At 71.0% G+C, this 57170-nt stretch carries 53 protein-coding genes and 1 riboswitch (1 of these 54 cut by a window edge); of the genes, 30 read left to right on the top strand and 23 right to left on the bottom strand.

The window, feature by feature from the left end; genetic code table 11:
• Positions 1-300: 300 nt before the first annotated feature.
• Complete coding sequence (locus tag BMY07_RS20345) at positions 301-1221, bottom strand: GNAT family N-acetyltransferase (protein ID WP_092780749.1); 921 nt, start codon at positions 1219-1221, stop codon at positions 301-303.
• Positions 1218-1988 carry a class I SAM-dependent methyltransferase gene (locus tag BMY07_RS20340; protein WP_092781167.1) on the bottom strand — a complete coding sequence of 257 codons (771 nt, stop codon included), beginning with the start codon at positions 1986-1988 and terminating at the stop codon, positions 1218-1220. The genes BMY07_RS20345 and BMY07_RS20340 overlap by 4 nt, the downstream gene beginning before the upstream one ends.
• Before the next feature lie 334 nt (positions 1989-2322).
• Between BMY07_RS20340 and rpsA the strand changes: the two genes are divergently transcribed.
• Both rpsA and BMY07_RS20330 read left to right on the top strand, forming a co-directional pair.
• Positions 2323-3831 carry a 30S ribosomal protein S1 gene (gene rpsA, locus BMY07_RS20335; RefSeq protein WP_092780747.1) on the top strand — a complete coding sequence of 503 codons (1509 nt, stop codon included), beginning with the start codon at positions 2323-2325 and terminating at the stop codon, positions 3829-3831.
• 118 nt (positions 3832-3949) lie between these two features.
• Positions 3950-4522 (top strand): hypothetical protein, encoded by a 573-nt coding sequence (locus tag BMY07_RS20330; protein ID WP_092780744.1) that lies wholly within the window; start codon positions 3950-3952, stop codon positions 4520-4522.
• Here BMY07_RS20330 and BMY07_RS20325 read toward each other — a convergent pair.
• On the bottom strand, positions 4519-4722 hold the full coding sequence (locus BMY07_RS20325; protein ID WP_092780741.1) for a hypothetical protein: 204 nt from the start codon (positions 4720-4722) through the stop codon (positions 4519-4521). The genes BMY07_RS20330 and BMY07_RS20325 overlap by 4 nt on opposite strands.
• Positions 4723-4863: 141 nt before the next feature.
• Between BMY07_RS20325 and coaE the strand changes: the two genes are divergently transcribed.
• Positions 4864-6036 (top strand): dephospho-CoA kinase, encoded by a 1173-nt coding sequence (gene coaE / locus BMY07_RS20320; RefSeq protein WP_092780738.1) that lies wholly within the window; start codon positions 4864-4866, stop codon positions 6034-6036.
• A gap of 6 nt (positions 6037-6042) precedes the next feature.
• Here the strand turns inward: coaE and BMY07_RS20315 are convergent, their stop codons facing one another.
• A complete protein-coding gene (locus tag BMY07_RS20315) occupies positions 6043-7158 on the bottom strand; it encodes a DUF5685 family protein (protein ID WP_177215663.1) in 1116 nt (371 codons plus the stop codon).
• 128 nt (positions 7159-7286) lie between these two features.
• On the opposite strand from BMY07_RS20315, the gene BMY07_RS20310 reads away from it, so the two are divergent.
• The 3 genes from BMY07_RS20310 (at position 7287) to uvrB (ending at position 10751) form a co-directional block, all read left to right on the top strand.
• A complete protein-coding gene (locus BMY07_RS20310) occupies positions 7287-7868 on the top strand; it encodes a ribonuclease FAU-1 family protein (RefSeq protein ID WP_092780732.1) in 582 nt (193 codons plus the stop codon).
• A 144-nt stretch (positions 7869-8012) separates the two neighbouring features.
• Positions 8013-8531: a ribonuclease FAU-1 family protein gene (locus BMY07_RS20305; RefSeq protein WP_092780729.1), complete on the top strand. Its 519-nt coding sequence runs from the start codon at positions 8013-8015 to the stop codon at positions 8529-8531.
• Between the two features lie 45 nt (positions 8532-8576).
• Positions 8577-10751, top strand: a complete 2175-nt coding sequence (gene uvrB / locus BMY07_RS20300; protein ID WP_092780726.1) for an excinuclease ABC subunit UvrB — start codon at positions 8577-8579, stop codon at positions 10749-10751.
• Between the two features lie 220 nt (positions 10752-10971).
• Here uvrB and BMY07_RS20295 read toward each other — a convergent pair whose 3' ends face one another.
• Complete coding sequence (locus BMY07_RS20295) at positions 10972-12105, bottom strand: type I restriction endonuclease (protein WP_092780723.1); 1134 nt, start codon at positions 12103-12105, stop codon at positions 10972-10974.
• A 224-nt stretch (positions 12106-12329) separates the two neighbouring features.
• The gene (locus tag BMY07_RS20290) at positions 12330-12974 is read right to left on the bottom strand and encodes an FMN-dependent NADH-azoreductase (RefSeq protein ID WP_092780720.1); all 645 of its coding nucleotides are present in this window, start codon (positions 12972-12974) and stop codon (positions 12330-12332) included.
• A gap of 91 nt (positions 12975-13065) precedes the next feature.
• Here BMY07_RS20290 and BMY07_RS20285 point away from each other — a divergent pair, with 91 nt between their 5' ends.
• A complete protein-coding gene (locus tag BMY07_RS20285; RefSeq protein ID WP_092780717.1) occupies positions 13066-13533 on the top strand; it encodes a MarR family winged helix-turn-helix transcriptional regulator in 468 nt (155 codons plus the stop codon).
• A gap of 770 nt (positions 13534-14303) precedes the next feature.
• Here BMY07_RS20285 and BMY07_RS20280 read toward each other — a convergent pair.
• The 3 genes from BMY07_RS20280 to BMY07_RS34425 form a co-directional block, all read right to left on the bottom strand.
• Positions 14304-15515, bottom strand: a complete 1212-nt coding sequence (locus BMY07_RS20280; protein WP_092781160.1) for an MFS transporter — start codon at positions 15513-15515, stop codon at positions 14304-14306.
• A 14-nt stretch (positions 15516-15529) separates the two neighbouring features.
• Positions 15530-16057 (bottom strand): ArsR/SmtB family transcription factor, encoded by a 528-nt coding sequence (locus BMY07_RS20275; protein WP_092781164.1) that lies wholly within the window; start codon positions 16055-16057, stop codon positions 15530-15532.
• Between the two features lie 95 nt (positions 16058-16152).
• On the bottom strand, positions 16153-16317 hold the full coding sequence (locus BMY07_RS34425) for a hypothetical protein (RefSeq protein WP_170224448.1): 165 nt from the start codon (positions 16315-16317) through the stop codon (positions 16153-16155).
• 127 nt (positions 16318-16444) lie between these two features.
• On the opposite strand from BMY07_RS34425, the gene BMY07_RS20270 reads away from it, so the two are divergent.
• Both BMY07_RS20270 and BMY07_RS20265 read left to right on the top strand, forming a co-directional pair.
• On the top strand, positions 16445-17269 hold the full coding sequence (locus BMY07_RS20270; protein WP_092780714.1) for a crotonase/enoyl-CoA hydratase family protein: 825 nt from the start codon (positions 16445-16447) through the stop codon (positions 17267-17269).
• Positions 17270-17333: 64 nt separating this feature from the next.
• Positions 17334-19031: an AMP-binding protein gene (locus BMY07_RS20265; protein WP_218150696.1), complete on the top strand. Its 1698-nt coding sequence runs from the start codon at positions 17334-17336 to the stop codon at positions 19029-19031.
• On the opposite strand, the gene BMY07_RS20260 is transcribed toward BMY07_RS20265, so the two are convergent.
• Both BMY07_RS20260 and BMY07_RS20255 read right to left on the bottom strand, forming a co-directional pair.
• Positions 19020-19697 carry an SAM-dependent methyltransferase gene (locus BMY07_RS20260; RefSeq protein ID WP_092780709.1) on the bottom strand — a complete coding sequence of 226 codons (678 nt, stop codon included), beginning with the start codon at positions 19695-19697 and terminating at the stop codon, positions 19020-19022. The two genes, BMY07_RS20265 and BMY07_RS20260, sit on opposite strands and share 12 nt — an antisense overlap.
• Positions 19698-19733: 36 nt before the next feature.
• Positions 19734-21110: an FAD-binding oxidoreductase gene (locus tag BMY07_RS20255; protein ID WP_092780706.1), complete on the bottom strand. Its 1377-nt coding sequence runs from the start codon at positions 21108-21110 to the stop codon at positions 19734-19736.
• Between the two features lie 480 nt (positions 21111-21590).
• Here BMY07_RS20255 and BMY07_RS20245 point away from each other — a divergent pair, with 480 nt between their 5' ends.
• The 7 genes from BMY07_RS20245 (at position 21591) to BMY07_RS20215 (ending at position 25745) form a co-directional block, all read left to right on the top strand.
• Complete coding sequence (locus BMY07_RS20245; protein ID WP_092780700.1) at positions 21591-21809, top strand: hypothetical protein; 219 nt, start codon at positions 21591-21593, stop codon at positions 21807-21809.
• Positions 21810-21884: 75 nt separating this feature from the next.
• Positions 21885-22541, top strand: coding sequence for a cardiolipin synthase ClsA (gene clsA / locus BMY07_RS20240; protein WP_092780697.1), 657 nt, complete (start codon positions 21885-21887; stop codon positions 22539-22541).
• A 42-nt stretch (positions 22542-22583) separates the two neighbouring features.
• A complete protein-coding gene (gcvH, locus tag BMY07_RS20235; protein WP_092780694.1) occupies positions 22584-22964 on the top strand; it encodes a glycine cleavage system protein GcvH in 381 nt (126 codons plus the stop codon).
• 144 nt (positions 22965-23108) lie between these two features.
• Positions 23109-23564 (top strand): glycogen accumulation regulator GarA, encoded by a 456-nt coding sequence (garA, locus tag BMY07_RS20230; protein WP_092780691.1) that lies wholly within the window; start codon positions 23109-23111, stop codon positions 23562-23564.
• 6 nt (positions 23565-23570) lie between these two features.
• Complete coding sequence (ftsR, locus tag BMY07_RS20225; protein WP_092780688.1) at positions 23571-24278, top strand: transcriptional regulator FtsR; 708 nt, start codon at positions 23571-23573, stop codon at positions 24276-24278.
• Positions 24279-24440: 162 nt separating this feature from the next.
• A complete protein-coding gene (locus BMY07_RS20220) occupies positions 24441-24914 on the top strand; it encodes a bifunctional nuclease family protein (RefSeq protein WP_054046144.1) in 474 nt (157 codons plus the stop codon).
• A 270-nt stretch (positions 24915-25184) separates the two neighbouring features.
• Positions 25185-25745 (top strand): MerR family transcriptional regulator, encoded by a 561-nt coding sequence (locus BMY07_RS20215; protein ID WP_092780686.1) that lies wholly within the window; start codon positions 25185-25187, stop codon positions 25743-25745.
• A 12-nt stretch (positions 25746-25757) separates the two neighbouring features.
• On the opposite strand, the gene BMY07_RS20210 is transcribed toward BMY07_RS20215, so the two are convergent.
• A complete protein-coding gene (locus BMY07_RS20210; RefSeq protein ID WP_218150695.1) occupies positions 25758-26537 on the bottom strand; it encodes a GNAT family N-acetyltransferase in 780 nt (259 codons plus the stop codon).
• A gap of 78 nt (positions 26538-26615) precedes the next feature.
• A riboswitch (glycine riboswitch) is annotated at positions 26616-26718 on the top strand.
• Positions 26719-26903: 185 nt separating this feature from the next.
• Here BMY07_RS20210 and gcvP point away from each other — a divergent pair.
• The 7 genes from gcvP (at position 26904) to BMY07_RS20175 (ending at position 35504) form a co-directional block, all read left to right on the top strand.
• Positions 26904-29777 carry an aminomethyl-transferring glycine dehydrogenase gene (gene gcvP / locus BMY07_RS20205; protein ID WP_092780681.1) on the top strand — a complete coding sequence of 958 codons (2874 nt, stop codon included), beginning with the start codon at positions 26904-26906 and terminating at the stop codon, positions 29775-29777.
• Positions 29778-29906: 129 nt separating this feature from the next.
• Positions 29907-30734 carry an aldo/keto reductase gene (locus tag BMY07_RS20200; RefSeq protein ID WP_092780678.1) on the top strand — a complete coding sequence of 276 codons (828 nt, stop codon included), beginning with the start codon at positions 29907-29909 and terminating at the stop codon, positions 30732-30734.
• A gap of 153 nt (positions 30735-30887) precedes the next feature.
• Positions 30888-32615: a vWA domain-containing protein gene (locus BMY07_RS20195; RefSeq protein WP_177215662.1), complete on the top strand. Its 1728-nt coding sequence runs from the start codon at positions 30888-30890 to the stop codon at positions 32613-32615.
• A gap of 53 nt (positions 32616-32668) precedes the next feature.
• Positions 32669-33184, top strand: coding sequence for a SecDF P1 head subdomain-containing protein (locus BMY07_RS20190; protein WP_092780672.1), 516 nt, complete (start codon positions 32669-32671; stop codon positions 33182-33184).
• The gene (rnhA, locus tag BMY07_RS20185) at positions 33181-33624 is read left to right on the top strand and encodes a ribonuclease HI (protein WP_092780669.1); all 444 of its coding nucleotides are present in this window, start codon (positions 33181-33183) and stop codon (positions 33622-33624) included. Before BMY07_RS20190 ends, rnhA begins: the two co-directional genes overlap by 4 nt.
• A gap of 13 nt (positions 33625-33637) precedes the next feature.
• Complete coding sequence (locus tag BMY07_RS20180) at positions 33638-34171, top strand: sugar O-acetyltransferase (RefSeq protein WP_092781153.1); 534 nt, start codon at positions 33638-33640, stop codon at positions 34169-34171.
• A gap of 580 nt (positions 34172-34751) precedes the next feature.
• A complete protein-coding gene (locus BMY07_RS20175) occupies positions 34752-35504 on the top strand; it encodes a transposase family protein (protein ID WP_177215661.1) in 753 nt (250 codons plus the stop codon).
• A 90-nt stretch (positions 35505-35594) separates the two neighbouring features.
• Here the strand turns inward: BMY07_RS20175 and BMY07_RS20170 are convergent, their stop codons facing one another.
• The 6 genes from BMY07_RS20170 to BMY07_RS20145 all read right to left on the bottom strand — a co-directional run bounded on the left by BMY07_RS20170 (position 35595) and on the right by BMY07_RS20145 (position 41461).
• Complete coding sequence (locus tag BMY07_RS20170; protein WP_092780662.1) at positions 35595-36500, bottom strand: 3-methyladenine DNA glycosylase; 906 nt, start codon at positions 36498-36500, stop codon at positions 35595-35597.
• Positions 36487-37536, bottom strand: coding sequence for a hemolysin family protein (locus BMY07_RS20165; protein ID WP_092780659.1), 1050 nt, complete (start codon positions 37534-37536; stop codon positions 36487-36489). Before BMY07_RS20165 ends, BMY07_RS20170 begins: the two co-directional genes overlap by 14 nt.
• The gene (locus BMY07_RS20160; RefSeq protein WP_092780656.1) at positions 37533-38855 is read right to left on the bottom strand and encodes a hemolysin family protein; all 1323 of its coding nucleotides are present in this window, start codon (positions 38853-38855) and stop codon (positions 37533-37535) included. Before BMY07_RS20160 ends, BMY07_RS20165 begins: the two co-directional genes overlap by 4 nt.
• 194 nt (positions 38856-39049) lie before the next feature.
• Positions 39050-39622, bottom strand: coding sequence for a TIGR03086 family metal-binding protein (locus BMY07_RS20155; RefSeq protein ID WP_092780654.1), 573 nt, complete (start codon positions 39620-39622; stop codon positions 39050-39052).
• A gap of 10 nt (positions 39623-39632) precedes the next feature.
• Positions 39633-40835 carry an MFS transporter gene (locus tag BMY07_RS20150; protein ID WP_092780652.1) on the bottom strand — a complete coding sequence of 401 codons (1203 nt, stop codon included), beginning with the start codon at positions 40833-40835 and terminating at the stop codon, positions 39633-39635.
• Between the two features lie 26 nt (positions 40836-40861).
• Positions 40862-41461: a TetR/AcrR family transcriptional regulator gene (locus BMY07_RS20145; protein ID WP_092780650.1), complete on the bottom strand. Its 600-nt coding sequence runs from the start codon at positions 41459-41461 to the stop codon at positions 40862-40864.
• A 175-nt stretch (positions 41462-41636) separates the two neighbouring features.
• Between BMY07_RS20145 and egtA the strand changes: the two genes are divergently transcribed.
• From egtA to egtD, 4 genes are read left to right on the top strand one after another with little or no spacing between them, the layout of a single operon-like run.
• Positions 41637-42911 (top strand): ergothioneine biosynthesis glutamate--cysteine ligase EgtA, encoded by a 1275-nt coding sequence (egtA, locus tag BMY07_RS20140; RefSeq protein WP_342741547.1) that lies wholly within the window; start codon positions 41637-41639, stop codon positions 42909-42911.
• Positions 42908-44263: an ergothioneine biosynthesis protein EgtB gene (egtB, locus tag BMY07_RS20135; RefSeq protein ID WP_177215660.1), complete on the top strand. Its 1356-nt coding sequence runs from the start codon at positions 42908-42910 to the stop codon at positions 44261-44263. Before egtA ends, egtB begins: the two co-directional genes overlap by 4 nt.
• A gap of 4 nt (positions 44264-44267) precedes the next feature.
• A complete protein-coding gene (gene egtC / locus BMY07_RS20130; protein WP_092780646.1) occupies positions 44268-45053 on the top strand; it encodes an ergothioneine biosynthesis protein EgtC in 786 nt (261 codons plus the stop codon).
• Positions 45034-46014 carry an L-histidine N(alpha)-methyltransferase gene (egtD, locus tag BMY07_RS20125; RefSeq protein ID WP_092780643.1) on the top strand — a complete coding sequence of 327 codons (981 nt, stop codon included), beginning with the start codon at positions 45034-45036 and terminating at the stop codon, positions 46012-46014. The genes egtC and egtD overlap by 20 nt, the downstream gene beginning before the upstream one ends.
• 1477 nt (positions 46015-47491) lie before the next feature.
• On the opposite strand, the gene BMY07_RS20120 is transcribed toward egtD, so the two are convergent.
• The 3 genes from BMY07_RS20120 to BMY07_RS20110 all read right to left on the bottom strand — a co-directional run bounded on the left by BMY07_RS20120 (position 47492) and on the right by BMY07_RS20110 (position 52506).
• The gene (locus BMY07_RS20120; protein ID WP_092780640.1) at positions 47492-50311 is read right to left on the bottom strand and encodes an aconitate hydratase; all 2820 of its coding nucleotides are present in this window, start codon (positions 50309-50311) and stop codon (positions 47492-47494) included.
• A gap of 243 nt (positions 50312-50554) precedes the next feature.
• Entirely contained in the window at positions 50555-52030 is a 1476-nt protein-coding gene (locus BMY07_RS20115; RefSeq protein ID WP_177215659.1) for a proline-rich domain-containing protein, read from the bottom strand.
• Positions 52027-52506, bottom strand: a complete 480-nt coding sequence (locus BMY07_RS20110) for a hypothetical protein (protein ID WP_092780637.1) — start codon at positions 52504-52506, stop codon at positions 52027-52029. Before BMY07_RS20110 ends, BMY07_RS20115 begins: the two co-directional genes overlap by 4 nt.
• Before the next feature lie 228 nt (positions 52507-52734).
• On the opposite strand from BMY07_RS20110, the gene BMY07_RS20105 reads away from it, so the two are divergent.
• On the top strand, positions 52735-54027 hold the full coding sequence (locus tag BMY07_RS20105; protein WP_425426331.1) for an NlpC/P60 family protein: 1293 nt from the start codon (positions 52735-52737) through the stop codon (positions 54025-54027).
• Between the two features lie 67 nt (positions 54028-54094).
• Here the strand turns inward: BMY07_RS20105 and BMY07_RS20100 are convergent, their stop codons facing one another.
• Positions 54095-54841 (bottom strand): class I SAM-dependent methyltransferase, encoded by a 747-nt coding sequence (locus BMY07_RS20100; protein ID WP_218150693.1) that lies wholly within the window; start codon positions 54839-54841, stop codon positions 54095-54097.
• A 111-nt stretch (positions 54842-54952) separates the two neighbouring features.
• On the opposite strand from BMY07_RS20100, the gene BMY07_RS20095 reads away from it, so the two are divergent.
• Positions 54953-55843 carry a MerR family transcriptional regulator gene (locus BMY07_RS20095; protein ID WP_092780634.1) on the top strand — a complete coding sequence of 297 codons (891 nt, stop codon included), beginning with the start codon at positions 54953-54955 and terminating at the stop codon, positions 55841-55843.
• A 518-nt stretch (positions 55844-56361) separates the two neighbouring features.
• Here the strand turns inward: BMY07_RS20095 and BMY07_RS34420 are convergent.
• The gene (locus BMY07_RS34420) at positions 56362-56538 is read right to left on the bottom strand and encodes a hypothetical protein (protein WP_177215658.1); all 177 of its coding nucleotides are present in this window, start codon (positions 56536-56538) and stop codon (positions 56362-56364) included.
• A 134-nt stretch (positions 56539-56672) separates the two neighbouring features.
• Between BMY07_RS34420 and BMY07_RS20085 the strand changes: the two genes are divergently transcribed.
• Positions 56673-57170: the 5' portion of a GrpB family protein gene (locus BMY07_RS20085; protein WP_092780628.1), read on the top strand. Its footprint extends 60 nt past the window's final position; the window shows 498 of its 558 coding nt (coding positions 1-498); the start codon lies at positions 56673-56675; its stop codon lies beyond the right edge, outside the window.

Here is a 57170-nt window from a genome sequence, read left to right as displayed (position 1 = left end):
CATGCTCCTGACCTGGGCTTTCTCGCCCCGACACCCCCAACTTTCACCCGTTCCAGCGACAAAAGTTATCCACATCTGGATCTTCGCGCCCCCGTTTCAAGATCCTCTGTCGGCGGCTACCGGTAGGCTGGGACCTGGGACGCCCCCCGGAGAGGGTGGGGGCTGGGGCCGGACTGGCGTGCGCGCGAAGCGGTTGCGGCGGGGCAAGAAGGCGCTATGGGGGCAAGAGCGCACGGTGAGGCAAGAAGGCGCGCCGGGGTAAGAGGCGTTGCTGGGTAGAGGGATTCCGCTTAGGGGGCGTTAGCGGATGGCGGTGGCGGGGCGGGTTTCCCAGACGGTCCAGAGGGGGCGGTAGTGCTGGCGGGACCAGAAGACTGGGGAGACTGGGTTCGGCGGGTTGTAGTAGAGGAACGAGCCGACGGTTCCGGGTCCTAGTAGCTCCGCGTGCGCGACGTCCATCAGGGCTCGGCCGACTCCGGTGCCTCTGGCGGTCGGCAGCACGGACAGGCAGTTCACGTACCCCCAGCGCCCGTGTCGCACCCGGGTTTCGGCCCAGGAGCCGCGTGCGGAATCCGTGTGCCAGCCCTCGACGTGGCCCACCGGGATTCCGTCGACCTCCGCTATCCACACCGGGTCGCCCTGGGCCAGGTGGCGGCGCAGGGTTTCCCGCTTGATGTTCGCCGCGCCCGCGCGCAGGACGGCGCCGCCCACCAGGGTCGAGTACTCGACCTCGGCCATCGCGGACGCCACCAGGGCGTCGAGGTCGCTGAGGACCGCGCGCCGGACCGTGGCGGACGAGGGGCCGCCGGACGGTGCCGGGCCGCCCGTGCGGACCGCCAGCACCGCGAGCGGGACGAAGCCGTGCGCCAGGAACGCCGCCGTCGCCGTGACGTCGCGGCTGGGCCAGGTCGACAGGCACGCCGAGTCGCGGCCGGGGGACAGGTTGGCCACGATCGACGGCCAGCGGCGCAGCAGCGCGTCCACCCCGGCGCCGCCGCTCGACCCCACCATCGGGTGCAGTTCCCACACCTTCGCCGCCGACCACAGCGTCTGCGGCGTGCCGGGGTCCAGCGTGGTCTTCGTGATCATCCCGGCCACCCGCTCGCCGTCGGGCAGCGCCGCCGTGATCAGGTCGCCAGGCGGCGGGGCCACGGCCGCGGGCAGCAGCGGGTCGAGGGCGGCGAACCGGGCGGACTGGGCCTTGAGCAGGGGAGCGGTCACCGGCGGCAGCGGAAGATCGCGGTCCCCGGGAACAGCTCACCGCGCAACGGGCTCCACTGCCCCCACTCCTGCGTGTGCCCCTCCGGCCACTCCGGCTCGACCAGGTCGAACAGCTCCAAGCCTGCCGCGTTCAAGGCCCGCACGTAGTCACCGAGCGTGCGGTGGTGCTCGACGTAGGTGGGCGTGCCCTCCTCGTCGACCTCTACATAAGGGGTGCGGTCGAAGTAAGAGCCCGTAACCCGCAGACCGTCCGGGCCTGGGTCGTCCGGGAAGATCCACCGCATCGGGTGAGTGACCGCGAACGTCCAGCTGCCGCCCGGCCGCAGGACCCGCGCCACCTCGGCGAACACCGCGCCGACGTCGGCGACGAACGGGACCGCGCCGAACGCCGAGCACGCCAGGTCGAACGACCCGGACGCGAACGGCAACCGCTCGGCGTTCGCCCGCACCAACGGCACCCGCGTCCCGGTCAGCGCGTTCGCCGCGGCCGCGTACCGCAGCATCCCGCTCGACAGGTCCAACGCCACCGCCCGCGCGCCCTGGTCCGCCAGCCACCGCGCGCACGGCGCCGACCCGCAGCCGACCTCCAGCACGTCCTTGCCCGCGACCGGCCCGAGCAACCCCACCTCGGCCTCGCGCAGCCGCTCCGGGCACCACATGAAATCGCTGACGCCCAGGAACTCGCCGTGCTCGCGGTGGTAGTCGTCGGCGTCGGCGTCCCACCAGGCGATGTTCGCCGCGACCGACTCGGCGGAGCCCACCGCCATCCGCGCCACACCGGTCGTCCCCAAGGCCTGCTCCGCGCTGGTCTCGCTCACCACCGGGTCATCCTGTCAGCCCGGACCCGGCAGGAACCGGCGGGAGGGTACCCCCGGGTTTGCCCGGCGATCGCGGGGCCGCGTAGGATACATCCGCGCGGTGGTAACGCGCTGCCCCGGGTTTTCCTACCGCTGGGAAGCCGTCGGCGGGATGTGGTCCGGGGTGGCGTTCGTTGGCGGTGTTGGTTCCTGTGGTCCGGGTGTCCGTCGGCGGCACGATGCCGCGGCGCGCCCCAAGAACTGAACCCAGCGACCCCCAATCCGTACCGGAGCCACCTACCTAATGTCCACCGACACCACCATTGTCCCGGCTGCGTCCACGCCGAAGCAGCAGGTCGCCATCAACGACATCGGGACGGAGGAGGAGTTCCTCGCCGCGATCGACGCGACGATCAAGTACTTCAACGACGGTGACATCGTTGAGGGCACGATCGTCAAGGTCGACCGGGACGAGGTCCTGCTCGACATCGGCTACAAGACCGAGGGTGTCATCCCCTCGCGCGAGCTGTCGATCAAGCACGATGTCGACCCCGCCGACGTGGTCAGCGTCGGTGACGAGGTCGAGGCCCTGGTTCTCCAGAAGGAGGACAAGGAGGGCCGCCTGATCCTGTCCAAGAAGCGCGCTCAGTACGAGCGGGCCTGGGGCACGATCGAGGCACTCAAGGAGTCGGACGAGCCGGTCAAGGGCACGGTCATCGAGGTCGTCAAGGGTGGTCTCATCCTGGACATCGGTCTGCGCGGCTTCCTCCCCGCGTCGCTGGTCGAGATGCGCCGCGTGCGCGACCTGCAGCCGTACGTGGGCCGCGAGCTCGAGGCGAAGATCATAGAGCTGGACAAGAACCGCAACAACGTGGTGCTGTCCCGCCGCGCGTGGCTGGAGCAGACCCAGTCCGAGGTCCGCAGCGAGTTCCTCAACCAGCTGCAGAAGGGCCAGGTCCGCAAGGGCGTCGTGTCCTCGATCGTCAACTTCGGTGCGTTCGTGGACCTCGGTGGCGTCGACGGCCTGGTGCACGTCTCGGAGCTGTCCTGGAAGCACATCGACCACCCCTCCGAGGTCGTCGAGGTCGGCCAGGAGGTCACCGTCGAGGTGCTCGACGTGGACATGGAGCGCGAGCGCGTGTCGCTCTCGCTCAAGGCCACGCAGGAAGACCCGTGGCGCCAGTTCGCCCGCACCCACGCGATCGGCCAGATCGTGCCGGGCAAGGTCACCAAGCTGGTTCCGTTCGGTGCGTTCGTCCGCGTCGACGAGGGCATCGAGGGCCTGGTCCACATCTCCGAGCTGGCCGAGCGCCACGTGGAGATCCCGGAGCAGGTCGTGCAGGTCGGCAACGACGTCATGGTCAAGGTCATCGACATCGACCTCGAGCGGCGCCGCATCTCGCTCTCGCTGAAGCAGGCGAACGAGGGCTTCACCACCGAGACCGAGTTCGACCCGACCCAGTACGGCATGGCTGCCGAGTACGACCCCGAGGGCAACTACATCTACCCCGAGGGCTTCGACCCGGACACCCAGGAGTGGCAGGAAGGCTTCGAGAAGCAGCGCGAGGAGTGGGAGCGCCAGTACGCCGACGCGCACGCCCGCTACGAGCAGCACATGAAGCAGATCGTCAAGGCAGCGGAGGCCGACGCGGCCGCCGAGGCCGAGGGCGTCATCGCCAGCGCGACCGGCGGCGGCGGGGAGCAGAACTACTCCTCCACCGGCGGCGGCGAGAAGCCCGCCCAGAGCGGCGGCACCCTCGCCAGCGACGAGCAGCTCGCGGCACTGCGCGAGAAGCTCTCCGGCGGCGTGTGAGCTAGCTGAACTCCCGAGGGCCCCGCACCTGCTCGTCAGGTGCGGGGCCCTCGGCTTTGCGGGCACAGGCCCCGAACGTGCTCTTTCGCCGGTGGGGATCGCGGTTTACCGTCTCCGGATGCGGATCCTGCTGGTGGCCCTGGTGATGGCGGTGGCCGCGGGCTGCACGTCGGCGCCGCCGCCCGCGGCCAAGGCGCCGGAGATCCCGCAGATCTCCACGAGCGCGGCCAAGCCGAGGGTCGAGCGGGTAGCGCTACCGGCGTCGTGCGGGCGGTTGCTGACTCGGCAGGATCTCGATGAGGTAGTGGACACCGTCATCACCGGGCGGACCGAGGTCGTGGTCGGGGTAGGGCTACCGAAGATCGGTCGGACCGGTCGGATTGACTGCTACTACGGCATCCCGCAGGACCAACCACCGGCAGCGGCGGTTCTTACCGTGGGCATGGCCGCTTACACCGATCAGACCTCAGCGCGGCAGCGGGTGCAGGAGACGGTCGACGCCGAGCGGGACAAGGGGATCGCGGCAGAGGAGATCAAGGTCGGTGCGGATACCGGGTTCTTGATCGAAGGTGACACAAGGACCGTCGTAGTCGCGCACGGCACGCTCACTGTGGCGGTCACCGTCGCGAAGACACTCGCCACGCCCGAACAGGTCGCGAAGTTGGCCGACCGGGCGCTCACCGAGCGTTAGGCGGTACGGACCTGCGGGGCCCACGCGCGTTCCACGGCGGCCGCGGCAGCGCGGCGGCGCAGACCGGCGAGGCTGTGCCTGGCGGGCATCAGGACCATCGACCACCACGTCCGGTGTGCGGGCACGGACAGGTACTCGGTGCAGTGCACCAGGCCCGGGGTGCCGAGCCGGTGCCGTCCCCGGCGCCTCGTGTCGCGCATTGGTTCCTCCGCTTGGGTGATGGCCCTGAGGGCACCGTAGCCGGCTGAAGTGGCAAAACGCCGACATCCGCGCGGCGTGTCCCGGGCCTGCTTGTCAACAGTTCACCCGCGAACCACTCGGTGGTGGAAGAATGCGGCCCCATGCTGCGAGTCGGCCTCACCGGCGGGATCGGGTCAGGGAAGTCCACAGTGGCGGCCGCGCTGGCCGAGCACGGGGCGGTCGTCGTGGACGCCGACCGGGTCGCCAGGGAGGTCGTCGAACCCGGCACCCGGGGGCTGGCCGCGATCGCCGCCGAGTTCGGGCCGGGCGTGCTCGTCGACGGCGCGCTCGACCGCCCCGCGCTGGCCGCGATCGTGTTCACCGACGACGCCGCGCGGCAGCGGCTGAACGCGATCGTGCACCCCCTCGTGCGCGAGCGCACCGCCGAGCTGGTGGCCGCCGCGCCGCCCGACTCGGTCGTCGTCCAGGACGTGCCGCTGCTGGTGGAGAACGGCATGGGCCCGCTGTACCACCTGGTCATCGTGGTCGACACCCCCGTCGAGGAGCGGGTGCGCAGGCTGGTCGACCACCGCGGCCTCGTCGAGTCCGACGCCCGCGCCAGGATCGCCGCCCAGGCCGACGACGACGCCCGCCGCGCCGCCGCCGACATCTGGCTGTCCAACGCCGGGACCGCCGAGCAGACCAGGGCCGCGGTCGACGCGCTGTGGACCGACCGGCTCGCCCCGTACGAGGCCAACATCCGCCTCCGCCGCCCGTTCAGCCGCGGCGCCCCGCGCATCGTCGATTACGACCTGACCTGGCCGGTCCAGGCCGAGCGGCTGCTCGCCCGCCTCCGCCTCGCCGTCGGCGGCGCCGCGCTGCGCGTGGACCACATCGGCTCCACCTCGGTCCCCGGCCTGGCCGCCAAGGACATCCTCGACTTCCAGATCACCGTCCCGACCCTGGACGACTCCCTCGCCGACGCCCTCTCGAACGCCGGGTTCCCCCGCGCGCACGGCTTCGACAGCGACATCGGCCACCCGCCCGGCTCGCCGGAGACCCCGAAGCACGTCCACGTCGGCGTCGACCCCGGCCGCTGGGCGAACGTCCACGTGCGAGCGCAGGACTCGCCGTTCGCGCGCCTCAGCCTGCTTTTCCCGGCCTGGTTGCGCGCCGACGAAGGGGCGCGTGGCGAGTACGAGCAGGTGAAGCGCGCGGTCGCGGGGGAGCACGCGACGATCCCGGCCTACGGCGACGCGAAGGAACCCTGGTTCAACCAGGCCATCCAGCGCGCCGAGGCGTGGGCGACGGCGACCGGCTGGACGGCCGGTTGACCCGGCTCAGCAGTCGCAGTCGCAGCAACACCCGTCGCCGCACGAGCAGCAGTCGCAGCACGAGCAGTCGCAGTTCGACGAGTGGCACCAGCCGGACTTGGGCTCACCGGTCCACGGATCGCGGTACGGGTCCGCGCAGCAGTACTGGCACGTGCAGCACAGCACCATCGCGACACCGCACCCCGGCAGCGTCGACCGCTTCTTACCCCAACGCGGCGCGTCCTTGGGCGGGTTAGGAGGCGGTGCGTGCCCTGGAGTCTGGTGTGAGTGCTGGTGACCGAAGGTTCGATTGACCGCCGCGTCCAACTCGTGCACCAAGAGGGCGTGCACCAGTCCTTGGTCGGCGAAGTCCGCCTCGCGTAGAGCCAGCTTGACCCCGAGCACGGCGTCGTCACACAGCCTGCGCGCCTCGACCATGTCGGTGCCGGTCGCGGCCAACGGGTTCCACGCCCCGGACTCGGCGTCGGCGTCGATGTCCTCCACCGCGTCGAGCAGGTGCGCGACCCGGCCGAACAACCGCCCGGCCTCCCCGAGCGCGGCGGCGTTGCCCGGTCGTCCGGCCAGGACCGCCGTGTGCGCGAACGCGGCCGCGGTGGCCGTCTCGGTCGGCTCGGTGGCCACCAGCACCGACGACCCGGTGGCCAGGCCGGACTCCAATTCGCCCTGCCTGCCGACGGCGTCGAGCAGGACCGCTGTGGAGAACCCGATCCGCTCACCCGTCGCCGCGCCCTGGCGCGCCCACCGCGTCGCGACCTTCCTGGCGACGCCCGCGACCGGGGCCTTGCCGAACGCGCCGTCACCGTCGTCGACGTGGTCGCGGACCTTCGCCGAGGCCAGCACCAGCGACACCGCGGCGGCCAACCGCGCGCCCGAGCCGTCCGCGACCGGGGCGCTGCGCATCCCGCGCAACGGGCACGGCCCGGCGACCCGGCGGGTGCCCACGGTCGGCGACTGGGCCTCGACCAGGGCGGAGACGACGAGGCCGTCGTAGTTGGTGACCGTGCGGGCGAGGTGCCCGTGGTCGTCGCGCAGCGCCAGGCAGAGCCCGCACAGGTGCGCCATCCACGAGGTGCGCAAGGTCGGCGACAACCGGTGCCGACACGGCCGAAGGATCCCGAACACGCTGTCTGACCTCCACGAACTCCCACGACCCGACCGGGGCGGGAGCCTAGCGCCCATTCACCCGTACGGGGGGCAGAAATCCACCTAAAGGTCTGGGCTTCTTCGAGACGGCTAGGCACGATGTCGGCATGCGCGCGCGTGTCGAGCCCGTAGTCGGTGACCTGCCCATCCCGGTGACCCGCCGGGACGACACCAGTCACGAGATCCACCCGCCCAAGGTGGAGCTGTTCGACCAGGTCGAGATGACCAACACCGACCCCAAGGGGTTCGTGCGGGCGGTCGACACCTACCGCGAGACCGAGCACGGCCTCTACATGTCGCGCCCGGTCGACGGCCACCCGCGGATCGCGCACTTCGAGTCGTTGCTGCTACCCGACGACGGCCTGCGGGTGTCGAAGTGGCTCGGCAGGCCTGGCGTGGACCTCGGGCACGACTTCTACCTGGACATCGTCGACATCACCCGCGACGGGCAGTGCTGGCGGACGGTGGACCTGTACCTGGACGTGCTGGTGCGCACGGGCCGCGACGTGCGGGTCGAGGACAGCGACGAGTTGCTCGCCGCGTTCCGGGCGGGGTTGGTCGACCTGTCCACGGCCGAGCGGGCGATGACCAGGACGCACACGGCGGTGGCCGGGATCGCGGCGGCGGGGCACGACGTGGACGCCTGGCTGGCCGGGCGCGGCATCCCCGCGCCGTGGCAGCCCCGATAGTGGCTGGGGCGACTCTGCGTCAACGGTTCGGAACGGCGAGCGAGCAGATTTCGCCCAACCGATAGCCGAGCGCACACGATCTGTGACATAACGAATCGACCCCGGTAGTCACAGAACGCATGTCCGCGACTACGCTCTGGCCGCGTGGGCACGGCCATCACCCCGCAACTGGTCGACATCGTCGACACGGTCACCGCGGTACGCAGCTACTCCTCCGGGATGACCCGGACCCTCCGCACCTGCCAGGTCGAGCGGTGGGGCCTGCGCATGGAGTGCCCGACCCCGGAGGACCCGTTCTCCGACGCCGAGGTGACCTGGCTGCTGCCGCACCTGAACCTGCGGCTCACCCAGAGCAAGCCCCGCTCCCGCCACGCCAAGGGCGGCCCCAGCGTGCTGACCGCGGTCCGGGTGCTGCGCGACGGCCGCACCTGGCGCACCACCGACCTGCTGCTCGGCCTGGCCGCGCCGGGCGGGACCACGGCCAGGATCGTGCGCTCGGAGGAGTTCGCCGCCGCGGTCGCGGGCCGGGTGCTGCGCGTCGGCGACGCCGACCTGGCGCTGTGCACCGTGCACCAGACCCTCGAGGAGCTGAGCCGCTTCCGCCACGACCTCTCGTCCTGGCTGGCCTACAAGCACGTCTTCGAGGTCTGGCCCCCCTTCTGACCGGCTCATCCCGGATTGTCGGTGCGCGGGCGTAACCTCGTTCCCGTGGCTTTCGCGACCGAGAAATCCCAGCAGAACGCACCCGTGCTCGCCCACTCCGAGCACCGGCCCGTCAGTGACATCCCGCGCTCCGACGGGAAGTTCCGGATGGCCGCGCCCTACCAGCCCGCGGGCGACCAGCCCGCCGCGATCGCCGACCTGGAACGGCGGATCCGGGCGGGCGAGCAGGACGTGGTGCTGCTCGGCGCGACCGGCACGGGCAAGTCGGCGACCACGGCGTGGTTGGTGGAGCGGGTGCAGCGGCCGACGCTGGTGATGGCGCCGAACAAGACGCTGGCCGCCCAGCTGGCCAACGAGCTGCGGGAGTTCTTCCCGGACAACGCGGTCGAGTACTTCGTCAGCTACTACGACTACTACCAGCCAGAGGCCTACATCCCGCAGACCGACACCTACATCGAGAAGGACTCGTCGATCAACGACGATGTCGAGCGGCTGCGGCACTCGGCGACGATGAGCCTGCTGTCGCGGCGGGACGTGATCGTGGTCGCCTCGGTGTCGTGCATCTACGGCCTCGGCACCCCGCAGTCCTACCTGGACCGCTCGATCGGGCTGACCGTCGGCGGCGAGGTCGACCGGGACACGTTCCTGCGCGCGCTGGTCGACGTGCAGTACGCGCGCAACGACATCGCCTTCGCCCGCGGCACCTTCCGGGTCCGCGGCGACACCGTGGAGATCATCCCGGCCTACGAGGAGCTGGCGATCCGGGTCGAGTTCTTCGGCGACGAGATCGACAAGCTGTACTACCTGCACCCGCTCACCGGCGACGTGGTCCGCGAGTGCGCGGAGCTGCGGATCTTCCCGGCGACGCACTACGTGGCCGGTCCGGAGCGGATGGAACGCGCGATCGGCGGCATCGAGAAGGAGCTGGAGGAGCGGCTCGCCGAGCTGGAGCGGCAGGGCAAGCTGCTTGAGGCGCAGCGGCTGCGGATGCGCACCAGCTACGACGTGGAGATGATGCGCCAGGTCGGGTTCTGCTCCGGCATCGAGAACTACTCGCGGCACATCGACGGCCGCGCGGGCGGTACCGCGCCCGCCACCCTGATCGACTACTTCCCGGACGACTTCCTGCTGGTCATCGACGAGTCGCACGTGACGGTGCCGCAGATCGGCGGCATGTACGAGGGCGACATGTCCCGCAAGCGCAACCTGGTCGAGCACGGCTTCCGGCTGCCCAGCGCGGTGGACAACCGGCCGCTGACCTGGGAGGAGTTCACCCAGCGGATCGGCCAGACGGTGTACCTGTCGGCGACGCCGGGACCGTACGAGATGGGCCAGGCCGGTGGCGAGTTCGTCGAGCAGGTCATCCGGCCGACCGGGCTGGTCGACCCCGAGGTGGTGGTCAAGCCGACCGAGGGGCAGATCGACGACCTGGTGCACGAGATCCGCGAGCGGGCCGAGCGCGACGAGCGGGTCCTGGTCACCACGCTGACCAAGAAGATGGCCGAGGACCTCACCGACTACCTGCTCGAACTCGGCATCCGGGTCCGCTACCTGCACTCCGAGGTGGACACGCTGCGCCGCATCGAGCTGCTGCGCCAACTGCGCTCGGGCGAGTACGACGTGCTGATCGGCATCAACCTGCTGCGCGAGGGCCTCGACCTGCCCGAGGTGTCGCTGGTCGCGATCCTCGACGCGGACAAGGAGGGCTTCCTGCGCAGCGGCACCTCGCTGATCCAGACCATCGGCCGCGCCGCCCGCAACGTCTCCGGCCAGGTCCACATGTACGCCGACAAGATCACCGACTCGATGCGGCACGCCATCGACGAGACCGACCGGCGCCGCGCCAAGCAGACCGCGTACAACACCGAGCGCGGCCTGGACCCGCAGCCGCTGCGCAAGAAGATCGCCGACATCCTCGACCGGGTCTACGAGGAGGCGGCCGAGTCGGACACCGTCCCCATCGGCGGCTCCGGCCGCAACACCTCCCGCGGCAAGCGCGCCACCGGCGAGGCGGGCTCCGGCAAGTCCGCGGGCATCGTCTCCGACCGCGACGTCAAGACCATGCCCCGCGCCGAACTGGCCGACCTCGTCCAGCAGCTCACCGACCAGATGATGAACGCCGCCCGCGACCTCCAGTTCGAACTGGCCGCCCGCCTGCGCGACGAGATCCACGACCTCAAACGCGAACTCCGCGGCATGGACGCCGCAGGCATCCGCTGACCCAGCACCCGGGCGGGCCAGCGCTGACCCGCCCGGGCCGGCCAGTCCTGTGTGGACAACTGGGTCGGCGCCAGTGCCGCGTCACGCGACGGTCGCTGGGGTCATCGACAACGGCCCACAAGCACATCCAGGACCACCACCTCCCGCTCGACACGGGAGGGGCAACCCGGACTGCTAGCTCACCGCACCGATTGCCAGGCCAACGTTCCCAGATTCCGCACTAGTCGACGGCCACCCGCTGTGCCGCCGCCGTAGGCTGGGGGAGGCCGGTCGTCGAGCCGGTGTAGCGGGCGACTGTGGCTCGCAGGGCGTCGGCGTGCTGGTAGATGTCTTCCACGCGGTCGATCGCCACGCGGGTCTCCACCTTGTTCTCGTCGAACACCCCGAGGTACTTCCGCGACCGGTTGAACCACAGCCGGGCGATCGGCCTGCGGTTGTTGTCGTCGAGCAGCACCCCGAAGTACGTCTTCGTGTCCCTGGCCACCACCCGGTCGCTGCCCACCGCCGCGCACACGATGGCCCGCACGATCCGGAACCCCTCCAGTTCGTCCTCGGTGGTCACCACGTCCGCGGGCGTCTCCACCTCCACCGCCGCGGCAGGCTCGGGCGGGGCGCTCGGGACCGCGACGAACGTGTCGGGTCCGCCCAGGGCGTTCTTCAGCCGGTCGTTGACCTGCTCGTTGACGAACTGGTGGCCCGCCTTGTCCACCAGCGTGGTGAACTGCTCGCGCACCTTCTGGGTGAACGACCCGTCGTACACCTTCGTCGTGAAGTACCGGACCCAGCCCTCCGACGGCTCCCGGAACTCCGCCGCCAGCGCCCGCTTGATCTGCCCGATGTACTTCAGCTCACCCGCCGCGCTGATCACCGAGTCGAGGTCGAACGCCTCCTTGCTCAGCTTCGCCAACTCCGGCAGCAGCGTCGGGTCGATGTCGGAGAAGTCCAGCACCAGGAACGGCTTCGCGTCCATCCGGTTGGGCGCGTCGAGGTCGGTGTAGAACTGGTACACCTCGCCGTTGGTCAGCACCGCGATCCTGGCGTTGGTCACCGAGAAGTACCGGAACAGCTGCGAGGCGTGCTCCAGCTTGAGCGGGTCGTTGACCTTCTTCGCCTCGACCAGCACCTGCACCTGGCCGTTGTGGACGATCGCGTAGTCGATCTTCTCGCCCCGCTTGGTGCCGACATCGGCGGTGAACTCGGGGATCACCTCGTCCGGGTTGAACACGTCGTAGCCGAGCACCCCGCTGATGAACGGCATGACGAACGCGTTCTTCGTCGCTTCCTCGGTCTCGATCGCCGCCTTGTGCTTGCGGATCTTCACCGCCAGGGCCTGAGCCCGCTCCGCGATCTCCATCGTCCCCCTGCCACTCCCGGGCGCCGCCCCGCGACCCGGACGCCCTCGATTTCCACTGTGCGGAGAGTCGAGCCCGCCCGGCACCGTGTTACGAGCGTGTCCGACTCGTGACTCAACGAGTCGATCACTCCGGTGTGGAGCGCCTGCGGACGAGCGTTCCCCGAGTCGCGTGTGGACATTGGGGAGGTGCGTGGTTGACGCTGTGGATCGAGATCGCGGCTGGGTCAGACCGCGGTCGTGGCGAAGGACTTGCCGGTGGTGGCGGCCAGGGCGTGGGCGGCGGTGGCGGACTGGTGGGCGAGGGGGATGAGGTCGGCCATCGCGGGGACCACCTCGGCGAGGGTCAGGTCGGCCTCGACGAGGGTGACGGTGGCGCCGAGGACGTCCTGGAAGATGCGGATCAGCCAGGGGGTGGCGTGGTCCCAGCCCTCGCGCGGGGTGCCGGGGGCGTAGCCGCCGCCGCGGGCGATGACGAGGGCGACCGGCTTGCCGGTGAGGGGCTGCCGGCCCGGGGCGAACCGGGGGTCGGTGATGAGCAGATCGATCCAGGTCTTGAGGTGCTGCGAGGTCCCGAAGTTGTACAGCGACGTGGCGATGACCAGCGCGTCGGCGGCCGCGACCTCGTCGGCGATGGTGGTGGCGAGGGCGACGGCGGCGGCCTGGGCGGGTGTCCGCTGGTCGGCTGGGGTCGGACCGCCCGCGACGGCGTCGGTCCACGCGGTGCTCGGGACTCCGTCGACGGCCAGGTCGCGGCGCACGACGGTGCCGGTCGGGTTCGCGGCCACCCAGTTCTCGGTGACGGTGTCGGCGACCGCGCGGCTGACCGAGTCGGCCTGGCGGATGCTGCTGTCGAGGCGGAACAGGCTCATCGGAGTCCTCCGTGGTTCAGATCGTCTGTAACGCAGACTATCTTGCATGCGGAGTAAGCGGCTGTCCATCCCGGGTCGGTAAGATGCGACCGTGACCACACCAGCCGTCGAGTCGGACCTGGGGTGGGCGCTGGGCGCGGTCTTCCGCCGGTACGTGCGCTCGGCCGAGCGGGTCCTGGCGGGGCTGCCCGGCGGTCCGCGCGGGTACCAGGTGCTCACCAGCGCCATCGAGGGCGAGGCGTGCAGCCAGCAGACCCTCGCCCACCGCCTCGGCCTCGACAAGACCGTGATGACCTACCTGATCGACGACCTCGAACGCGCGGGCCTCGTCGAGCGCCGCCCCGACCCCGCCGACCGCCGCGCCCGCCTGCTCTCCGCCACCACCGCGGGCCGCGACAGCTTCGCCGAAACCGCCGCCGCCCTGCGCCGCGTCGAGGACGAGGTCCTCGCCCCGCTCGCCGTCCCCGAACGCGACCTCCTGCGCGACCTGCTCCGCAAACTCGCCACCCGCGAGGACGCCAACGAAGCCTGCAACGCCCCTGACGCCGCTCCTTGCTAGGTGGGGTCCACTGTGGACTCGATCCACTGTGGACATTCGGCGGCGTTGCGCGCTACTGGTCGATCTCCGTTCGGACGACTTCCTGCCCAGCCGCCGATGCTGGCGGGCCTCCATGCTCCTGACCTGCGCATCCTTGCCGCGGGTGTGCTGGCAATTCACCCGTTCCAGCGACAGAAGTTATCCACATGTGGATCTTCAGCGGCCCGTTCCAAGATCGACTGTCGGTGGCTGCCGATAGACTGGCACCGGGACGCCCCCCGGAGTGGGTGGGGGCTGGGGCAGGACTGGCGTGCGCGCGCGAGGCCGGGGTGGTGGGCGGCCGCCGGTGGGCGCGGTGACGGGGCGTTCTGGGGCGCGATTGGGTTGCTGGGGCAGGTGTTTCGGGTGCGTGGGGTGGGGGCGGTGATCGCGGGTTGGGGCAGGCTGGGGCGCCGCCGAGGGTGTGTGGGGCGGGCGTGGAGCGTGGCTGGTGGGTTGGGGCGGGCCGGAGGGGCGCATCGCTGAGGGGTGGGTATTAGGGCGGGCGTGCTTCCTGCCTGCGGAATGGCATCCTGGCGAGACGCGAGACGCGAGACGCGAGACGCGAGACGCGAGACGCGAGACGCGAGACGCGGAAGACGCCAGGCGCGAGACGCGGAACCGGTGACCGTGCGACGGCAGTGCGTCGGCGACCGCGACATCGAACCCCGGCGATCACCGTGCGGTGCGGCGCGGGTGGAGGGCGCCTCCGGGCGTGCAGGAGGCGAGGTGGACTCCGAGCAGGGGCGGAGTCAGGCGACGGCGGGGGATTGGGTGCGGGTCAGGGATCTGACGCTGGGGGTGAGGGAGGCGGCGAGGATGGCCAGGAAGGTGAGGGCGCTCAGGGCGGTGAGGGTGGTGGCGGTGCCGAAGTGCAGGGACAGCGGGCCCACGGCGATCTCGCCAAGGGGGAGGGCGATGAACGAGCCGACGGCGTCGTAGGAGTAGACGCGGGCCAGGCGGTCCGGGGGGATGTTCTCCTGGAGGGAGACGTCCCAGGCTATGCCGAACTGCTCGATCGCGATGCCGCCGACGAACATGGCGGCGAGCATCAGCAGGACCTCGGGCGCGTGCGCCAGCACCAGCAGCGGGACGGACTCCACCGCGACCAGGGCGGTGCCGAACAGCAGGGCGCGGCGCGGTTGCCAGCGGCTGGCGATGATGGCGCCGAGCAGCGCGCCGACCGTCTGCGCGCCCAGGACGAACCCCCAGGCGAGCCTGCCGAAGGTCGCGTCGGCGATGGACGGGCCCAGGACCTGCATGCCGCCGGTGACCGCGGCGTTGACCACCATGAACGCCAGCACGATCGACCACACCCAGGTGCGGGCGGTGAACTCGGCCCACCCGGCGCGCAGGTCGGCGATCGGGCGGGTCGGCTCGCTGGCGGCGATCTCCGGCGCGCGGACCCTGGCGTAGCAGAACGACGCCACCAGGAACACCACCGCGGTCACCGCCATCGCCCAGCCCGGGCCCGCGAGGGCGGCCAGCAGGCCGCCGAACGACGCCCCGGTGATCAGGGCGGCGTTGATGCCCATCCGCACCACGGCGTTGGCCTGGCGCAGCAGCGGCGCGGGCACGGTCTGCGGGGTCAGCGCCGCCGCCGCGGGGAAGGAGACCGCGGAGACGGCGCCGTTGACCACGCTGAGCACGACCAGCAGCGGGATCGAGGCGAACCCGAGCAGGACCGACAGCGCCGTCGCCGCCTGCGACACGGCCGCGGCCAGGCTCGCGCCCTGCAGGATGACCCCGCGCGGGAGCCGGTCGGCCAGGACGCCGCCCATGAGCAGCAGCAGCACGTTCGCGATGGACCTGGCGCCGACGACCAGGCCGAGGGCCACCACCGACCCGGTCAGGTCGAGCACGGCGAACGCCAGCGCGACCGGCGCCACGGCGTTGCCCGCGTAGGTGGTCACCCGGCCGATGGCCAGCCTGCGGAACATCGGAACGCGCAGCGGGGCGAGCATCCCGGCCGACGCGGTCAACAGCTGTCCATCTCGAACATCGCGATCGTGGTGCTGACCCGGACCGTGCCCGGGGTCATCGGCGGCTGGGCCGCGTCGCGCAGCCGCAGCCCCAGTTCCCGCGCGTGCGCGACCATGTCCCGCCAGACCTGCGGGTCGACCCACAGCTCCGCGTCGGTGGCGGTCTCCGCGCCCGCGGGGGCGTCGCTCCTGCGCCGCCCGGTGCGCGCCCCCAGGCCCGCGGCCAGCGCCGTGGCCAGCAGGTGCTCGGAGTCGCCCGGCTCGCGCGGCGCGGCGACCGCGGGCGGGATGTGCCGGTACCGCTTGGCGATGCCGCCGCGGATCGGCACCTCCTCGACGATCTCCACCAGGTCCGCGTCGGCCAGTTTGCGCAGGTGGTAGCTGATGTTGGGCTGGCTGTCGCCGAGTTCCCTTGCCACCTCGGCCGCGCTCATCGCGCGGTCGGTGACCAGGGAAAGGATGCGCATCCGCAGCGGGTGCGCGAGCGCGCGCATCCCGTGCAGCGTCGAGCGTGTGTCCCCCATGTCCATACCGCGAGTTTCTGAATGCGGACCTACCGTGTCAAATGACTATGGTGCGGTCCCGCCGGTCGTGTCCCGGCTGGGAGCGCTTCCGGTCCTCAGCTGGTGCGCGCCCGCCGCCTGCCGCCCTGGCTCGGCTTGGGGGCCGGGGTGTCCGCGGGCGGCGTGCTGACCTGTTGCGCCTCCGCGGCCGCCGCGCCCTCGGTCATCTCGCGCAACAGCTCGTCGAAGATCGGCGTCGACATCGCGCCCGTGTTCGCCATCCGCAGTCTCCCTCGCTACCTGGCTTGCCGAGGAACCTACCTCGCGCCCCGCCGTGCCCCGGTGATCACGACGCCACACGATCGGGGGAAGTGTCCGCGCCGGTTACCACTGAGTAAGGTCGCCGGTATGACGGAGGACCTGGTGTCGTTGACGGTCGCAGTGTCCGACCACGTGGCCGAGGTGACCCTGCTCGGGCCCGGTAAGGGCAACGTGATGGGGCCGGATTTCTGGCGCGAGCTGCCGGTCGTGTTCGGCGCGCTCGACGCCGACCCCGAGGTGCGCGCGGTCGTGCTGACCGGTAGTGGCGCCCACTTCTCCTACGGGCTCGACCTGCCCGCGATGATGCCGACGTGGGGCGAGGTGCTTGCCGAGGGCGCGCTGGCCGCCCCGCGCGCCCGCTTCCTCGACGAGGTCCGCGCGTTGCAGCACGCCGTGACGTCGGTGGCCGCGTGCCGCAAACCCGTGATCGCGGCCGTCAGCGGTTGGTGCATCGGGGGCGGGCTGGACGTCATCGCCGCCGCCGACGTCCGGGTCGCGAGCGCGGACGCCCGGTTCAGCTTGCGTGAAGTGAAGGTCGCGATCGTGGCCGACCTGGGCAGCCTGCAGCGACTCGCGGGCGTCATCGGTGAGGGTCATCTGCGGGAGTTGGCGCTAACCGGCAAGGACATCGACGCCGACCGCGCGCTGCGCATCGGGCTCGTCAATGATGTCTATCCCGACCAGGCTGCTGCTCTTACCGCCGCGCGGACCACGGCCGCTGAGATCGCCGCGAACCCGCCGCTGGCCGTGCAGGGCACCAAGGACGTGCTCGGACACGAGCGGGAGCACCGGGTCGCGGACGGCCTGCGCTACGTCGCGGCCTGGAACGCCGCGTTCCTGCCCAGCAAGGACCTCGGCGAGGCCGTCCAGGCGTTCCTCGGGCGCAGGCCGCCGGAGTTCACCGGCCAGTAGCGCTGCTGGCCAACCCGGCGTGCCTGGGGCAGGCTCGGGGTCCACCCACCAGAGGGGAGCCGCAGTGACCGCAGCCTTCCGCGCCGCCCGGGATTTCCTGCTCGACCACCGCGAGGACTACGCCGCCGCCCGCGCCGGGTTCGCCTGGCCCAGGCCCGCCGAGTTCAACTGGGCGCTGGACTGGTTCGACGTCATCGCCGCGGACGGGCCCACCGCCGACCGGCAGGCGCTGTGGATCGTCGAGGAGGACGGGTCCGAGCGGAAGTGGACCTTCGCGGAGCTGTCCCGGCGGTCCGACCAGCTCGCGTCCTGGCTGCGGGCGCGCGGCGTGGCCAGGGGCGACCGGCTCGTGCTCATGCTGGGCAACCAGGGCGAGCTGTGGGAGACGGTGCTGGCCGCGGTCAAGCTCGGCGCGGTGGTCATCCCGGCGTCCACCCTGCTCGGCCCGGCGGACCTGCGGGACCGGATCGACCGCGGCCAGGCCCGGCACGTCGTGGTCCGCTCCGGCGACACGGCGAAGTTCGACGACGTCCCCGGCGAGTACACCCGCATCGCGGTAGGGGAACCGGTCGACGGTTGGCTCCACTACGCGGACTCAGCCGACGCACCCACGGACTTCACGCCAGACAGTCCTACCAAGGCCGACGACACACTCCTGCTCTACTTCACCTCTGGCACTACCGCGCAACCGAAGCTGGTTGAGCACAGCCACGTCTCTTACCCCATCGGGCATCTGTCCACGATGTACTGGATCGGGTTAGAGCCAGGGGACGTGCACCTCAACATCTCCTCGCCCGGGTGGGCCAAGCACGCCTGGAGCAACGTCTTCGCGCCGTGGAACGCGGAAGCCACCGTGTTCATCTACAACTACACGCGGTTCGACGCCGCGGCGCTCATGGCCCAGATGGACCGCTGCGGGGTCACCAGCTTCTGCGCGCCGCCCACGGTGTGGCGGATGCTGATCCAGTCCGACCTCGGCCAGTTGACCACCCCGCCCGTCAAGGTCGTCGGCGCGGGCGAGCCGCTCAACCCCGAGGTGATCGAGCAGGTCTCCCGCGCGTGGGGCGTCACGATCCGCGACGGATTCGGCCAGACCGAGACCAGCGTGCAGGTCGCCAACACCCCGGGGCAGCCGGTCAAGCCGGGGTCGATGGGCAGGCCGCTGCCCGGTTTCACCATCGACCTCGTCGACCCGGCCACCGGGGAGCCCGGCGACGAGGGCGAGATCTGCGTGGCGCTCGCCGACCACCCGGTCGGCCTGATGACCGGGTACGCCGCCGCCGACGACCGCACGGCCGAGGCCATGCGCGACGGCCGCTACCACACCGGCGACGTCGGATCCCGGGACGCGGACGGCTACATCACCTACGTCGGCCGCGCGGACGACGTGTTCAAGGCGTCGGACTACCGGATCTCCCCGTTCGAGCTGGAGAGCGTCCTCATCGAGCACCCCGCGGTGGCCGAGGCCGCCGTCGTCCCGTCGCCGGACCCGATCCGCCTCGCGGTCCCGAAGGCCTACGTGGTGCTCGCCGCGGGCCACGAACCGGACGCCGACACCGCCCGGTCCATCCTGGCCTTCGCGCGCGAGCACCTCGCCCCGTACAAGCGGATCCGGCGGCTGGAGTTCACCGACCTGCCCAAGACGATCTCGGGGAAGATCCGCCGGGTCGAGCTGCGCGGCCGCGAGCGGGAGATCCGCGGCGGCGGCGCGAGCCCGTCCGGCGAGTTCACCGAGGACCAGTTCCCGGAACTACGCGCCTAGCCGCACCCGCAGCACGTTGTCGGTGCGGATGCCCTCGACCCCCTCCGGGCTGGTCGAGGGGCGCTCGACGATGTCCTCGAGCTCGACCACCCACCGGTCGTCGAGCTCAAGGCCTGCCAGCACCTGGCCGGTGGTGGGGAAGTCGTAGTCGTGGCGCGGCTCCGCCATCCAGGTCGGCCAGCCGAAGTGGCCGACGACCAGCAGCACACCGCCGGGTGCGACCGCGTCCGCCGCCTTGCGCAGTGCCCGCTGCCGCTCACCGGCCTGCTCGACGGGGGAGTGGAAGTACTGCGCGTTGACCAGGTCGAACCTGCCCGCGGGGAACGTCTCGCCCAGGTCGTGGCGCTCGAAGGTGATCGCCCCGCTCACCCCGCGCTCGGCGGCGAGCTTCTTGGCGCGCTCCAGCGCGGTCGTGGACACGTCCACACCGGTCACCCGCCAGCCCCGCTCGGCCAGCCACACCGCGTCCCCGCCCTCGGCGCAGCCCAGGTCGAGCACGGTGCCGGGCGGCAGGTCGGTCGCCTCGCGCACCAGCAGGTCGTTGGGCTTGCCCGACCAGATCTGGTCGCGCTCCGAGTAGAAGGTCTCCCAGAACTCGGCCGCGGGCGGGGTGTCGGTCGTCGCGGACGCGTGGGTGCCGTGGCCGTGGGCATGGGTCTCAGTCATGGGCCGATGATGCGTGCGGGCCGCGCGGGTGGCGAATTATGTTGCCGAACCAGCAACAAGCACGCCGGGGTTGAGCAGCCCATCCGGGTCCCAGGCGTGTTTGACGGCCCGGTAGAGCGCACGTTCGACGGGGGAGCGGGTCAGCTCCAGCCAGCGCGCCTTGGCCACCCCGACGCCGTGCTCGGCCGAGATGGTGCCGCCCTTGGCCGCCGCGGCGCGTAGGACCCGGTCGGTCAGCTCCAGCTCGGAGTCACCCGCGCCGACCACGTTCACGTGGAAGTTGCCCTCCGCTAGATGTCCGAAGAGGACAAGTGTGGCCGTTGGTGCTACCTCGGTGACGATCCAACGCACCTCACGCTCGAATTCGGCCGCCAGCGCGGGTGGCACTCCTACGTCCAACTTCAGCGGTGGTCCCAACGCGTTGATCGCCTCGGCGTGCGCCTCGCGATGCGTCCACAGCGTCCGCCGGGATGACTCGTCTACGGCAAGAGCCGAATCCCGCAGCCCTTGCAGCGTCTCGACAACCTCGCCAAGAGACTCCGTTGGGTCTACATCCGCTGTGCACTCCACGAGCAGGTACACCGGGTAGGACTCGGCGAACGGTGGCGCGACCTGGCGATGCGCGCATACGAGCCGCAAACCGTCGTCATAGAACACTTCGGCTGAGGTAAGAGAGGGGAGAACGCGAAGCGCCCCGATAGCGGCTACAGCGTCTTCTGTGCGATCAAAGGCCAAAGTCGCTGTAGCGCGTTCCCGGAACGCTGGGATCAGACGCAACCTGGCCGCTGTCACCACCGCGAGTGTTCCCTCGCTGCCAACGAGTGACCCCGCGAGGTCGTACCCGGTGCTGTCCTTCGGTAGCCCGACAACCCTGCCGACAACCTCGCCGTTCGCCAGCACGCCTTCGATATCGACCACCTGGTCGCGCATCGAACCCCACCGCAGGACACGCAATCCACCCGCGTTGGTGGCGACCAACCCGCCGACGGTAGCGCTGTCACGAGACGCGATGTCGATCGCGAAGTCCATACCGGCCTCAGCCGCATGCGCTGCCAGTGCCGCGAGTGTCACCCCCGCTCCAGCAGTCACCTGACGCGTGACCGGGTCTACCGGGCCCAGGTAGGTCAAACGGGTCAAGCTCAGTACAACCTCGCCCTGGTAAGGGATTCCGCCGCCGACCAGCCCGGTGTTGCCCCCCTGCGGTACGACTGCGACACCTAGCTCCTGACACACCCGCAGCACGCCCGCGACCTCATCGCGGTCCGCGGGTCGCACGACCAGCCTTGCTGAACCGGTGAAGCGCCCGGTCCAATCCGTCGCGAACCCGGCCACCACCTCGGGATCGGTCAGGACGTGCCGCGATCCGACCACCTCGCCGAGCCTGTCGGCCACCCCACCGCTCGCAGCGCACATGGTTGGAATCGTCCCGGATGGGAACCCACTTCACGTACCCGAGTGGAAGGAAGTCCCGAAATGGCGGCTCTGACCGACCGCGCCATCGCTCTCCTCCTCACACCGGAGGGGACCAGGCAGGTCGAGGCGGACCTCGTGCGCGGGAGGGCAGTGCGCGGGAGGGTGGTCAGTGGCAGGAAGAGGACACCCTGGTCGCGTTCCCCCGTTACCGGTGCCGGACGGACCTCTGTGGAGTTCGCCGCGGAGACCTCCCGCACGTCGCTCGTCACCCGCCGCGGCCTCGATGACCTGCTCGCCTTCCGCTCCGCGCTGATCAAGGCCTTCGTCCGGACCGCGAGCTGACGGCAGATACCGACCCGCGCGCAAGCCACTCGCTTAGCGCCGCCACGGGTTGGGAACGCATCGATTCAGTTCGATTCGGCGGCCAAGAGAGCTAACACACACTCTCCGGCTGCCGACGTCCGGAGCGGAGGTAAGCCGATGAGTACCGAAACGATCTTCCACCAGGCCGGATCCGGTTCCGAGCCGTCTTTGCCCACCGCGCCGTGCAGCGTCGTGTGGAGCCACGGGCACGCCTACGTGCTGGAGTACACCGGAGGTGCGGGCCGCTGGGTGGGGCTCGACGCCTTCGGTAGGCCCACCGCGCTCACCCCGGCCGCGCTTGAGCGGCAGGGCTGGACGCAGCACCGCGAGGCCTGACCGACCAGCACGGATACGACTAACTGGGGGACTGGGGGATAAGAGCCGCCGAGTGGCCTGCCCTACTCTTCCCGCATGGCTGACGTGCGGGAAGAGGGGGCGGGTCCGGTGGACGGCTCAGGCGATCCAGGCCATGTGGGCGTACCCGGTGAGCCGGTGATCTCGGACCGGGTCTGGACGATCCCGAACATCCTGAGCATGCTCCGGCTCGCCGGGGTGCCGCTGTTCCTGTACCTGCTGCTGGTGCCCAAGGCCGACGGCTGGGCGCTGGCCGTCCTGCTCTTCAGCGGTCTCAGTGACTGGCTCGACGGCAAGATCGCCCGCTGGCTCGACCAGACCAGCAAGCTCGGCGCCTTGCTCGACCCAGCGGCTGACCGGCTCTACACGATCGCCACCGTCGTCGCGTTCGTAGTGCGCGACATCGTGCCGTGGTGGGTCGCCGCCCTGCTGCTCGCCAGGGACGTCCTGGTCGCCGGGTGCATCCTCGTGCTGCGCCGCGCCGGTTTCGGCCCCCCAGAGGTCACCTACGTGGGCAAGGCGGCCACGTTCAACCTCATGTACGCCTTCCCGCTGCTGCTGCTCGCGCAAGGTGGGTCCACCTTCGCCTCCGTGGTCCGCCCGGTCGCCTACGCCTTCATCATCTGGGGCGGGGTCTTGTTCATCTGGTCCGGCTTGCTGTACCTGGTGCAGACACGGGCAGCGCTGCGGTTGGCGCCCACAGCCGCCGTTTAAGCTCTGCGCCACACCACATCCCGGTCCGAAAGAGGGCGGCGCGTGATCCCCGAAGAACTCCGCTACACCGACGAGCACGAGTGGGTGGCGACCAAGGCCGACGACCTCGTCCGGGTCGGCATCACCGAGTACGCCCAGCAGCAGCTCGGCGACGTCGTGTTCGTCCAGCTGCCCGAGCTCGGCGACCGGGTCGAGGCGGGCGCCTCGATCGGCGAGGTCGAGTCGACCAAGAGCGTCTCCGACCTCTACGCCCCGCTCACCGGCGAGGTCGTCGCGGTCAACGACGCCGCGGTCGAGCAGCCCGACCTGCTCAACGACGACCCGTACGGCGAGGGCTGGCTCTTCGAGATCAGGGTCGACGACCCCGACGCGCTCGAGGCGCTGCTCGACGCCGACGCCTACCAGGCCATCACCCAGGGCTGACCCCGCCGTGGGACGATCTTGGGGCGCTCGTCCGGCCGTGCTCGGCCCGCGCGAACCCCCCAGGGGGTACCACCGGTCCGGCGCCTGATCGCGCACGGTACGTTGGGAACTGTTCAGCGGAACTGACCAGCAGGAGGAGCTCAGGTGAGCACCAACGACGGGCCCGGCGTCCCGCCGGAGCAGTCTCCGGAACGGACTTCGGTCTTCCGGGCCGACTTCCTCACCGACCCCGAGGCCCAGCAGGCCGCCCCGGCGCCAGAGCCCGCTGTCGCGGGTGTCGACGCGCTGCCGGCGGGCTCCGCGCTCCTGGTGGTCAAGCGCGGCCCGAACGCGGGGTCGCGATTCCTGCTCGACCGCGACACCACCAGCGCGGGACGGCACCCCGACAGCGACATCTTCCTCGACGACGTCACCGTCTCGCGGCGGCACGCGGAGTTCCGCCGCGAGGGCGGCGAGTTCGTGGTGATCGACGTCGGCAGCCTCAACGGCACCTACGTCAACCGCGAGCCGGTCGACCAGGCCGTCCTCGCGGGCGGTGACGAGGTGCAGATCGGCAAGTTCCGCCTGGTGTTCCTCACCGGCCCCGGCGCGGGGGCCTAGGGGCGCGTGACGGCCGCCGGTCGGCAGGCGCGGGTCGGGTCGAGCATCGGCGCCGTGCTCGCGCAGCTTCGGCCCGAGTTCCCGGACGTCACCATCTCCAAGATCCGCTTCCTCGAGGCGGAGGGGCTGGTCAGCCCGGAGCGCACGCCGTCGGGCTACCGGCGGTTCACCGCGGCCGACGTGGCGCGGCTGCGCTTCGTGCTCGCCGCCCAGCGCGACCACTACCTCCCGCTGAAGGTCATCAAGGAGCAGCTCGACCGCCCGGGCGGGCCACCGGAGCAGGTGGCCCGCCCGGTGCGCGGTCTCGTCTCCGTCCCCGAACTGCCCGAGCCCCCCGCGCCCGCGGTCCCGTTGACCCGGGCCGAACTGCTCGACCGCGTCGGGATCCCCGAGCGCACGCTGGCGGAGCTGGAGCAGTTCGGACTGCTCGCCGCGGCGGCCGACGGCTCGTTCGACGCCGACGCGCACGCCGTGGCGGTCACCGCGTCCGCGTTGGCCGACTACGGCATCGAACCCCGGCACCTGCGCGCCTTCCGCGCCGCGGCCGACCGCGAGGTGTCGCTGTTGGAGCAAGTGCTCGCGCCCGTGTTCCGGCAACGCGACCCCGCGGCGCGGGTGCGCGCGGACGAGTCCGCCGACGACCTGGTGGCGTTGGCGATCACCCTGCACTCGCTGCTGGTGAGGACCGGTCTGCGCAGAGTGACCCAGAAGTAGCGCGCGGCGGTCGATGCCGCCGGTGGTGAACCGATCATCCTGGAATAGACGTGAGATAGGCGGGCGTGGGGACCAGATGGCGGGTAGCGTCGAAGTAGGCGATGAGCGATCCTCGAGGGATTGGGACGCCGATGCCCCAGCGAGCGGAGGGAGGCGAGCCCGATGAGCGAGATGCGCGTCGTGGGGGTGCGGGTGGAGTTGCCCGCCAACCAGCCGATCTTGTTGCTGCGTGAGACCGAGGGAGAGCGGTACCTGCCGATCTGGATCGGATCGGTGGAGGCCACCGCGATCGCCCTTGAGCAGCAGGGGGTGCGGCCCGCCCGGCCGCTGACCCACGACCTGCTCAAGGACGTGATCGGCGCGCTCGGCCGCGAACTGGAGCAGGTGCGGATCACCGACCTGCGCGAGGGCACCTTCTTCGCCGAACTGGTCTTCGACGGCGACGTCCGCGTCTCCGCCCGCCCGAGCGACTCGGTCGCCCTCGCCCTGCGGGTCGGCGTGCCGATCCACGCCGAGGACTCGGTGCTGCAGGAGGCCGGGCTGATCATCCCGGACGAGCAGGAGGACGAGGTCGAGAAGTTCCGCGAGTTCCTCGACTCCGTCTCCCCCGAGGACTTCCGCGGCGCGGATACGTAGGTCGCCGCATCACCCGGGTGGACGTACCGTGGTGACAGGTCCCCAGCGACTCGGTCCCCGACCCGCGCGTCGCGTTGACCTCCCCGCGCGCCCGTTTTACCGTCACAGACGAGCGAAACACGCTGAGGTCGCAGGCAGGGGTACCGCTGGCCGGTACCGCTACCACCCACCGCACGACCCCATGTGTGTGCCGCTCGGCCGACGGTTCCCCAGGGCGGAACGGGCGGTCTCGTTCGCCGGCCATCGGTGGCCGGACGAGGGGAGGCAGGCGTGTTCGAGGAAGGTCCCGCCGGGGCTGACTCCGGTGAGCAGGGCGAACTGTTCCCGGACGCCTCGCTGCCCGACGAGCTCGTCGGCTACCGGGGTCCGGCCGCGTGCCAGATCGCGGGGATCACCTACCGGCAGCTCGACTACTGGGCGCGCACCGGACTGGTCGTGCCCACCGTGCGCAGCGCGCACGGCTCCGGCTCGCAGCGGCTCTACTCGTTCAAGGACGTGCTCGTCCTGAAGGTGGTCAAGCGGCTGCTCGACACCGGGGTCTCGCTGCAGAACATCCGGGTCGCCGTCGACCACCTGCGCAGGCGCGGGGTCCGCGACCTGGCCAGGATCACCCTGTTCAGCGACGGCACGACCGTCTACGAGTGCACCTCCCCGGAGGAGGTCGTCGACCTGCTCCAGGGCGGCCAGGGCGTGTTCGGCATCGCGGTCAGCGGCGCCATCCGCGAGATCAGCGGCACCATCCACGAGTTCCCCGCCGAGCGCGCGGACGGCGTCGAGATCCCGGCCGACGACGAGCTCACCCAGCGCCGCAAGGCCCGCAACGCCGGGTGAGGCTCTAGCGCTCTACGGCAGCGTGTACGCGGTGGTGAGCGCGACGCAGGTGAAGCCGACCCGTTCCAGGATGGGCCTGCTGGTCGGTAGCGCGTCCACCTGCAGGTAACGCACCCCGCGCTGTTGAGCCCTACGGGCGCGGTGACTGACCAGCGCCCGGTAGATCCCACGTCCCCGCCAAGGTTCGCGCGTGCCGCCGCCCCAGAGGCCCGCGAAGTCGGCGCCCGCGTGATAGCTCGTCCGCGCCGCGCTGACCGCCTCGTCGCCCGCCACCGCCAGCACCACGTCCGCCGAGCGCTGCGCGACCTCGGCGCGCATCTGCGCCCCGAGCCTGCTGTGGTCCTCCCCGAAGGCCTCGTCGTGCACCCGGACCACGCGATCGATGTCCTCGTCCGAGGTCACGTCCAGCAGTTCCACGCCCGCGGGCGGTGCGAAGTCCGGCACGCTCGCGGTCTCGGCGACCATCACCGCCTCCACCGAGCCCGCCACCAGCCCGGCGCGGGTCAGCCGCTCGCCGAGGTCGGCGGGGGAGTCGTGGTGGTAGAGCTTCCACTCGCCGTGCCCCTCGACCGTCCGCAGCCACGCCACGGTGGCGGCGATGGTCTGGTCGGCGGTCGCCTGGTCGAGTGACGACCACACCACCCCGGACCAGCTGTCCCGGCCGACCCCGACGTGCCTGGTCAGCCGGTCATCGCGCTCGGCACGCGCCCGGATACCCGAGGGTGCCAGGTCGCGCCGCAGTTGGCGGTCGAGGACGGCCCGCACGGCCGCGATGTCCAGGTCGGAGCCCATGTGCGGCAGTCGACCGCGAACCGCACCCCGGCCGCAATCGAATTGCACCCCGGACGGGTTAGACTCGGGGAGCGTCGCTGAACCCGTGCGGGAGAGTCCGGCCGGTCCACCAGACCGGAACCGGCGCCGAAGGAGCAACTCCTCCCCGGAACCTCTCAGGCAAACGGACCGCGCGGGTGAGACGCCTCTGGAAAGCGGGCGACCCGGCACGACCGGGGAGCCCCGCCGAAGGTGCAAGTCGCGTGCCCGCTCCCGGGCCCGCGGTGAAGCTCTCAGGCGCCTTCGGGCACGGACAGAGGGGGAGGGCCACACGGGCGGACCGCCCGTGCCAGGCCCGACCCCTGCTGCACCGCCCCGAGGAGACCCATGACGACCGACCGGATCCCGCTCGCCGCGCTCGAGCACGGCACCCCGTTCGCCGACCGCCACGTCGGTCCCCGTCCCGCCGAGCTGGCCAGGATCCTCGACGTCGTCGGTGTGGGGTCGCTGGAGGAGCTGGCCCAGCACGCGGTGCCCGAGTCCATCCGCGAGGGCGACCTCGCCATCGACCTGCCCGCCCCGGCCACCGAGGTCGAGGCACTGGCCGAGCTGCGCGACCTCGCCGCCCAGAACGCCACGCTGACCCAGATGATCGGCCTGGGCTACTACGGCACGCACACCCCGCCGGTCATCCGGCGCAACGTGCTGGAGAGCCCCGCCTGGTACACCGCCTACACCCCGTACCAGCCGGAGATCAGCCAGGGCCGCCTCGAGGCGCTGCTCAACTTCCAGACCATGGTCGCCGACCTGGCCGGGCTGCCCACCGCCAACGCCTCCATGCTCGACGAGTCCACCGCCGCCGCCGAGGCGATGACCCTGCTGCGCCGCGCGGGCCGCTCCAAGTCCAACCGGTTCGTCGTCGACGCCGACACCTTCCCGCAGACCATCGCGGTCATCGAGACCCGCGCCGAGCCGCTGGGCATCGAGGTCGTCGTGCACGACCTGGCCGAGGGCCTGCCGGTCGAGGACTTCTTCGGCGTGCTGTTCTCCTACCCGGGTGCCTCCGGCGCGGTCCGCGACTTCGCCGAGCTGACCCGTGAGGCGCACGGCCGCGACGCCAAGGTGGCCTTCACCGCCGACCTGCTCGCGCTGACCCTGCTGCAGGCGCCCGGCGAGATCGGCGCCGACGTCGTCGTGGGCACCACCCAGCGCTTCGGCGTGCCGATGGGCTTCGGCGGCCCGCACGCCGGCTACATGGCCGTCGGCAAGGGCCTGGAGCGGCAGCTGCCCGGCCGCCTGGTCGGGGTCAGCACCGACGCCGACGGCAAGCCCGCCTACCGGCTGGCGCTGCAGACCCGCGAGCAGCACATCCGCCGCGAGAAGGCGACCTCCAACATCTGCACCGCCCAGGTGCTGCTCGCCGTGGTCGCCTCGATGTACGGGGTCTACCACGGCCCCGAGGGCCTGCGCGCCATCGCGACCCGCACCCACCGCATGGCCGCCGTCCTCGCCGAGGGCCTGCGCCGCGGCGGGGTCGAGGTGGCCGGGGCCGCGTTCTTCGACACCGTCACCGCCAAGGTGCCCGGTCGCGCCGCCGAGGTCGTTTCCGCTGCCCGCGGCCTAGGGGTCAACTTGCGCCTGGCCGACGCTGACACCGTGGGGATCGCGACCGACGAGACCACCACCCGCGCGCACGTCGACCTGGTGTGGAAGGCGTTCGGGGTCAGCGCCGACATCGACGCGCTCGACGCCGAGACCGGCGACGCGCTGCCCGCCGACCTGGTGCGCACCAGCGAGTTCATGACGCACCCGGTGTTCTCCACGCACCGCTCCGAGACCGCGCTGCTGCGCTACCTGCGCGCGCTCTCGGACAAGGACGTCGCGCTCGACCGCAGCATGATCCCGCTCGGCTCGTGCACGATGAAGCTCAACGCGACCGCGGAGATGGAGCCGATCACCTGGCCCGCCTTCGCCGACCTGCACCCGTTCGCGCCGGTCGAGGACGCCAAGGGCATCCTGACGATCATCTCGGACCTCGAGGACTGGCTGGCAAAGCTGACCGGCTACGACGCGGTCAGCCTCCAGCCGAACGCGGGCAGCCAGGGCGAGTTCGCCGGTCTGCTGGCGATCCGCGCCTACCACCGGTCCCAGGGCCACGGTGAGCGCGACGTCTGTCTTATCCCGTCCAGCGCGCATGGCACCAACGCCGCCAGCGCTGTCATGGCCGGTATGCGCGTCGTTGTCGTTGCCTGCGACGACTCGGGCAACATCGACATGGGTGACCTGCGCAAGAAGGTCGCCGAGCACAGCGCCGACCTCGCCGCCATCATGATCACCTACCCGTCCACGCACGGCGTGTACGAGGACACCGTGCGCGAGGTCTGCGGCCTGGTGCACGACGCGGGCGGCCAGGTCTACGTCGACGGCGCGAACCTCAACGCGCTCATCGGCCTCGCCCGCTACGGCAAGTTCGGCTCGGACGTCTCGCACCTCAACCTGCACAAGACGTTCTGCATCCCGCACGGCGGCGGCGGCCCCGGCGTCGGTCCGATCGGCGTGCGCTCGCACCTGGCGCCGTTCCTGCCCAACCACCCGCTGCAGCCCACCGCCGGTCCCGCGACCGGGGTCGGCCCGATCAGCGCCGCACCGTGGGGCAGCGCGTCGATCCTGCCGATCTCGTGGGCGTACGTGCGGATGATGGGCGCGGACGGCCTGCGCCGCGCGACGCTGACCGCGGTGGCCTCGGCCAACTACATCGCCCGCCGCCTCGACGAGCACTTCCCGGTCCTCTACACCGGCGCGGGCGGCTTCGTCGCCCACGAGTGCATCCTCGACCTGCGGCCGATGACCAAGGCCACCGGCATCACCGTCGACGACGTCGCCAAGCGGCTCGCCGACTACGGCCTGCACGCCCCGACCATGTCCTTCCCGGTCGCGGGCACGCTCATGGTCGAGCCGACCGAGAGCGAGGACCTCGCCGAGATCGACCGGTTCTGCGCCGCGATGATCGCCATCAAGCGCGAGGTCGACCGGGTCGCCGCCGGTGAGTGGCCGCTGGCGGACAACCCGCTCGCCAACGCCCCGCACACCGCGGCGTCGATCACCGGCGAGTGGGACCACCCGTACACGCGCGAAGAGGCCGTGTTCCCCGCGGGGCTCGGTGCGCCCAAGATCTGGCCGCCGGTGCGCCGCATCGATGGGGCCAAGGGCGACCGGAACCTGGTCTGCTCCTGCCCGCCGCTGGACGCTTACAGCAGCTGACAGGCTTTGTCGAGAGTGGCCCGCCGTGTGGTTGTCGGCGGGCCACTCCCGTTTCACCGGGGGAAGATAGTGCTGCCCCACGGTGTTGGGTGCCACTGAGGACTGTCCCCGAGAACGGTGAGGAACCCCATGCCGAACGTCCCTGGCGTCACGCTCAACGACGGCACCACCATCCCGCAGCTCGGCTTCGGGGTGTGGCAGGTGCCCGACGACGTCGTCGGCGCCGCGGTCAGCACGGCGCTGGAGGCCGGGTACCGCAGCATCGACACAGCGGCCGCGTACCGCAACGAGGTCGGCACCGGCAAGGCGATCGCTGCCTCCGGCCTGCCGCGCGACGAGGTCTACGTGACCACCAAGCTCTGGAATACCGACCACGGCTACGACTCGACCCTGCGCGCCTTCGACGCCAGCCTGGAGCGCCTCGGCCTCGACCAGGTCGACCTGTACCTGATCCACTGGCCGACGCCCTCGCGCGACGCCTACGTCGACACCTGGCGGGCCTTCGAGAAGATCCGCGCCGACGGCCGCGCCCGCTCCATCGGCGTGTCCAACTTCCACATCCCGCACCTGCGCAGGCTCTTCCAAGAGACCGACGTGGTGCCGGTGCTCAACCAGGTCGAGCTGCACCCGAACCTGCCGCAGGCCGAGCTGCGCGCCTTCCACGCCGAGCACGGCATCGCCACCGAGGCGTGGAGCCCGCTGGCCTCCGGCGCGCTGCTGTCCGACGCCGCGGTCGCCGGGCTGGCCGACAAGCACGGCAAGAGCGCCGCGCAGGTGCTGCTGCGGTGGCACGTGCAGCTGGGCAACGTGGTGATCCCCAAGTCTGTCACCCCCGAGCGGATCCGGGCGAACATCGAGGTCTTCGACTTCGAGCTCGACGGCGACGACCTCGCGGTGCTCGCCGGGCTCGACACCGGGCAGCGGGTCGGCCCGAACCCCGAGCAGTTCAACGGGTAACGGTGAATTTCCTCCCGCTTCACCTGGGTTGACGCATATCGAACCCCTAATAGAGTGCAGGGCGCCTGGCGCGGACACGGACCGGCACATCCGTCGCGCGGAAAGGACGCAATGTCACGGCATCGGGGGCAAGTGAGCGGCAGAAGAGTGAGCGTGGGGGTGATCGTCCTCGGCCTGGTCTCCCTGCTGGTACTGGGCTGGGCGGGCTGGGGGTGGGTCAGCGACCGGCTGGACCGGGCGGCCGCCACCGAGCAGGGCTGCCCGGCGGGCGCCGAGGTGCTCCGGGTGGCGGTCTCCCCGTCCGCCGAGCGGCCGGTGCGGGAGGCCGCCAACCGGTGGAACTCCGGCCCCACCGTGGTCGACGAGCACTGCGTGCGGGTCAACATCAGCTCCGCCGAGTCGGCCGCGGCCTACGCCGGGCTGACCGGCGAGTGGAACACCCGCGAGTTGGGCGACCGCCCGGACGCGTGGCTGCCCGAGTCGTCGCTGTGGACCGACCGGCTGGCCGCGACCGACGACGCGCTGCTGGCCGCCGCGCCGGAACCGGTGGCCAGCAGCCCGGTCGTGCTGGCCACCCCGGAACCGGCGGCCGAGGTGCTGACCAGGGCGGCCCGGTTCCGCTGGGCCGAACTGACCGCGCTGACCTCGGACACCAACGGCTGGACCAGGTTCGGGCACGCGGACTGGGGTCGGCTGACGGTCGCGCTGCCCGCGCCGCTGACCAACCCGGCGAGCGCGCTTGCCGTGCAGAGCGCTCTGGTCGGGGTAGCGCAAGAGAGCCCGGTGACTCAGAACGCGCTGGCGCGGCAACCGGTCTCGTCAGCGCTATCCGCTCTGGCGCGCGCGCAACCCTCTGAGGTGCCGGACACGACACGCGCGGCGTTGGCCGTGTTGGGCGAGAGTCCGGACATGGCCGACGCCCCGTACGGCGCGGTGGCGACGCTTGAGGTGGACCTGTACCGCCGCAACCTGGGCGACGACGGCAGGCCCGCGGCCAAGCGCCCGTTGTGGGAGGTCGTCGCCGATGGTCCGACGCCGGTGGCGGACTTCCCGTTCGTGGCGCTGACCGGTCCCGACGTGGGTCCGGTGCGCACCGAGGCGGCCGACCGGTTCCGCGCGTTCCTGCAAGAACCAGCGCAGCAGCGCGAGTTCTCCCGCGCGGGCCTGCGCGGCAAGGACGCCCCGGACCGGCCGACCGCGGCGATGGGCATGACGTGGGCCGAGGTCGGGCCCGGGTTCGCCAGGTCGGACCCCAACACCACCCAGCGGATCGCCACCACGTGGGCCAACGCGGTGGAGGGCGGCGGCATCGTGACGATCATGGTGGACGTCTCGCGCACCATGGGCGGCGACGGCGGTGACGGGCGCAGCAGGCTCGACTGGGTCAAGGACGCGTTGAAGGGGTACACGGACTACACCGTGTCGGGTTCCCTTGGCCTGTGGCCGTTTTCGCGCTCCCTGGAGAAGGGGAAGCCTTACGCGGTAGCGGTACCGACAGGGCCTGTCACCAACCGGCGGGCGTCGCTACATGTGGCCATTGACGGTCTTACGCCTAACGGGGCCACGGACTTCTATGAGTCCGTCGTGGCTGGATACCGCTCTGCTGTTCAGGGTTACGTTCCCGGGCGCCGGAACCAGTTGGTGGTAGTCACCGATGGTGGCGCTGACGGTGCGATGTCGTTGTCCCAGGCCAAGGCCGCGCTCCGGCGCGTGTCGGAGAAGGACAAGCCGGTGCCGATCGACGTCATCGCCATCGGTCGCGATCCGGACCGTGCCGCGCTGCGCGACCTCGCCACGTCCACCGGTGGCACCCTGACCGTGCTGCCGGACGCCCGCGGCGTGGTGGGTGCCCTCGGGCAGGCCGTCACCGTCCGGGACTGACCCTGTGGACAAGTGGCGGCGCCGGATCGGGACCTGGCCCTAGGATCCAGTCCATGCGGAAACCGATCCTCGCCCTGCTCCTCGCCGCCGTGCTCCCGCTGGCGGCGTGCGGCTCCGACGCGACCCCGGCCGCCCCGCCCTCCACCGCTGCTTCCGCCGCCGGCGGTGGGCTCCTCGCGGCGCGCGTGCCGGTGGAGCTGCGGCCGGTGACCTCGGTCAAGCCGGGGCTGGAGGTGTCCGGGCCGGACGAGGTGATCGGGCCGGACGAGTCGGTCTACACGCTGGGCCCGTCGATCGGCGAGTTCACCGAGTTCAAGGCCGTCCGCGCGGAGCACGCCGACTACGGGTGGGTGATCACCGTCGAGCTGCCCCCGGCCACGTCGGCGGTGTTCGCGAAGTGGACCACCGAGCACGTCGACGAACAGCTGGCGGTCATGGTCGACGGCAAGCTGGTCTCGGCCCCCAAGATCGCCTCCCCGATCACCGGCGGCGCGCTGCAGATCTCCGGCAACTTCACCGAGGACTCCGCCAAGCAGCTGGTCGCCGACATCACCGGCGAGACCCCGTGATCGTCGAGATCTACACCGACGGCGCCTGCTCGCCCAACCCCGGCCCCGGCGGCTGGGGCGCCCTGCTGCGCTACGGCACCCACGAACGCGAACTCTCCGGCGGCTCGGCGGAGGAGACCACCAACAACCGCATGGAGCTGATGGCCCCCATCGCCGCCCTGGAGGCCCTCACCCGCCGCTCCACGGTGAAGCTCTACACCGACAGCACCTACGTCCGCAACGGCATCACCAAGTGGGTGACCCAATGGCGCGCCAACGGCTGGAAGACCGCCGCCCGCCAACCGGTCAAGAACGTCGACCTCTGGCAACGCCTGGAAGAAGCCGTGTCCCACCACGACGTGGAGTGGCACTGGGTCAAGGGCCACAACGGCCACCCCGAGAACGAACGCGCCGACCAGCTGGCGGTAGCGGGCATGCGCGCGGTGCTGACCAGTGGATGACCACCGCACCCGCATGCTCCACAACGAGTGGTACCTCGACTCGCCCGCCCTGGTGGAAGACCGCAAACACTGCTGGCGCCAACTGGACCGCTTCAACGCCACCGGCCCAGACGACGACGATGAACGCCGCGAGATCCTCTTAGGACTGTGCGCCGAACTCGGCCCCGGCGCGGTAGTGCTACCCCGCTTCCAGTGCAGCTACGGCAGCCTCATCCGCATCGGCCCAAGAACCTTCGTCAACACCGACACCCTCTTCATGGACGACGGCAGCATCACCCTCGGCGCGGACGTGCGAATCGGCCCCCGAGTGCAACTCCTGACCGCATCCCACCCAGTAGCCGACCACGAACGCCGCCGAGAAGGCTGGGAACAACCACTCCCCATCACCATCGGCGACAACACCTGGCTAGGCGCCGGAGCGATCGTCTGCCCAGGAGTCCAAGTCGGCAACAACACCGTAATCGCCGCCGGAAGCGTCGTCACCCAAACCCTCCCAAACCAAGTACTAGCCGCCGGCAACCCCGCCCGCATAGTCCGACAACTATGACCACCCACCGAGTCACCGCTACCCCACACCAAGACCACCCACCGTGGCCAATCACCCTGCCCTGACGAACGTTGGCCCCAACACGCCCCTCTCGGGCTTGGCCCCCACCCGGCCCTCACGATCGTTGGCCGACCACACAGCCCAAACAACGTTGGCCGAACCACGCTCCTCGGAGTCGCTGGTGCCAAGCCGGCTCGATGGGGCGGACTTGTTTTGTGTGGGGGAGCAGTGCCCGTAGCGTCGTTCGCGGACAGGGCCATGCTCTTCGGCCCCTGCTTTGCGGTCCTGCCACGGGTGCTGTCGGGGCCCCGCGCAAAACAAGTTCGCCCCATCGAGCAAAGCTCGAAACTCGCGCCCGGGCCAATGCCGCAGGCGAGGCGGTTCCGTCGACGCCGCAGGCGAGACCGAGAGCCACCTACCCCCAGCTCAAGATCAAACCGCCCAAAGCAGCCCCCGATATACAGAGGGTTATTCAGAGAATCGCCTGTCGAGCCCTATATGACCCCCGATCATAGGGCGGCGGCCCGTTTGAGAGAATTCGGTTACCACGCCAAAACTCTCACACAAACGGACCGCCGACATGTATCATACCACCGGCCTTCGCCGGGATCAGGTGACCGATCTCTGCGCGGCCATTCACCAGGGAACAGTCAATGCGGATCGGCGATGGCCGCCGAGTCTGGGGTTGTTCACCTCGGTGGTGGTGACGTTGACGTATCTGCGGCGGAACCGGGTCCAGGTGGAGTTGGCTGAGACGTTCGGGGTGTCGCAGTCGACGATCAGTCGGGCGATCACCGCGGTGACACCGGTGTTGGCCGGGTTGCTCTCCGAGTGCGTGCCCACCGCCGACGAACTGGACTCCCGGTCGAGCTACATCGTGGACGGTACGTTGTTGCCGTGCTGGTCCTGGGTGTCGCGGGAGAAGACCCTGTACTCGGGCAAACACCGCACGACCGGACTCAACGTCCAGGTCGCCTGCACACTCGACGGCCGGTTGGCATGGGTATCGGACCCGTTACCCGGCAATTGGCATGACACTCGTTGCCTGACCGAGTCGGGCGTCCTCGACAAAGACGTATCCCATTGGATGGGCGACAAGGCCTATGTCGGCATGGGGATCCTCACCCCGATCCGCGAACCCGCCCGCCGCGAGTTGACGAGATGGGAGCGCAACTTCAACTACGAACACAACGCGATCCGCGTCCGTGTCGAACACGCCATCGCCAACCTCACAACCTGGCGCATACTCCACACCGACTACCGGAGACCCTTCACCACCTTCGCCACAACCATCACCGCCGTACTCGGCCTACAGTTCTACCGTCAGGCCTGAATAACCCTCACAGCCTACCGAGCAGCACCGACAAACCGGTCAGAGCAAGCCAACCCCCTGTGGACAACCCACAAGATCAACCCCGAGCCATCACCCCGAAGTGCCATCACCCGAAGCGCCTCCACCGCCAACCGCACTCAACAACCCCCCGCACAATCCAATCAACCGAGCCCGCAACACCCCCGCCCGTTCGGCAAAAGCCGACTGCGCCCGCACATACTCCGCCCGCCCCCGCTCCGTCTCGATCCGCACCGGCTCATACCCCAGCGCGGACAAGTCATAAGGGCTAGCGCGCATATCCAGCGTCCGCACATCGACCGCCAACTCGAAGCAGTCCATCACCAGCGACGACGGCGTATGCGGGTCCAGCTTGTAAGCCCACTTGAACAGGTCCATGTTCGCGTGCAAGCACCCCGGCTGCTCCAGCGCCACCTGTCCCTCCCGGCTCGGCTCCAGTGTGTTCAAAGGCCGGGCTGGTGGGGTGAAGAAGCGGAAAGCGTCGAAGTGGCTGCACTTGATGGTCGAGGATTCCACCACCTCGTCGGTTCCCGAGGGTCCCAGGCGCAATGGCCAGGCGGCGTGGCGGATGTCGGGGGTTCGGTACACCATGGCCCACTCGTGCAGGCCGAAGCAGCCCAGGCGTGGTGGGCGGGATGCTGTGGCGGACAACAGGTCCAGGATGAACGAGGCGGTGGCCACGCGGCCGGGGGAGAGTGGGCCGAGGGTCACGCCGTCCGGTGTCGAGCGGTAGGCGGACCAGCGCAGGTACTCCTCGGCCGAAGCGCCTTCCAGCACGACTCCGGGGCCGGGGTGCCAGCGTTCGAGGTGGGCCGGGCGGTGCGAGTAGTAGGTGAACAGGAAGTCCAGGACCGGGTGCTTCTCCTTGCGCTGCCTGCGTTCCTGGTGCGGGTCGGTCCAGCGGCGGGCTCGGGCCACGTGGGCGTCGCGCAGGTCGTGCCAGGTCGGCTCGGGCAGCACGGTCTCAGGTGGTGTCACCGATGTGTGTCCCGTCGCGCACCGTGCCAACGTACTCCTCCACCAGGTCCTCCAGCGCCACCACGCCCAGCACCTCGCGGTCGGCCGACACGGCCTTGGCCAGGTGGCTCTGGGTGCGCCGCAGCGCGGCGAGCGCCTCGTCGAGCCGGGAGTCGGCTGGCAGTTCCGGCAGGCCGCGCACCCTGGACCAGGCCACCCTGGTCGCCGGGTCGGAGTCGACCTGGTCCAGGACGTCCTTGACGTGGACGTAGCCGTTGAGGGTGCCATCGGGCATGCGGACCGGGAAGCGGGAGAAGCCCGTCTCGGCGACCGCGTCGGCCACCGCGCCGACCGTGGGCGGGTGCGGCACCGTCTTGAGCTTCTCCAGCGGTACCAGCACCTCGGCGACCGTGCGCCCGGCCGAGGACAGCGTGTTGGTCAGCCGCCGGTGCTCGGAGTCGTCGAGCAGGCCCTCGCGGCGGGACTCGGCGATCAGGGTGGCCAGCTCGTCGGAGGTGTAGGAGTTCTCCAGCTCCTCGCGCGGCTCGACCCCGAACCGGCGCAGCACCGCGGTGGAGATCCGGGTGAACATGCCCAGCAGCGGCCGGACCAGCTTGCAGAACGCCAGGTGCACCGGAACCAGCGTGGTCGCGGCCCGCTCCGGCCCGGCGATGGCCAGGTTCTTGGGGACCATCTCGCCGAGCACCGTGTGCAGTGTGACCACGACGCCGAGCGCCAACGCGAACGCCACCCCGTGCACGACCGCCTCCGGCAGCCCGAGCGCGCCGAACGGGCCCTCCAGCAGGTGCGCGATGGCGGGTTCGGCGAGCGCGCCCAACCCCAGCGAGCACACCGTCACCCCCAGCTGCGCCCCCGCGATCAGCAACGGCAGCTGCCTGCCCGCCTCGACCGCCAGCGCCGCCCGCGTGTCGCCCTCCCTGGCCAGCGCCTCCAGCCGGTCCCGGCGCGCGGTGATGATCGCGAACTCGGCGCCGACGAAGAACGCGTTGCCCAGCAGCAGCAGCGCGGTGGCGCCCAGGGCCAGCACGTCGCTCACGTGCTCACCCCCGGCAGCCGCGCCACGCGCAGCTCGGCGACCCGGTGCCGGTCCATCCGCAGCACCGTGATCCGCCAGCCGTCGACCCGGATCTCGTCGTTGACCTCGGGGATGCGGCCCAGGTTCGCCAGTACCAGCCCGGCGACCGTCTCGTACTCGCCGTCGGGCATCCGGAACCCGGTCGCCTCCGCCAGCTCGTGGTCGCGCAGCAGCCCGGACACCAGCCAGCTGTCGCGGCCGAGCGGGCGCACCGGGTTCACCTCGCCCCGGTCGTGCTCGTCGCGCACGTCGCCGACGATCTCCTCGATCAGGTCCTCCAGGGTGACCAGCCCGGCCGTGCCGCCGTACTCGTCGACCACCAGCGCCACCTGCAACCCCGAGCCGCGCAGCCGGTCGAGCAGCACGTCGCCGCCGAGGGTCTCCGGCACGGTCGGCACCGGCCGCGCCAGCGTGGCGACCCTGGTGCCCGCGCGCTGCTCGCGCGGCACGCCGAACACCTGCTTGACGTGCACGACGCCGTGCACGTCGTCGAGGTCGCCGCCGTGCACCGGGAACCGGGAGAACCCGCTGCTGCGGGCCAGGTCGATCAGGTCGACCACGGTCGCGTCGGAGCGCAGGGCCTGCACCCGCACCCGCGGCGTCATCAGCTCGTCGGCGGTGCGGTCGCCGAAGCGCAGCGAGCGGCTCAGCAGCGTCGCGGTGCCGGTGTCGATCGCGCCAGCCGCCGCGCTGGAGCGGACCAGACCACCCAGCTCCTGCGGGGACCTGGCCGAGCGCAGCTCCTCCTGAGGCTCGACGCCCATGCCGCGCACGATCCAGTTGGCCGACCCGTTGAGCGCGTTGATCAGCCAGCGGAACACGGAGGCGAACACCGCCTGGGCGCCCGCGACCGCCCGCGCGGTGGGCAGCGGCCGGGCGATGGCCAGGTTCTTGGGCACCAGCTCGCCGAACACCATCGATAGCGACGTGGCAACCAGCAGCGCGATCACCAGCCCCACGGCGTCGACCGCGGTCTCGCCCATCCCGGTCAGCGCCAGCAGCGGCTCGACCAGCGCGGCCAGCGCCGGTTCGGCGATGTAGCCGGTGATCAGGGTGGTGATGGTGATGCCCAGCTGCGCGGCCGACAGCTGGAACGACAGCGACCGGTGCGCGCGCTTGATGGCCAGCGCGCGCCGGTCACCGACGTGCTCGGCGTGGTGGTCGACCTGGCTGCGCTCGAGCGTGGTCAGGGAGAACTCGGCCGCGACGAACAGCGCCGTGCCCGCGGTCAGCGCGCAGACCGCCAGCAGGCCGAGGGCGCTGAGCAGGAAACCGGTCACCGAGCACCCCGCTCGGGATCCGGGCCGATATGGCCGCCGGGACTCTCTCCCGGCCCGCTACTGCGGCCCGGCCTCTTCTTCTGCGCCTTGCGCACGGGAAGCCGCACTCCTCGGGTCTGTTCTGACGAACCGGCCCAGTGTAGAGCGATCCGACCCCCGAACGCGCGGGTGGAGTCGCGTGCGACACGCGGCGATCAGCCCGACGGGTGCCACCCGGGGTCCCGACCGAGCAGCGCGACCAGCCGGGTGGGCGGGTCCGCGGTGTCGGGGACCGGCACCGGCGCGCCGAAGATGCCCGCGTCGCGCCACTGGTCGACCTGGTCGGTGAACTCCGCGAGCAGCGCCGAGGCGAGGTCGTCGCCGATCAGCGCGACGTGCCCGGTGGCGGTCGCCAGGTCCCAGCCGTGCACGGCCAGGTCGAGGATCATCTGCCGGCGGTACTCCAGCGCGGGCGCGGGTCCGCTGCCCAGGTGGACTTCCCGGTCGTCCGGCACCCCGTCCCACGCCTGGCGGGAAGCGGCGGACGCCGCGGTCCACGCCGCGACCGGGTCCTCGCCGAGCAGGTCACCGTCGTAGCGGTCGCCGACCTGCTCGATGGTCTCGCCGGACACCAGGTGCGGCACCCAGAGCTGCTCGGACACCAGGTGGTTCACCAGGTCCTTGGTCGACCAGTCGGCGCAGGGGGTCGGCGCGGACCAGTCCTCGACCTGGTGGACGGCCCGGTCGAACACGTCCCTGGCCCGGTCATGTGCGACGTGCGGCTGCATGGGTCCCAGTTCAGCAAACTCCCGCCGGTCGCGCCCGACGCACCCCGGCGAGCACGCCCAGCGCGGCCGCGAGCAGTTGCAGGCCCGCCGTGACGGTGATCGCCGTCGCCGGACCGGCCGCGGGCACCAGCCACCCGCCCGCCGCGGCGCCGAGCGAGAAGGTGCCGATCTTGAGGCTGGCGCCCGTGGTGGACACCTGCGCCAGCAGCGCGCTCGGGGTGTGCCGCTGCCGGGTCGCCATGATCGCGGGCAGCGCCAGCCCTTCCGCCAGGCCTGCGGCGACGGCGAAGGCGAGCGTCCAGGTGACACTGTCCACGATCGGCCAGCACAACATCAGGGCGCCGAACGCGGCCGTGCTGACGACTACCGTCACCTGCGGATGTGGACCGGCGATGAACCTACCGAGAACAACCACGGCAACGAGACACCCGATCTCCATCGCGGTCCACACGTAACCTGCGGCCGCGCGGTCTTGGCCCAACTCCTGCATCCGCAGCGGTAGCGCTGTCGCGAGCACACCAACCGACCCGTAGCCAATGACGGTCGTGAGCGTCGCTCCGCGCAGCGCAGGGGTATGGACCAGGTGGGTCAGTCCCGCTCGGACTGTCCGCAGCAGTGAGGTGTGGTGGTCATCGGATACACCCGTCACCGGCGGTAGAAACAACGTGCACACAGAGCCAGACAGCGCCAACACCGCGATCAGCCACACCGCCGCCGCCGGATTCGCTACCGCCGCCACCGTCCCGGCCAGCGCCGGACCGGCGATCGCGCCGATGTTGAAGGTAGCCGCGTCCAGCGCGTTAGCCCTGGGCAACCGTTCCGCCGGGACCAACTTGGGGACCAGGCTGGAGTAACCGCCACTGGTCAACGGCAACGCCAGCCCGGTGAGCGCCGCGAGCACGAACGGCACCACGGGAACCCTGCCCACGGTGAGCACCAAACCCGCGCAGGTCAGCGCCAACAGAACGCCGCCCGCGCTCAGCACCGCCCGCCGGTAGGGGACACGGTCGAGCCAGGCGCCGAGGACGGGACCGGACACAATGGAGGGCAGGGTGTGCGCGGTCACCGTGGCCCCGGCCAACGCCGGGCTGCTGGTCCGGTCCAACACCAAGAGGACCACCGCGACCGCGACCATCTCGTCCGCGACCCTGGCCAACGACGCGGCGGCCACGTACGCGCGGAGTCGGGGCGTCGCCACGGTGTCCGTGGTCACGTGGGGGAGAGTCACCCTGGGATGGTCTAGGTGGCGCGCCGGTGCCGTCGAACGGTTTCCTCGACCAGGTCGAGCACCGGGTCCATGTCGTCGGCGGGCAGGCCCATGGCCAGGTGGGACACCAGGCCCTCCAGCACCAGTTCCAGGAACGCGGTCAGCACCTCGACGTCGATGTCGTCGCGCAGGTTGCCCGCCTCGCGCTGGCGCAGCAGGCGTTCCCGGGTCGCGACGGTCAGCTGCTCGGAGCGTTCCGCCCAGCGGGACCGGAACTCCGGGTCCGTGCGCAGCCGCCGCGACACCTCTAGCCTCGTGCCGAGCCAGTCGGCCGGGTTGAGCGCCTCGCCGTTGGCCGAGGGGGTGGACGAGAGCAGTTCGCGCATCACCTGCACCAGGCCCTGGGCGGCCACGACCTCGGTCATCCTGAGCACGTCGTCCTCGGCGAGGGCGAGGAAAAGGGACTCCTTGTCGCGGAAATGGTGGAAGATGGCTCCTCGGGACAGTCCGGTAGCCTCTTCCAACCTGCGGACGGTGGCCCCCTCGTACCCGTGGCGGGCGAAACACGAACGGGCCCCGTCGAGGATCTGGCGCCGTCGCGCGTCGAGATGGTCCTGGCTCACCCTGGGCACCCGACGATCGTGTCAGCCGGGGCCCGTCGAAGCAATCCGTACGTACGTTTTGGGTACGCGGCGCACATCACGCCCACCGGCGGTTACCCGATCGGCCCAGCGGGTTCGTGCGGCTGTCGGTGCCCGCGTGTAGCGTCGATTCCCGGCACAGCGGGAAGGAAAGGAGTGATCACCTTTGTCCGCTTCGCGCGAGACCGACGCGCCTGAGCGCAGTCGGTTGCGGGCCAGAGTGGAGGCCGAGGCCTACGTCGCCTCGGTCTGCTTCAAACACGGTCCGCCCTGTCTGCTGGGCGTCGAGCTGGAGTGGGTCGTGCACCACCGCGACGACCCTCGGCGGCGACTCGACCCCGTCCACCTAGCCGCCGCGCTCGGCCAGCACGCCCCCACCACGCTCAGCCCCGGCAGCCCCTGGCTCCCGCTGCCCTCCGGGTCCCCGCTCACCCTCGAGCCAGGCGGCCAGGTCGAGATCTCCTCGCTCCCGGCCCCCGCCCTCGGCACCGTGGTCGACGCCGTCACGGCCGACCACCGCTACCTCGCCGATCTCCTCGACCGCGCCGGTCTCGTGCTCGGACGCCGCGGTCTCGACGCCCACCGCTCCCCGCGCCGCGTCCTGGACACCCCGCGCTACGCCGCCATGGAACGCGCCTTCGCCCCGATCGGCGACCACGGCATCACCATGATGTGCGCCAGCGCTGGCCTGCAGGTCTGCATCGATGTCGGCCTGCCTGCCGACGCCCCGGCCAGGTGGGCGGCCATCAGCTCACTGGGCCCGGTCCTGATCGGACTGTTCGCCAACTCGCCCGACCTGGCGGGCGAACCGACCGGCTGGGCGTCGGCGCGGACGCTGCACGTGCTCGGCGTCGACCCGCGCCGGTCCCGACCGGTGCCGATCACCGACGACCCGGCCCGGGCCTGGGCCGACTACGTCCTCGACGCGCCGCTGCTGTGCGTGCGCAGGCCGGACGGGCAGTGGGACGCCCCGGAGGGGGTCAGCTTCGCCGACTGGGTCGACGGCGCGCTCGAGCACCGGCCCACCGTCGACGACCTCGACTACCACATGTCCACGCTGTTCCCGCCGGTCCGACCGCACGGCTACCTGGAGATCCGCTACCTCGACGCCCAGGACGGCGACGACTGGATCGCCCCCGCGGCGCTGCTGGTGGCGCTCACCCGGGACCGGGCCACGGTGGACGCCGTGGTCGAGGCGTGCGCGCCGGTCGCCGACCGGTGGCTCGACGCCGCCAGGCTCGGCGTCACCGACCCCGACCTGCGGCTGGCCGCGCGCCGGGTGCTCGACCTGGGCATCCCCGGGGTCCCGGCGCTCGACCTGCCCGCCGCGCACGCCGCGACCGCCACCGACCGGCTGGTGGCGCTGCGGGAGTCGTTGGACACGAGCTCGCCGGGTTCGGCAGTGGACAGACCGGATGCGACGAACGGGAGGAAGTCGTGACCAGCACCGACCAGACCAACCGGCTCCCCGCGGCGACCGCCACCGAGGTGGAGCGCGCCAGGGAGCGGGTCGCCGAGGCGCTGCTGCGCTCCCGGGCCCGCAGCACCCTGCTCACCGACGCGGTCGACGACGACGACCTCGTCCGGCAGCACTCCAGGCTGATGTCGCCGCTGGTGTGGGACCTCGCCCACATCGGCAACCAGGAAGAGCTGTGGCTGGTGCGCGACGTGGGCGGCCGCGAGCCGGTCCGCTCCGACATCGACGAGCTCTACGACGCGTTCCAACACTCGCGCGCCAGTAGGACCGAGCTGCCGCTCTTATCGCCGGTCGAGGCCCGCGCCTACGTCGCCCAGGTCCGCGACAAGGTCTTCGACGTGCTCGACCGGGTCCCGCTGCACGGCAACCGGCTGGTCGACGGCGGGTTCGCCTTCGGCATGATCGTGCAGCACGAGCAGCAGCACGACGAGACGATGCTGGCCACCCACCAGCTGCGGGTCGGTGCCCCGGTGCTGCACGCGCCCGACCCGGACCCGGCGCTGGTCGCGCCGATCGGGGCGCGCGAGGTGTTCGTCCCGGCGGGGGAGTTCACCATGGGCACCTCCACCGAGCCGTGGGCGCTGGACAACGAACGGCCCGCGTTCCAGACCCACGTGGACGCGTACTTCATCGACACCGTCCCGGTCAGCAACGGTGACTACCTCGCCTTCATCGACGCGGGCGGGTACGACAACCCGCAGTGGTGGAGCGAGGTCGGGTGGGCCTACCGGCAGAAGGCGAAGTTGACCGCGCCCCGTTTCTGGCAACGCGACGGCGACCGGTGGCTGCGCACGCGCTTCGGTGTGGTGGAACAGGTCCCGGTAGACGAGCCTGTCGTGCACGTGTGCTTCCACGAGGCCGCCGCGTACGCGAAGTGGGCCGGTAAGCGACTGCCCACCGAACCGGAGTGGGAGAAGGCCGCCCGGTACGACCCGGCAACCGGCCGCTCCCGCCGCTACCCGTGGGGAGACGACGACCCGGGCGTCGAGCACGCCAACCTCGGTCAGCGCCACCTGCGACCGGCCCCGGTCGGCTCGTACCCGAAGGGCGCCTCGGCGTTGGGGGTGCGCCAGCTCATCGGCGACGTCTGGGAGTGGCTCGATTCGGACTTCCAGCCCTACCCCGGGTTCGCGGCGTTCCCGTACCGCGAGTACTCCGAGGTGTTCTTCGGCGGCGACTACAAGATGCTGCGCGGCGGGTCGTTCGGCACCGACTCCGCCGCCGTGCGCGGCACCTTCCGCAACTGGGACCACCCGATCCGGCGGCAGATCTTCTCCGGCTTCCGCTGCGCCCGCGACGCCACCCCGACCAGCTAGTCGCATGTGCCGCCACCTGGGTTACCTCGGTCCCGCCGTGCCCATCGCCGGTCTGCTCGACGGGCCGACCGGGTTGTTGCGCCAGACCTGGGCCCCCGCCGACATGCGCGGCGGGGGCACCGTCAACGTCGACGGCTTCGGCGTCGGCTGGTACACCGACACCGGCGGCGAGCCCGTGCGCTACCGGCGGGCCGTTCCGATGTGGACCGACCAGGCGTTCACCCAGGTCGCGGCCGCCACCCGCAGCCACGCGGTGCTCGCGGCGGCCCGCTCGGCCACCATCGGCATGCCGGTCGTGGACACCGCGTGCGCCCCGTTCACCGACGGACCCTGGCTGTTCAGCCACAACGGCCGGGTCACCGGCTGGCCGGACAGCCTCGCCGGGCTCGCGGGCACGCTGTCGCCGGTCGAGCTGATGACCCTCGACGCGCCCACCGACAGCGCGGTGCTGTGGGCGCTGGTGCGGCGCGAACTGCGGGCGGGCGCGGCGATGGCCGACGCGCTGGCGGGTGTCGTCACCGCCGTCGCCGAGGCCGCCCCCGACTCCCGGCTCAACCTCATGATCACCGATGGCGCGAGCATCGCGGCCACCACCTGGTGGCACTCGCTGTCCGCGCTGACCGGCCCCGATTTCGTCGTGCTGGCGTCCGAACCGTGGGCGCAGGACCCGCTGTGGACGCCGATCGGCGACCGCTGCTTGGTAACGGCCACCCTGACCCCCACTCCCGCCGTCCGCGTGCGCGCGCTCGGCAGTGCAGACAAGGAAGCAGATGACCGACTCCCGGCTTGATCCCGTGGAAGTGCACCTGCCCGACGACCACGCCGCCAGGGCCCTGGCGACCGACGCCCGCGAGGGGCTGACCGCCACCCCGAAGACCCTGCCGCCCAAGTGGTTCTACGACGCCAGGGGCAGCGACCTGTTCGAGCGGATCACCCGGCTGCCCGAGTACTACCCGACCAGGGCCGAGCGGGAGATCCTGGCCGCCCGCGCCGACGAGATCGCGGCGGTCACCGGCGCGCAGACCCTCGTCGAACTCGGGTCCGGCTCCTCGGAGAAGACCAGGCTGCTGCTCGACGCGCTGCGCTCCGCGGGCACCCTCACCCACATCGTCGCCCTCGACGTCTCGGCGACCGCCCTGCGCGACGCCGCCGCGGCCCTGGCGGCCGAGTACGGCGGCGTCCAGGTCAGCGGCGTGGTCGGCGACTTCACCGAACACCTCGGCCTGCTGCCCGGCCAACCGACCCGCCTGGTCGCCTTCCTCGGCGGCACCATCGGCAACTTCCTGCCCACCGAACGCGCCGACTTCCTCACCGCCGTCCGCGCCGTGCTCAAGCCGGGGGAGTGGCTGCTGCTGGGCACCGACCTGGTCAAGGAAGAACACACCCTGGTCCGCGCCTACGACGACGCGGAAGGCGTGACCGCCGAGTTCAACCGCAACGTCCTGCACGTGCTCAACAGGGAACTGGGCGCCGACTTCGACCCCGCCGACTTCGACCACATCGCCCGCTGGGACCCCGACCACGAGTGGATCGAGATGCGGCTGCGCGCCAAACGCGCTCTCCAGGCCACCATCACCGACCTGGACCTGAAGGTGGAGTTCACCAAGGGCGAGGACATCCGCACCGAGATCTCGGCCAAGTTCCGCCAAGAAAAGGTAGCCACCGAACTGGCCGCCGCAGGCTTCACCCTAGAACACTGGTGGACCGACGAAGCCAACAGATTCGCCCTAACCCTAGCCCGCGCCGACTGAGTTCCCCCTCCCGTCGCAGAGTCCCACCCCCGGGACTCTGCGACGCTGGCCCGCACCCACCCCTCACGACCACCACTCACACGGTCGTTTGCCCTCTCACCCCCCCCGCAACCCCCCGGGCCAGCTCCCCGACCAAGATCAACTCCGCTCCGGGGGCCCACCCTCCCGGGGCCCGGGGGCCCATCTCTGAACCTATCGCGATGGCTGATCTGTCAATAGGGCTCGGCTGGGGTCTGTGGATGGTTGCCGGGGTTGTGGACAAGTGCCTGTTCCGAGCGCCGCCTGAGTGGACCTGCCAGCCGATGAGCTTGCGGGTGCCACGGCTGGCCTGCCTCCGGCCAGCGCGAACGATCGCCGACTCGCCCCCGCCGACCCGAGCCGCGTGAAGACCCGGCGACGGTGGTCTCCACCCGGCCTTCACGATCGTTGGCCAACCACGCACCCACGAACGACGTTGGCCAACCACCCTGCCCTGACGAACGTTGGCCCCCACACGCCCCTCTCGGGCTTGGCCCCCACCCGGCCCTCACAGACGTTGGCCAACCACGCGCCCTCAAACAACGTTGGCCAGCCACGCGCCCCTCTGCAACGTTGGCCGACAAGCGCTCCTCGGAGTCGCTGGTGCCAACCCTGCTCGATGGGGCGGACTTGTTTTGTGTGGGGGGACGGTGCCCGTAGCGTCGTTCGCGGACAGGGCCATGCTTTTCGGCCCCTGCTTTGCGGTCCTGCCACGGGTTCCGTAGGGGCCCCGCACAAAACGAGTTCGCCCCATCGAGCAAAGCTCAAAACTCGCGCCCCAACGCAATGCCGCAGGCGAGCCGTTCATCCCCCCGCAATGCCGAAGGCGAGCCGACCCCCCGTCCCCAGCGAAGCCGAGACCCGCACACCCGGCACCCCACTCCCCGCACGCACAGGATCCCAGGTGGGCAACCACCTGGGATCCCGTGATCACGCGCTAGAGTGCCGATACCCCCTTAACCACCGGTGTGGCGCAGAACCACTCCCGGTCATCCCCAGTGCATTCCCTACCCGCCACCAGGTCACCGTGTCCGACGGTGCCGACGATGGCGGTTCCCAGGCGGAATTTCCTGTTTCTCAAAGGATCCCCCAATCCCTCGTTCCCCCAACACCATCCTGACACAGCGTGATGTCACTTAGGGTCGGATCGGGCGAACCTCCGTATGACCACTCTCACCCCGAGTTGGGGAACTCACGGGGCGGTGCGCGGTCGCGGAGAAGGCTCCCGGATGGACGGCGCGACCACGCGATCCGTTGGTTCGCCTCGCGTCGAACTCGGCGAAGGCAAGGGTCCTATCATCCTCGCCGCGAACGAGTGGGCCGCGGGTTTCTTCGGTGGTGGCAGGAATCCGACCCACGTCGTCGCGCCCGCGTGCTGCGACCGTCCACACAAGACCGCCGGGGAAAAGGCGGCGGGGGCCGCCAGAAGGCGACCCCCGCCGGGGAGAGCACGAACAGGTCAGCTGGTGACCATCTTGCGCAGCACGTACTGCATGATGCCGCCGTTGCGGTAGTAGTCAGCCTCACCCGGGGTGTCGATGCGGACGACGGCGTCGAAGTCGACGGTGGTGCTGCTGCCGTCGCGGGCGGCGGAGACGCGGACCGTGCGGGGGACCTTGCCCTCGTTGAGGTCGGTGACGCCGGTGACGAGGAACAGCTCCGTGCCGTCGAGGCCCAGGGACTCGGCGGTCTCGCCCTCGGGGAACTGCAGCGGCAGCACGCCCATGCCGATCAGGTTCGAGCGGTGGATGCGCTCGAACGACTCGGCGATGACCACGCGCACGCCCAGCAGCGAGGTGCCCTTGGCCGCCCAGTCGCGCGAGGAGCCCGAGCCGTACTCCTTGCCCGCGAGCACGACCAGCGGGGTGTCCTCGGCGGCGTAGTTCTGCGCGGCGTCGTAGATGAACGCCTGCTCGCCGCCCCTGGTGAAGTCGCGGGTGTAGCCGCCCTGCACGCCCTGGCCGTCGTTCTCGCCCGCCAGCAGCAGGTTGCGCAGCCGGATGTTGGCGAAGGTGCCGCGGATCATCACCTCGTGGTTGCCGCGGCGGGAGCCGTAGGAGTTGAAGTCCTTGCGCTCCACGCCGTGCTCGGTGAGGTACTTGCCCGCCGGGGTGTCCTGCTTGATGGCGCCCGCGGGGGAGATGTGGTCGGTGGTGACCGAGTCGCCCAGCAGCGCCAGGACGCGGGCGCCCCGGATGTTGGTGACCGGCGCCGGGGTCATCTCCATGCCCTCGAAGTACGGGGGCTTGCGCACGTAGGTGGACTTCGGGTCCCACTCGAACACGTTGCCGGTCGGCGTGGGCAGCGACCGCCACCGCTCGTCGCCCGCGAACACGTCGGCGTAGCTGCTCGCGAAGCTCTCCGCGGACAGCGCGGAGGCGATCACCTCGGCCACCTCCTGCGGCGACGGCCAGATGTCGTCGAGGTACACCGGCTGACCGTCCGAGCCCGTGCCCAGCGGCTCGGTGGTGATGTCGATGTCCATCGACCCGGCCAGCGCGTACGCCACCACCAGCGGCGGCGAGGCCAGGTAGTTCATCTTGATGTCCGGGTTGATCCGGCCCTCGAAGTTCCGGTTGCCCGAGAGCACCGACACCACGGCCAGGTCGGCGGACTGCACGCCCGCGGAGATCTCGTCCTGCAGCGGACCGGAGTTGCCGATGCAGGTGGTGCAGCCGTAGCCGACCAGGTTGAAGCCCAGCTTGTCCAGGTACGGGGTCAGGCCCGCGCGGTCGTAGTAGTCCATGACGACCTTGGACCCCGGCGCCAGCGTGGTCTTCACCCACGGCTTGCGCGAGAGGCCGCGCTCGACGGCCTTCTTCGCCAGCAGCGCCGCGCCGATCATCACCGACGGGTTCGAGGTGTTGGTGCACGAGGTGATGGCCGCGATCGCCACCGCGCCGTGGTCGAGCTCGAACTCGACGCCGTCGAGGGTCACCTTGGTCGGCTTGCTGGCCCGACCCTTCGCGCCGCGCGCGGCCGAGTGGTAGTCGAACGGCTCGCCCGACCCGTTGCCCGCGCTGACCGCCGGGGCGTCGCTGGCCGGGAAGGACTCCTCGCCCGCCTCGTCGACCGCGGAGGTCGCCACGTCGGTGGTGTAGCTGCCCAGGGCGGCCCGGAAGGCGCTCTTGGCGTCGGTGAGCTCGATGCGGTCCTGCGGCCGCTTGGGGCCCGCGATGGAGGGCACCACGGTGGCCAGGTCCAGCTCAAGGGTCTCGGAGAAGACCGGCTCGACCGACGGGTCGTGCCAGAGGCCCTGCTCCTTGGCGTAGGCCTCGACCAGCGCCACCTGCTCCTCGGAGCGCCCGGTGAAGCGCAGGTACTCGATGGTCTCGGCGTCGATCGGGAAGATCGCCGCGGTCGAGCCGAACTCCGGGCTCATGTTGCCGATGGTGGCCCGGTTGGCCAGCGGGACCGCGGTCACGCCGGAGCCGTAGAACTCGACGAACTTGCCGACCACGCCCTGCTTGCGCAGCATCTCGGTGATGGTCAGCACCAGGTCGGTCGCGGTGGCGCCCGCGGGCAGCTCGCCGTGCAGCTTGAAGCCGACCACGCGCGGGATCAGCATCGACACCGGCTGGCCCAGCATCGCGGCCTCGGCCTCGATGCCGCCGACGCCCCAGCCGAGCACGCCGAGGCCGTTGACCATGGTGGTGTGCGAGTCGGTGCCGACCAGGGTGTCCGGGTAGGCCTGCCCGTTGCGGACCATCACCACGCGCGCGAGGTGCTCGATGTTGACCTGGTGCACGATGCCGGTGCCCGGCGGGACGACCTTGAACTCGTCGAACGCGCTCTGGCCCCAGCGCAGGAACTGGTAGCGCTCCTTGTTGCGCTCGTACTCCAGGTCGACGTTGCGCTCGAAGGCGTCCGGGCGGCCGAAGATGTCGGCGATCACCGAGTGGTCGATGACCAGCTCGGCCGGGGCCAGCGGGTTGACCTTGTCCGGGTCCCCGCCGAGCTGGGTGACGGCCTCGCGCATGGTGGCCAGGTCGACCACGCAGGGCACGCCGGTGAAGTCCTGCATCACGACGCGGCCGGGGGTGAACTGGATCTCCGTCGACGGCTCGGCCGCGGGATCCCAGGAGGCCAGGGCGCGCACGTGCTCGGCGGTGATGTTCGCACCGTCCTCGGTGCGCAGCAGGTTCTCCAGCAGGATCTTCAGGCTGTACGGCAGGCGCTCGGCACCCTCCACCGCGTCCAGCCGGAACACCTCGTACGAGGCGTCCCCGACCTTCAGCGTGGCGCGGGCGCCGAAGCTGTCCTTACTCGGTGTGGTCACGTCCAACTCCAGTGGCGGCGCAAAGTCAGTCCGGGTTACTCGTCGGTGAGTCTCGCGCACCCCCGGGAGGAGCGCGGCGACGGCCTCACCCTTTAAACAGTACGCTTGTCCTGTATAGCGCTCAAGGGGGCGCGCCGGGTCGGGGCCCGGAGATGCCTGTGATCCAGCACCCACGCCGGGGACGCGCGACGGCCCGCCCCCGTGGGATCGGGAACGGGCCGTCGCGGCGAACGCGCTGGTGGGCTACTTGGCCATCTTCAGCAGCGCCTTGATGTCCTCGGGCTGCAGGCTCTTGAGCGCGGTGATCTGCAGGTCGGTGACCGAGCGGATCGGGCTCACGTACCACTTGCCGTCGACCTCGGTGGTGACCACGCCGGTGTTGGCGATCATGCCCTTGACCAGGTTGGTCAGCGCCTGCTTGGCGTCGGCCGACATCGACCGGCCGCCGATCTTGGCCGCCAGGTCGTCGGCGCAGATCTGCTCGCGCTCGCCCTGCACCTCGGCGGCGTAGCACTCGCCGTCCTTGGTGACCTTGACCGTCTGGCCGTCCGCCTCGACCTCGAGCTCCTTGAGCAGGACCTTGGTGGCGTCCTCGACGTCCTGGGTCTCGGTCTCCAGCTTGAGGATCTTCACGTCGGCGGGCTTCTGCTTGCCCGCGGCCTCGACCAGCACCGGGCCCACGTCGTGCAGCACGGCCATCTCGTCGGGCGGCAGCAGCTCGATGACCCGCGACAGGTCCGCGTTCACCGACGCCTGCGCCAGCTCGCGCACCGCGTCACCGGGCGAGGAGGCACCGCGCGCGGCGATCGACTTCTTCGGCCACTCCAGCTTCTCGCTGGCCAGGGCGTAGTCGGCGACGGTGTAGAACAGGCTCGGGTACCACTCGTCGTCGACCTTGACGGTGGCGATCCGGATCGGCTCGCCCTTGTTCTCCTTGACCAGGTCGGCCACGTCGTAGGTCTGCGTCTGCGGGGCGTCGGTCATGCCGCGCGGGAACGCCAGGTCGATGAACTCCTCGGTCAGCGGCAGCTTGCTCGCGTCGGAGGAGATGGTGACCTTGCCGCCGACCAGCTTGGTGATGGTCAGGTGGTCGTTGACCTTCTCCGCGCCGGACTCGTCGAACTTCAGGTTCTCGGTCTTGAGCTCGAAGCCGTTGATCTGGTTCGGGTCGACGTCGGCCTTGTAGACCTCGAGCCGCTTGAGCTCCTTGGTGGTCTCCGAGTTCAGCGTCGTCATCAGGTCCCGCTCGGCCGGGGCGAGCCCGGTCAGCAGGCCGAGGACGTCACCCTTGCCGATGGCGTTGACCAGGTTCGTCGCCGCCGCGGTGGGGCTCTCGGCGCCCGCCTGCGTGCTGCCCCGGTTGAGCGCCCACACCGTCACACCCGCGCCCGCGGCCACCGCGAGCATCGCGACGACGACGCCGATGACCAGGCCCTTGCGCTTCTTCGGCGCCTCCGGCGGCACCGGGTAGCCGTACTGCCCGCCGCCGTAGGGCTGCTGCGGGAACTGGTAGCCCGGCTGCGCCTGCTGCGGACCGGTCTGCGGGAACCCGCCCTGCGGGAAGCCCCCCTGGGGGAAGCCGCCCTGCGCGGGCTGCGGCCCGGTCTGCGGGAAGCCTGGCTGGGGTTGCGCGGGAAAACCGCCGCTACCCGGACCCCCCTGTTGTTGGTACGGGTCGTTCGGCTGCCACTGGCCGCCGCCTCCGGGTGGATAGGTCACGGTTCCCCTCCTGCGATCCTGCTGGCGCCTCTGCGCCCGTTCACCACGATCCAGACCGCGCCGAGCACGGCGAGCGCCGAGCCGATGAGCGTGGTCGTCGGTCCGGCTGCCGCGATGCCGAGCGGGCTGTCACCGCCACTGCTTTCGACGGTCGCCCCACCCGAAACGGTTCCAGTGACTATCGCCAGGAACGCCCCGATCGTTGCGGCCGTCGCGCGCATGCCCAGCGCGTACAGCACGATGCTCAGCGTGATCGCCGGGACGACCCCGTACCAGGCGTAGAGCAGCACCTCGAGCGCGGTCCCGTCGAGGAAACCGAGCGTGCTGATGACGCCGACGGCCTGGAAGCTGTCGCGCAGCACCGACCCCGAGCGGAACCACGGCAGGAACACCCCGACGGCAACGGCCAGCAGCCCGACCGCCGTGGTGGCGGCGGGCAGCGCGGTCGCGAGCACGCGGGAGTTCCGTTCGGACACGGCACCATGCTCGCACTCCCGTCCCCGGTCGGGTTACATCGCCCTCGTTCGAGTGGGCGCGACCGTCCTCTTTCGACGGACGAGCTACACGCTGCGTCGAATACCGGCCGCGGTGATGTCCCCGAGCACGATGTTTCTGCTGGTACGGCTGGTTGGCGAGTGTCCCAAGTGGCACAGTCGAGGTCAGCTGGGCGGGGCGAACCGCCCCTGCGCAGGGAGGAGGCAGCGGTGGCCGTACGACGGACGCTCCCGCTCGGTCTGGTGGTCACCTCGGTCGCGCTGGTCTCGGCGATGACCTCGACCGCGGTCGCCGCCGCGGTCCCCCCGCCGCCACCCAACCCCAGCGACAGCGAACTCGACACCAGCCGCGCCGCGGCCAAGGAGAAGGCGGGCCAGGTCGGTCGGCTGACCAACCAGCTCGCCGAGGCCGAGTCGCAGCTCATGCGGTTGCAGGCCGAGGTCGAGGCGAAGCTGGAGGACGCCAACAAGGCCCTGGTCGACCTGCACGCCGCCGAGGACGCCGCGGCCGCCGCCCGCTCCGACGCCGACGCCGCCCGCCGCGAGTCCGCGGGCGCGGACAAGGCGGTCGGCGACGCGCGCAAGCAGTTGGACGACTTCGCCGCAGGCAGTTACAAGCAGGGCAACACCATCGGATCGCTCACCGCGTACCTGGGCGCCAAGAGCCCCAAGGACCTGTTGGACCGCGCGCACCTGCTCAACGCCGTCAGCGGCAGCGAGCTGGACGCGTTGAACACCATGGAACGCGCCCGCACGCAGAAGGCGAACGCCGACTCGCGCGCGCGGGCGGCACTGAACGTCGCCAACCGGCGACAGACCGAGGCCGAGGACGCCAAGCGCGTCGCCGACCAGGCCACCGCGGAAGCCCAGCGGGCCCAGCAGGACCAGCTCGCCAGGTCTCAACAGCTGTTGGCGGACCGCACCTCGTTCGAGCGCCAGCTGGAGGCCGCGCAGGCCGAGGTCGGGGGGTTGGAGAGCCAGCGGGAGCGTTACCAGCGCTGGCTGGCGGCCAAGCAGCGCGAGGACGAGGAGAACGCCCGCCAGGCCGCGGCGGGCCGTCCCACGGCGGCTGCTCCCTCGGCGGGCCGTGCGCGCACGGTGATCGAACGCGCACTCTCCCAACTCGGCGTCGAGTACGCCTGGGGCGGTGGCAACAGCAAGGGCCCGACCCGCGGCATCCGCGACGGCGGGGTGGCCGACTCCTACGGCGACTTCGCGAAGGTCGGGTTCGACTGCTCCGGCCTGATGATCTTCGCGTTCGCCGGCGTCGGCGTCCCGCTCCCGCACTACAGCGGCTACCAGGCCACCGCGGGCCGCCAGATCCCGCTGTCCCAGATGGCCCCCGGCGACATGCTCTTCTGGTCCACCGACGGCCGGATCCACCACGTGGCGCTCTACATCGGCGACGGGCAGATGGTCGAGGCGCCGTACTCCGGGTCCGTGGTCCGCATCTCCCCGGTCCGCTACGGCGGCATCGTCGCCCACGCCACCCGCGTCCTCTAGGCCATCTGCGCCCTCTAGATCGCTCGCGCCTCTAGGGCACCTGCGTCCTCTAGGCCGCTCGCGTCGTCTAGGCCACCAGCAGGCGTAGACCGAGCTCCGCCGCGTCAAGGTCGATGAGCTCGCGGTTGCGTTCGGCCCACCGGCCGGAGGTGAGGTCATCGCGGAGGTTGTCCACGGCCCGCTGTTCGGCTTCCGGGCCCACCGTCGTCCACACCGACACCGCGCGGCGCACGTGGTCCTCCAGGTACGCCTGCGGTCTGCGCCAGTGCGCCTCGAAGAAGCCGTCCGCGCAGTCCCACGGGATCAGCACCGGCTCCATCCTGGCCCCGAACGCGTCGGCCAGAGCGTGCACGGATGGCCTTTCCTTGACCAGGTTCGCGACCTCGGGCAGGTAGTCGCGGGTGAGCCAGAACCGCTGCAGCCAGCCCGCGTCGCTGTCGTCGTGGGTGAACACCACCACTCGCTTCGCGACCCGCCGCATCTCGTGCACACCGGCGATCGGGTCCCGCCAGTGGTGCACGGTGCTGATCGCCATCGCCGCGTCGAAGGACTGGTCCGCGAACGGGAGGTTCTCGGCGGACGCGGCCACACACGGGGCGGTGCCTGCCGGTCGCTGCGCGCGCATGACCGCTGAGGGTTCCACCGCGGTGACTTGGCGGTCGGGAGGTTCGTAGGAACCGGTTCCCGCTCCGACGTTCAGGACGGTGCGCGCGTCCCCTAGCGCTGCCCAGACCTGCGCGGCAATCCGCGGCTCGGTGCGGCGCGTGGCTGGGTACGCGACTCCGATGACTTCGTACAGCTGTGCGCCGGACATCCTTCGTCGCTCCTCTGCCGTTGTTCTCCCCACCGCCAGTCTGCCGATTCTCGCGTGCTGCCGGGAGAATCGGGTTGAGTCTCCAGTGGGTGGAAGGTGGACGCTTCTGTCATGGGCGATCCGGGCGAGTTGTTCACCATCGGGCAGTTGGCCGCGCGCACGGGGTTGTCGGTTCGGACGATCCGGTTCTGGTCCGACAGCGGGGTGGTGCCGCCCACGACCAGGTCGTACGGCGGGTACCGGCTCTACGACGCCGAGGCGGTGGCGCGGCTGGACCTGGTGCGGACGCTGCGGGAGCTGGGGCTGGACCTGGAGACGGTGCGCGCCGTGCTGCACCGGCAGGTCACCGTCGCCGATGTGGCGGCGGCGCACGCGCGGGCCATCGACGTCGAGATCAGGGCGTTGCGGGTGCGGCGGGCGGTCCTGCGCTCGGTCGCCAGACGGGGAAGCACAACAGAGGAGATGAGACTGATGCACGAGATGGCCAGGCTGTCCGCGGCGGAACGCCAGCGCGTGGTCGACGAGTTCGTCGACCGCACCTTCGCCGGGGTCGACGAGAACGCGCCCGGGGCGGGCATCGCCACCGCCATGCGCCGCGTCGACCTGCCCGACGACCCCACCGACACCCAGGTCGACGCCTGGGTCGAACTCGCGGGCCTGGTCGCCGACGAGGACTTCCACCACCGCGTCCGCCAGATGGCGATCACCGGCGCCGCGGGCGCCCCACCCGTCCCACACGACCCAGCCCTGGTGGTCGACCACGCAGGCCCCGCCGAAGCGGCAGGCATCGACCCGACTTCCCCGCAGGGACAGGAGATCCTCGCCAGAATCGCACCCAACCTGTCCACTGAGGACCGAACCCGCCTGGCCGACACCATAGAGACCTTCAGCGACCGCCGAGTCGAGCGCTACTGGCAACTCCTGGCAATCCTCAACGGCTCCACCCCATCCGAACCCCGCGTCCCCGCCTTCGAGTGGTTCGCCGCCGCCCTCCGGGCTTGACCCCCGGCGTTCTGCTGGGCTCACCCCCGAGCCCCACGAGCGTCCGAGTTCCGGCCCTCGAGTCCCGCGAGCACCCAGCGGGCCTGGGGGCCGCGCGAGCGCCTGGCTAGCCCTGGGCCCCGCGAGCACTTGTTGTCGAGCCCCGAGCCACTGGCCTCTCCGCGAGCACCTCGTTGGCTGGCCACGAGGGCCTTACGGGACTCCCACCTGCTCCCGCACCGCGCAAGCCTTCTTGCGCCGCCCAAGCGCCTTAGCCCCACCGCAACCGCTTCGCGCGCGCACGCCAGTCCTGCCCCAGCCCCCACCCTCTCCGGGGGGCGTCCCAGTGCCAGTCTATCGGCACCCCCCGACAGGCGATCTTGAAACCAGCCCCGACAAGATCCAGATGTGGATAACTTCTGTCCCTGAACCGGGTGAATCTGGGGTGCCGGAGCGGGGGCGAAGCGGGTTGTGGGTAGCCGCGGGTCGGGGGGACCGGCCCGCGGCTACGACCCCGCCCGTGGTGGATCGGTGGAGACTCAGTCCAGTAGCGGGCAGTGCAGCGGCTCGGCGGGGGTCAGGGCCGGTGGCGGGGTGGGGCGGGCGCTGCCGTGGGGGGAGTGGGTGACGAGGGCGGCCTGGTGGGCCGCCGCGGTCATCGGCAGGGTCGCGAGCAGCACGGCGACGGCGCCGAGGGTTCTGGTGTGCGGCCGCATGGTGCTCTCCTCGTGCGGCTGGGGATCCCGGTCGGACCAGTACACCGCGCCGGGCGGGGGAATCCATGACGCCCTTTCGGGGGTCACCTGTTAGGTTGGCCTGCTGCCTTCGTCCACCGAAGTGAAGGAGCACCATGCCCCCCATCAGCGATGACGACCTCCAGAAGGTGATCGTCGGCGAGGTGCGTCCGCACGCGGCGCCGATCACCCTCGTCGAGTACGACCCGCGCTGGCCCGACCTCTACGCCCGCGAGGAGCACCGGGTCCGCGCCGTGCTGGGACCGGTGGCGCGCCGCCTGGAGCACGTCGGGTCCACCTCCGTGCCGGGGCTCACCGCCAAGCCGATCATCGACATGCTGCTGCTCGTGCCCGACGCCGCCGACGAGCCCGGGTACCTGCCCGCGCTGGAGACCGCCGGGTACGTCCTGCGGGTGCGCGAGCCCGACTGGTTCGAGCACCGCCTGTTCAAGGGCCCCGACACCGACATCAACCTGCACGTCTTCGGCGACGGCTGCCCCGAGGCCGACCGCATGCTCCGCTTCCGCGACCGGTTGCGCGCCAACGACTCCGACCGCGACCACTACGCCGACACCAAGCGCCACCTGGCCACCACCACCTGGCGCCACGTCCAG

It is taken from the genome of Actinokineospora terrae, assembly GCF_900111175.1.
Lineage (GTDB): Bacteria > Actinomycetota > Actinomycetes > Mycobacteriales > Pseudonocardiaceae > Actinokineospora > Actinokineospora terrae.
The sequence above is the reverse complement of the archived record's forward strand: the minus strand, read 5'-3'. Positions and strand labels throughout refer to the sequence as shown.

Excerpts from the sequence above, each read along its gene's own strand:
- BMY07_RS20270 (WP_092780714.1), top strand. The coding sequence starts at position 16,445 with ATGACGGAGGACCTGGTGTCGTTGACGGTCGCAGTGTCCGACCACGTG.
- BMY07_RS20275 (WP_092781164.1), bottom strand. The coding sequence starts at position 16,057 with ATGGGGGACACACGCTCGACGCTGCACGGGATGCGCGCGCTCGCGCAC.
- BMY07_RS20325 (WP_092780741.1), bottom strand. The coding sequence starts at position 4,722 with ATGCGCGACACGAGGCGCCGGGGACGGCACCGGCTCGGCACCCCGGGC.
- BMY07_RS20210 (WP_218150695.1), bottom strand. The coding sequence starts at position 26,537 with ATGGGCTCCGACCTGGACATCGCGGCCGTGCGGGCCGTCCTCGACCGC.
- BMY07_RS20100 (WP_218150693.1), bottom strand. The coding sequence starts at position 54,841 with ATGTCCGGCGCACAGCTGTACGAAGTCATCGGAGTCGCGTACCCAGCC.
- BMY07_RS20295 (WP_092780723.1), bottom strand. The coding sequence starts at position 12,105 with ATGGAGATCGCGGAGCGGGCTCAGGCCCTGGCGGTGAAGATCCGCAAG.
- BMY07_RS20220 (WP_054046144.1), top strand. The coding sequence starts at position 24,441 with ATGAGCGAGATGCGCGTCGTGGGGGTGCGGGTGGAGTTGCCCGCCAAC.
- BMY07_RS20180 (WP_092781153.1), top strand. The coding sequence starts at position 33,638 with ATGCTCCACAACGAGTGGTACCTCGACTCGCCCGCCCTGGTGGAAGAC.
- BMY07_RS20310 (WP_092780732.1), top strand. The coding sequence starts at position 7,287 with ATGCGCGCGCGTGTCGAGCCCGTAGTCGGTGACCTGCCCATCCCGGTG.
- BMY07_RS20260 (WP_092780709.1), bottom strand. The coding sequence starts at position 19,697 with ATGACTGAGACCCATGCCCACGGCCACGGCACCCACGCGTCCGCGACG.
- BMY07_RS20200 (WP_092780678.1), top strand. The coding sequence starts at position 29,907 with ATGCCGAACGTCCCTGGCGTCACGCTCAACGACGGCACCACCATCCCG.
- clsA (WP_092780697.1), top strand. The coding sequence starts at position 21,885 with ATGGCTGACGTGCGGGAAGAGGGGGCGGGTCCGGTGGACGGCTCAGGC.
- BMY07_RS20175 (WP_177215661.1), top strand. The coding sequence starts at position 34,752 with ATGTATCATACCACCGGCCTTCGCCGGGATCAGGTGACCGATCTCTGC.
- egtC (WP_092780646.1), top strand. The coding sequence starts at position 44,268 with ATGTGCCGCCACCTGGGTTACCTCGGTCCCGCCGTGCCCATCGCCGGT.
- BMY07_RS20280 (WP_092781160.1), bottom strand. The coding sequence starts at position 15,515 with ATGCTCGCCCCGCTGCGCGTTCCGATGTTCCGCAGGCTGGCCATCGGC.
- BMY07_RS20245 (WP_092780700.1), top strand. The coding sequence starts at position 21,591 with ATGAGTACCGAAACGATCTTCCACCAGGCCGGATCCGGTTCCGAGCCG.
- BMY07_RS20330 (WP_092780744.1), top strand. The coding sequence starts at position 3,950 with ATGCGGATCCTGCTGGTGGCCCTGGTGATGGCGGTGGCCGCGGGCTGC.
- egtD (WP_092780643.1), top strand. The coding sequence starts at position 45,034 with ATGACCGACTCCCGGCTTGATCCCGTGGAAGTGCACCTGCCCGACGAC.
- rpsA (WP_092780747.1), top strand. The coding sequence starts at position 2,323 with ATGTCCACCGACACCACCATTGTCCCGGCTGCGTCCACGCCGAAGCAG.
- BMY07_RS20340 (WP_092781167.1), bottom strand. The coding sequence starts at position 1,988 with ATGGCGGTGGGCTCCGCCGAGTCGGTCGCGGCGAACATCGCCTGGTGG.
- coaE (WP_092780738.1), top strand. The coding sequence starts at position 4,864 with ATGCTGCGAGTCGGCCTCACCGGCGGGATCGGGTCAGGGAAGTCCACA.
- BMY07_RS34420 (WP_177215658.1), bottom strand. The coding sequence starts at position 56,538 with ATGCGGCCGCACACCAGAACCCTCGGCGCCGTCGCCGTGCTGCTCGCG.
- BMY07_RS20095 (WP_092780634.1), top strand. The coding sequence starts at position 54,953 with ATGGGCGATCCGGGCGAGTTGTTCACCATCGGGCAGTTGGCCGCGCGC.
- BMY07_RS34425 (WP_170224448.1), bottom strand. The coding sequence starts at position 16,317 with ATGGCGAACACGGGCGCGATGTCGACGCCGATCTTCGACGAGCTGTTG.
- BMY07_RS20255 (WP_092780706.1), bottom strand. The coding sequence starts at position 21,110 with ATGTGCGCTGCGAGCGGTGGGGTGGCCGACAGGCTCGGCGAGGTGGTC.
- BMY07_RS20190 (WP_092780672.1), top strand. The coding sequence starts at position 32,669 with ATGCGGAAACCGATCCTCGCCCTGCTCCTCGCCGCCGTGCTCCCGCTG.
- BMY07_RS20290 (WP_092780720.1), bottom strand. The coding sequence starts at position 12,974 with ATGAGCCTGTTCCGCCTCGACAGCAGCATCCGCCAGGCCGACTCGGTC.
- BMY07_RS20155 (WP_092780654.1), bottom strand. The coding sequence starts at position 39,622 with ATGCAGCCGCACGTCGCACATGACCGGGCCAGGGACGTGTTCGACCGG.
- gcvP (WP_092780681.1), top strand. The coding sequence starts at position 26,904 with ATGACGACCGACCGGATCCCGCTCGCCGCGCTCGAGCACGGCACCCCG.